The organism is Rhodococcus jostii NBRC 16295 (genome assembly GCF_001894825.1).
Classification (GTDB): Bacteria; Actinomycetota; Actinomycetes; order Mycobacteriales; family Mycobacteriaceae; genus Rhodococcus_F; species Rhodococcus_F jostii.
Genome location: NZ_BCWY01000045.1, coordinates 1 through 56,521 on the forward strand (window position 1 = coordinate 1; position 56,521 = coordinate 56,521).

Here is a 56,521-nt window from a genome sequence, read left to right on the forward strand (position 1 = left end):
GGACCGACACCCCGCCCGCGGCCGCCGCCCTCGCGAGGGGGACGCCGCGCTCGAGGTGCGGACGCAGCACCGTCATCGGATCGACCCGGCGCCGGGCCGGGGTACTCATCGAATCGGGCCGGTAACAGCACCGTCGGCGTTGCCGGCGGAGACGGTCGCACCCAGGTGCCGGTAGATGGTCGGGCGGGTCACCCCGAACTCGGCGGCGATCTGCGCCACCGTGTACTTGTGTTTGCCGTCGTCGGTCTCGTCGTACATCGCCCGGGCCAGGGCGACCTGCCGGGACCGAGCTTCGGCTTCTGCCCGCCGGTGCGCCCGCGGGCCCGGGCCGCGGCCAGTCCCTCGGCCGTGCGCTCGGAGAGCAGGGCGTGCTCGAACTCCGAGATCGCCCCCAAGACGGAGAAGAACATTCGGCCCGCCGCGGTGGAGGTGTCGACCCCTGGTCGAGCACGACCAGGTCGATGCCACGCTCCTGAAGTAGTGCGGACAGCTCGATCAGGTTCGCCAGAGACCGCCCCAGCCGGTCGAGCCGGGTGACCACCAGCTGATCGCCCCGCCGCGCGACCAGCAGCACCTGATCGAGGCCCGGGCGGTGCGCGAGCACCCCGGAGGCGGTGTCGGTGAAGACCTCCCGGACGAATGGCGGTACGCGCTGATCGAGCTGCAACGGCAGTGGATGGGGCTGGGCTGACCCACGTGCCACGGGTGGAGGAATACCGCACCTTTCGAATACCGCACACCACCAGTCTTCCGGGCCGTGAGCCTGCCCGGCCCCTCCCGTCGCGGCACCGTGCCCGCGCACCTGCGGCGCCGCAACCTCGCCGATGTTCGCGGCCCCGCCAGCCGCACCCGCGACGCCATCCGCACCGGGCTCGCTCGACGCGAGGACCACGACCGCATCGAAGTCCGAATCCGCGACGCGGAAGCCGCCGGGCTGCCGCTGACCTTGCGGTAGAGCAGTGGCAGCGGCTGTCCACGGGGCGTCGACGACCAGCGGCCGTCAGTGGGTCGGCCTGCTCAACCCTTGGCACCAAGGGTAGTGGCGACGAGTTCGGCCGTCTGGGTGAGAGCGGTGACCTCGTTGGGATCGACCATTCGCTTGTGCGCTTCGGCTCGGCAGGCGACGCCGAAGAACGAGTCGTAGATGATCTCGGCAGCGTTGTGAGCGTTCTTCGAGTCATCCTCGCCGCGGAGATCGGCGATCGCTTGAACAAGGGGTTGCAGGAGTTGCTCACGCATTGCTGCTAGTTCGTTGGGAAACATCATCTCCCACCGGTACGTGTGGAGCAGGATTGCTCGATGTCCCGGCGACGCATCTTGGGTGTAGGGGAAGATGGCGGCTCCGACCCATGCGCGGATACGTTCGAGCGGCGTGCTCGCCGTGGCCATTTGTTCTTCTATATAGCTCGTTTTCCAGGTGGTGCCGTCCTGCAGGACGGCGATGATCAGTTCTTCCTTCGAGTTGAAGAGCCGGTAGAACGCGCGGGTGCCGAGCCCTGCTCGTTCGAGGATCGCGTTGACGGGTGGGTCGACCTGTCCGGTTTCGGCGATGAGACTGCTGCACGCCTGGATGAGGCGTTGGGCTTCCGCAAAATACTCGCCGCGATGCTTGTCGAACAGCCGATCGATCGCGGCAGCAGCGATTGGATTGTTCGCACGCGACTGTTGTGCCGAAGCCACTTTGCCGACCTCCAATGGAGCGAAAGTATCATTTTCAGAATTGAGCATAGCAACTGCGGAACGGGCGTTCCGGGTCGAAGTCGAGGCGGAGAAGGTCGGGCACGGGTCCACCCCTTTGGCGGACGTAGGGCTCCCGGACTGGGAGCCTACGCCGGTCGACGACACACTCAGCGCTGTTCGGCACCCCCCGTTGCGGGATTCCGGCCATGTCGCATTCGTATCGCGACGGCGAGGCCCGCGAGGCCGACCACCGCTGCGAGAATGAAGGAATGCTGGAAGGCGGAGTCCGAGTATGTGATTCGTCCAGTGGTGGGGTCTTGGCGTGAGATGTTCTGTGCCATCACGACACTGAGGACGGTAACCGCAATCGCATTGCCGAGCTGGCCGACGACCCCGAGCATGGCCGCCCCTACCGCACTCTGCTCGGCCGGCACAGCGTCCATCACGAGGTTCGGTCCGGACGCGTAGTAGAGCCCCATTCCGATTCCGAAGACTGCGGAGATCACCATGATCTGCCAACGATGTTCGGGCAGCGCAGCCGCGGCTGCGAGGCCGGCGATCATCGCGCAGACGGCGCCGATGAGTGTCATCCGGGCGCCTCTACGGCGCGCAACGGCACCGCCGAGGGGTCCGCAGACCATGGTCAGCAAGCCGGTGGGGAAGGTCCACAACGCAAACGCGGTCGCCGTCAGTCCCACGCCGTAGGTGATGCCGGCCTGGGCTGGGGTCTGCAGCATCTGAGGTGTGAGCAGCCCGTATCCGGCGATCATGAACCCGATGAACAGGTACGCCACCAGTGTTGAGCGCAGGGAACTACTGGCCAGCAATCGGAGGTCGATGGCGGGTGAAGGGACGCGTAACTCCCACACGACGAATGCGATGAGGAGCCCGGTGCCGCCGGTCAGTGTCAGGATTGTCCCGCTGCTGACCCAGCCCCACTTGGACCCCTGGCTGATTCCGACCAGGACCAGCCCGACGCCGGAGCCGAGGAGCGCGACACCGAACAGGTCGAGGCGCTGATGCAGTCGCAGCGAAGACTCGGGCACGCATACCGCCACCACCGGTATCAGCAACACGGCGTAGCCGAGCATGAACCAGAACACCGACTGCCAACCGTGGTTGTCGATGAACCATCCGGCGACGAACGGCGACGCGAGGGCGCTGACGCCGATTCCAGCAGCCACGGTTCCGAGTGCGACTGGGACCCAGCGACGCGGGAAGGTGTCGCGGACCAGCGCATAGGACACCGCGATCATCCCGCCCGCGGTGCCCTGGAGAGCCCGGCCGGTCAGCAGTACCGGGAAAGAGCTTGCTGTCGCGCAGATCAGGGAGCCGGCGGCAAACAGCACGGCAAGGATCAGCATCACCCGTTTCTTGCCGAAGGTGTCGGCAAGTTTGCCGACCAGCGGCAAGCTGACCACGGCAACCAAACTCACCATCGTCAGCACCCATCCCAGGTGCAGTGTGCGGAAATCCCCCGTCATGTGTGGAATTGCCGGGTATACCAGGGTGATTTCCATCGGCGCTAGCTCGGATATCAGCACGATGAGCGCGAGCGCCGCACCGTATCGCCAGCGTTGTCGCCGTCCCAGCGGCGGATCGTCGCTGTGCCGCGGGTGCGGTCTGTTGGTCGTGGTCTCAGTCATGTTGATCTCGATCCGTTGAGGCGGGCCAGATCGCCCGATATGTCAGGTGCGTATGGGTCCGAGCTGTTGTTGTTCGGGTCGGGGGATGCCGTGGACGGCAGCCGCTACTCAGTGCCGCGTGGGTAGGTAGTTTGACGGTCTCGCTTGCGGAGCCACTGGAAGAACCGGTCACGCCCGATGACGCGCTCTTGCGGAATCTCGAGCAAGGGCTATGGCTGCGAAGAGCTCAAAGATGACCTCGGGAGTGGTGGTGCCGGGCTGCAGTCGGGCCAATTGGCGCCTCGCAGCTATCTTTTACAGGTCTTGAGATCTGTTGAATAATCAGTACCTGCCGGAGTACTCGGCCGCCGGTCGGGTGAGGATTCGCTCGTTTTCCATTGTTTCGGATAGACGCATGCTAAGCGGAGTATCTCGTCTTCGGTGCATTTCGATTCAGCGATGGCCTGCCACAAACGATCGATGAACCGGTGCGTTGTCAGTCCGAAGTGCACCAGGATGTCCTCTGCGGAAGCGCCTCCGAATGGTGCCCACATGCGAGCGAACCCGATGAGGTGCTCGGCCTCGGTGTCACGCCGCCGGTTGCGTTTGCGGTTCGCTTCGATCCGGGCGGCGCGTCGTCTCTGACGTAATAGGCGATACTCACGAGAGTTCATAGGAATTCACGCTTCTCATAGGGAATGAGCATCCTCGAGTTGCGGTCCGCGACGGCAAGGGGTTTGCGGGGGCTGGCAGATTCCCGTCCTGCTCGTCGAGTTACTTGTCCCCGCCGCACTAGTGGCTGTTGCGCAAATGTGCAGATCGGCGGCGGAGCCGAATCTGCTCGCTGCGATCGGCGGAGGTCACGGTCGGCGTTTCCGAGGGAAGGAACGTGCGCACGTCCTCGAGGGGCACGAGCCGCATGGTCGGATTCGGAACGTCGCGGGTCAGCAGCAGGCGGCCGTTGATGGTGCCGTGGGTGTGCCCGCCGGTGTCCAGCCAGTTCGGGACGCCCGGGTCTCGATGGGAAATGACCGCGCGGAAGACGCCGTCGTCATCGAGTCGGGCTTGGGAATGATTGAGAGAGGATTGGCGAGAAAACCAGTTGACGGTCTCCCAATACCAGTTCCCCAAACCGAAACTCCAGTAGTGGCATTGCGGCGGCGTGAACTCCAGAATCACTGCTTCGTCAGGGGCGCACCGGAAACTGCCCATGCCGTATGCCTGATTCTGGAAACCACCCCACGCACTCTCGCTGAGCGGAGTAAAGGCCAGGGAATTGGCGGGAGCATTCAGGGACAGTTTGCACATGTGGTCCCAATAGGACCCGGCCTTGTCCAGCCAGCGCACAAGCCGCTCGGCACGTGCGGCGACATCGGCTTCCGACAGTGCGGCGGGCGGCGGATACACGGCGTCCACGCACTCGATCACGAGGTTGGCCGGGCGCTCGGTCACCCAGTCGCTGAAGACCTGGCGTACGCACAGCGAGCCCGCCTCGGCGTCGATCGTCAACCAGTTTCCGGTGTACCCGACCGGTCGCTCGGATCCGAGGAGCAACTCGAACGCCCCGTCGGTTCCGACCGCGAGGGAGCGACTGTCGATGTTGGAGTTGATGCGGTAGTCGGGCGCTTCACAGAAGTGCGGAGAGTGGACCTGAATATCGAGGTAGTGGGCAGTTCCGCGGTCGCCGTGAATCCGATACATGCGGTCACCGCTGACCGCGGCGAGTGTGTAGATCACGTCGGGGTTGTCGATGCCCCAGCTGCAGGTGGTGTCGGCCCATCTGCCGAACTCCGGGTAGCTCGGATCGGCCAATTCCATGCTCAACAGGGCTCCCGCCGCCAGGTATCGGGTGGCGAAACGCAGCCCCTCCGCCCGCAGGAGTGGGGTATCGGTGTCCGGGTCGTCGAAGACCACAGTGCGGCCGAACTGCCGCCATGCCTGGCCCAGCTGGTCGAACAAGGCGCCTGAGCGCACCGACTCCACGCGTCCGGTCATGTTTTCTCCTCTGTGTCGCTGCACTGTCTGCCTGTGAGGTCGGTAGCAAAGACCGCAATGCCGACCGCTCAGGACTGCTCGGAGCATCCGAGCGCAAATGCTATAGTCGACAGTGAAAATGGCATTGTCAATACCTGGTGTTCACTCCACAGACAGGCGAGGAGAGACCCCAGGATGTGGTGAAGGCCCTTGGTGGAGGCCACGCCGGGGTCGGAGAGGAAGGAAGCTGTGGTGTCGCTCAACAAAACAGTTACCGAGGAACGCGAACCCGACTACCGATTCACGCTCGCGAATGAACGGACGTTTCTGGCGTGGATTCGCACCTCCCTTGGGCTCCTCGCCGGCGGCGTGGCCGTCGATCAGCTCGCCGACGGGTTCCACAACGAGGGCGCGCGTATCGCTGTCTCCCTGAGCTGCATCGGCTTGTCGATAACTCTTGCAGGCGGCGCGTTTTCGCATTGGCGGGCGGTTCAATCGGCGATGCGTCGCGAGGCGCCGCTCCCGACTTTCCTGCTTGTCCGAATCCTGGCCGCCGGAGCAGTCGCCGTCGCGTTGTCGGCCGGGGCCGCGGTGGTGCTCTCCTGAGTAAGCAAGCATCGGGAGACAAGGGTCTGCAAGCGGAACGAACATCGCTCGCCTGGCGACGCACTGCGTTATCCGCGACTGCCGTTACAGCAGTCGTCGCGCATGAAGCTGCTGCGCGTGATTGAGGTCTCGCGGTTCTACCTATCGCGTTCGCCGCCTGCGCGACCGTGGTCGTCGGAGGCGTCAGCCTGGCGCAAGCACGCCGGATCCATAAAGGCCGAGTCGGCGCGAGTCCGCTCGGCCTCGCAGTGGTTTCCGCGGCGGTTTCGTGTTGCGCCCTGTGGGTCGGAGCTGTTTTCGCCTACTAGTGAGCGCGAAATCGTTGCATAACTGCTCGGAACATTCGGCGCCAAGTGGGGTGTGACACCAGAACCAGTGTGGAAGAGCCCTTTACGGCGACGTCCCCGCCGCTGGTGTGCTCAAACGGAGGGACGGACATGGTTTCAACTCCCCGACGAAGCCGACGACCGAGCCAGCCAGCCAGCCATCACTGCAACCGCGAATTTTCCGTGCGATCGGCCCGTAGTAGCCCGCCGGTAGGCAAAGTTCCCGGCCCGACCATGAGTGCAGCCCAGGTCCGATGCCGCTGCTCGGTGTTGCGTTCCGGCCCGCTCGGCACGACACCTTCGACGTTGCCTATGCGCGGGGCGCGGCGCTGCCCGGACCCGGGATCACGTCGACATTGTCGGCGTGCATCGGCTCACCACAACGGGCGCAGCATAATTCGACTCCACCGACCTCCCCGCAGGCGTGATGACGGTAGAGCACCGGCGGACCCGCCTCGCCGGCAAGCCACCGGTCGCCCCAGCCGGCCATGACCATGAGCACGTCGACGAGCTCGGCGCCCTTCGCGGTCAGGTGGTACTCGTACCGTGGGCGCCGGTCGTAGGGACGGCGCTCGAGCACGCCGTGTTCGATGAGGTGCGTCAGCCGCTCGGTCAGAACCTTCCGCGAGATGCCCAGATCGGCCTGGATCTCGTCGAACCGCTTCATCCCGACCCACACGTCACGCAGGATCAGTGGTGACCACGGTTCTCCGACCACGTCGAGTGTGCGCGCGATCGAGCAGGCCATATCGCCGAAGCTTGTGCGTTGCATGACGAAAGTCTAGCAATCGGGGTTCCCTTACGGAACTCCAAGCGGTACGGTCATGGAGTCCCCTGAAGGAACCCCGAAGGAGTCCGGTGATGAGTAAGGTGTTCAGCGCTCTGTCCGTCTCGGTCGATGGCTACATCACCGGTCGCGATCCCGGCCCGGGCCGTGGACTCGGCGATGGCGCAACACTTTTCGACTGGTACTTCGACGGCGACGTCCCCAGTCGGGTGTTCGACAGCTTCCGGCTCAGCGAGCCCAGCGCCCGGTTTTTCGACGCCGCGGCCGAGCGGGTCGGCGCAAGCGTCGCGGGCCGCAACACCTACGAGGACTCCGGCCGGTTCGGCGACGACGGGACCCCACACCCGACGGCGCCTTTGTTCGTCGTGAGCCACCGGCCTGCCCCGCAGATGTCCGGCCGCCAACAGCTGATCACGACCGGGCTGCCGGACGCCGTTGCGGCCGCCCGTGACGCCGCCGACGGCAAGGACGTCGCTCTCATGGGTGGAGTCCTGGTGACCGAAGCCCTCGCGGCCGGGCTCGTCGACGAACTGATCCTCCACCAAGTACCTATCCTGCTCGGTGCCGGCCGGCCCTACTTCCACAACCTGCCCGAGCACATCCAGCTCCGCCTGCTCGGCGCCGTCCCCGCACCCGGAGTCACTCACCTCCATTACGAAGTGATTCGATGAGCGACGACAGCTGGGCCGGCCTGGCCGACCTGTTCGCCGATGAGGCGTACGGCTCGGTGAAGGGCCGCGTACGCACCTACGTGTTGCACCAGCAGCTGCTCGAGCACCTACCGGGACCACCGGCCGCGGTGCTGGATATCGGTGGCGGTGCCGGTCATCAATCGTTTCCGCTGGCCCACGCCGGCTACGAGGTGACCCTGCTCGATCCGTCGGCGGCGATGCTGGACAAGGCGCGACAGCGACTCCGGCGACTGCCCGGCGAGACCCAGCGACGGGTGACGCTCGTACAGGCCGACGGTGAGAACGCCGACGCGGCAGTGAACGGTCAACGCTTCGCCGCCGTGTTGTGCCACGGGGTGCTCGGGTACCTCGAGCACCCCGAGCCGTTGGTCGACCAGCTGTGCCGGTGCACCGCTGCCGGTGGCGTCGTCTCGATCATGACGGGCAACGCCAAGACGCTGGCGGTGCGCCCAGCCCTGGAACGGCGATGGGACGACGCCCTTGCCGCATTCGACGCCACCGGCGAGATCGGGGTGCTGGGCGTACCGACCCGAGCCGACACGGTCGAGCATCTCGGCGCCCTCATGCAGAGCCGGGGCGTGAAACCACTGCAGTGGTACGGGGTATGGCTGTTCACCGACTGGCTCGACTTCAGTGGAGCCGAACTGGACCCCGAAGATGCACAGCAGCTGGCGGCAATAGCCGCAGTCGAACTCGAAGCCAGTAGACGAGACCCCTACCGGCAACTCAGTCGCCCCTTCCACCTGGTTGGGCGCAAGGCGCGGTGTGAGCTCTCGGTTCGATGTCACTCACAGGACGTGAGCGCAGACCGACCCCAACCAACCGCCTATCGGCGCCACGCGCGACGCGTCAGCAAGGCCGTTGCCAACGCTGTGCACGTTTCGTAGGCTTTAACCCTACGAAATGCGCATCTTAATGCGGAGGGGGATAGGGCACCGGAACACAGCACTGCGGTCCCCGCGCCACTGGCACGCCGTCCGCTACGGACCTTCCGCCCCCAGGACGCCGTCGACGTCTACGCCCACCCGCGTCCCGCGCTCGCCCGCTTGGTCAGACGCGGTGTCCTGCACCGCGCCGCGCCGGGCTACTACATCGTGGTCCCCCCGGAACAGGCCGGGGGCCCTTGGACACCGAACCTCGAAGCCACCGCCGCCGGAATCGCCGCCACGATCTACGGGGCCGATAATGTCGTCGTGATGGGAATCAGCGCCGCACGCATACACAACGTGATCCCGCGAGCGTTGGCCACCGCGGTCGTCGCCGTGCCCCGCCGTCACCGGCCGATCACCCTCACCGACCGCACCGCCACCATCCGATTCCTCCGCCGCGACACCACCGGACTCGACGCCGAACGCATCGACACCCCGCTCGGGCCTGCACTGGTAACTACACCGGAACAGACCATCCTCGACTTGGCTCGGTGGCCGCTGCTCGGCGACGCCGAGAACGAGATCCCCGCAGCGATTGCAGGGCTCTTCCGGCGCAGCGACCGCGAGCGTCTCGCTGCGCTCGCTTCCGAGCAGGGACTGACTGCAGCCCTTGCCCGCGCCGGGACCTGGGCGGGGGCGCAGACGTGAACCTCGAGGAACGCGACAGTGTCGCCGACCAGTTCGGCGTCACCCCCGAGCAGGCCGAACGAGACCACCTCATCTCACTGCTCCTCGCCTACCTCAGCGAAAATTTCGCCGAAAGGCTCCATTTCATCGGCGGCACCGCACTCGCCCGAACACATCTCCCCGACGGGCGGCTCAGCGAGGATATCGATCTGATCTCACTCGACGAACGGCGCAGCGTCCAAAACAGCCACCTGGTACGACCGAGCCGCCGCTCGCGACCTGTGGGATCTCTGGGCACTGACCAACATCGGTGCGATCAACCCCGACGCCGCCGCGCTGTTCCGCAAATACGGGCCGACCGGGAAGAACCCCGGCGACTACGCCTTTATCCGGCCACCCACCGATGGCGAATGGCAATCACAACTCGCCGGCCAAACCCGACTCACCGTTACCGCAACCGAGGCCCTCCACACGGTCCGCACCGCATGGTCCCAACTCACGCTCTAGTCCTGACAAGGGCCGAACTCGATTCCCTCGACAGTGTTTTCGCACTCGAATGCCCACGGCCCGTCGTGCCGTGGCCGGCATTCTAGTCGCGGTGAGCCGACAGTAACCACGCCGGCAGCATGGTCCTCCCCTTGTCGTCACGCTGCCAGTTCGCCGCCTGCTCCGGGCCGAGCAGTGCATGGATGAAGGCAGGGCGAAGGTCGTCGATGACCCAGTACTCGGCGACGGCGTCGCGGAGTTCGTCGTCGGTGACCGGGTTCGGTCCTTGTCCCTCGGGGAAGGCGCCCTTCGCGAACACCAGGATGAAATAGGACGCACCGGGCGCGGCCGCCCGCGCGACGGCCTGCAGGTAGTCGCGCCGCCGGTCCACCGGTAGTGAATGGAACAGGGTGCTGTCGACGATCGTGGCGAACCGGCCGTCGAAACCGGTGAACGAACTGATGTCCGCCACCTGATACGTGGCCGTCGTCAGTCCACGATCGGCCGCGGCGGACTGAGCCACCGCGATGGCCGTCGGCGACAGGTCCAGGCCGACCACCGTGTACCCCTGCGCCGCCAGGTGAAGCGAAGTCTCGGCATGTCCGCATCCCGCGTCCAACACGTCGCTGCGAAACTTGCCCTCCGCTATCAGCGCGGCGATCTCGGGTTGCGGTTCACCGATGTTCCACGGCACCTGTCCCGAAAAATCCTCCACCTTGCCGCGGTAGATGTCATCCCACGGCGCAACCTGATTGTCTTCGGTCATGATCTCGACCGTACGCCTGCACCACCGCCCGCCACCGCGCAAGCGGTGCCCCGTCGCCGGGGCACCGCTTCGTCAAGGGGTGGTCAGTAACTGAGAGCCGAGGTGCCGATGGACTCGGCCGCCGCCGCGACGGAATCGCGCTGCGAACCCGCGACCATGAGTGAGACGAGGTCGAACACGACGGTGGCCGCGGCGACACAGGTGATTTCGGCGTGGTCGTAGGCCGGCGCGACTTCGACGACGTCGGCGCCCACCACGTTGAGTCCGGTGAGTTGACGCAGCATCCGCAGCAGTTCCCGCGACGTCAGGCCACCCGCCTCCGGGGTGCCGGTTCCGGGGGCGAACGCCGGGTCGAGGACGTCGATGTCGATCGACACGTATACCGGGACGTCGCCGACGCGCCGACGGACCACGTCGACGGCCGCCTCGATGCCCATCACGTCCAGGTCGCCCGCGCGGATGATCCGGAACCCCATCCGAGCATCGTCGTTCAAGTCGGCCTGGTCGTAGATCGGACCGCGGATTCCGACGTGAATGGAATGGTCCTCCACCAACAGGCCCTCTTCGAACGCGCGGCGGAAGATCGTCCCGTGGGTGACCGGTTGGTTGAAGTATGTGTCCCACGTGTCGAGGTGGGCGTCGAAGTGGACCAGGGCGATCGGGCCGTGCTTCGCGTGCAGAGCACGCAGATTCGGCAGCGCGATCGTGTGGTCGCCGCCGATCGAGACGATCTTGCGGTCGCCGCCGCCGAGGATCTCCGATGCGTGCGCCTCGATCTGCCGGCAGGCCTCCCCGAGATCGTACGGCGTCACGGTCACGTCTCCGGCGTCGACCACCTGCACCTCTTCGAGCGGTGCGACGCCGAGTTCGACGTGGTAGCCGGGTCGGAGCGCACGCGCGGCCTGCCGGACCGCCATCGGGCCGAAGCGGGCGCCGGGGCGGTACGAGGTTCCGCCGTCGAACGGGACGCCGAGGATCGCGATGTCGTAGTCGTCGACCTCGTGGATGTCGGCGATGCGGGCGAACGTCCCCTTACCCGCGTAGCGGGGAACCTGGGTTGCCGGCAGCGCGCCGACGAGTGATTCTCTGGGTTGTGGCATGTCGTGTACTCCTGTACTCGGGGTGGGCTGACTTCGCGTCAGAGCTGTGTGACGGTTTCCGGGTTCGGGTCGGCGGACTTCTCTTCTCCTGATTCGCTTTTCGACGCCGTGTCGGCGAGCGACACGCCGCGCGTCTCCGGCGCGAGGAAGATGGAGGCGACGAGTCCGACCAGGGTGACCACCGCGCCGATCATCAGGGCACCGCTGGCGCCGAACGACACGAGCGCCATCGGCATCAGGTACGTGCCTGCAGCAGAACCGATCCGGCTGATCGCGGTGCCCATGCCGACCGCGGTGGCACGCACCTCGGTGGGGAACAGTTCGTTCGGGTAGACGACTTCGAGGAAACTCGACGCACCGGAGGCGATGGCGAAGACCGCGAGTGCGAGGAAGAAGATCTTCGCCGAGACGTCGGGAATCAGCGCGGGCACGGCGAGGGCGACGACGATGATCGCGAACGACCAGATCAGCAGCTTCCGTCGGCCGATCTTCTCGACCAGCCACAGCCCGGGTATGCCGCCGACCACGAACAGGATCGCGATGAGCAGCGAACCGCCGTAGAGGTTGGCGTCGCCGTACAGGCCGAAGGATTCGAGGAGGTCGGGGGCGAAGGTGTACACCGCGAACAGCGGGATCACCTGGGCCGTCCAGAAGATCGCCACGAAGATGGTGCGCCGCAGGTAGGGCTTCCGGAATACCCGGAAGAAGGAGGTGGTGACGACGGGTTCCTCCGGAAGGTCCGCGACACCGTATTGCTCGCCGTACACGAGTTTGATGGAGGCGTCGGCCTCTTCCATGCGCCCCTTGCTCATCAGCCAGCGCGGCGATTCCGGGGTGCCCATCCGGGCCAGCAACGTGATGACCGCGAAGATCGCCGGGCTCGCCAGCAGGAAACGCCACGCGTCGGGACCGAGGCCCCGCGCCAGGAAGCCGACCACGTACGCCGCGGCGGCGCCGACGGCCCACACCACGAACATGGCTCCGAGCAGTCGTCCGCGCTGCCGTTTCGGCAGGAACTCGGCGAGCAGTGACGTCGCGATCGGATAGTCGGCGCCGATGGCCACGCCGAGCAGGAAGCGCAGCAGGATCACCTGCCAGGCCTCCCCGCAGAACGCGGAGAGGACCGAGAACACCGCGAGCGCGACCAGGTCGGCGATGTACATGAAGTGCCGGCCGATCTTGTCGGTCACATATCCGAACACACCGCCACCGACGAAGATGCCGATCAGGCTGGCCGCACCGATGAGACCGATCTCGGTGGCGCTGAGATCCATGGCCGGTTCGAGAGTGATCAGAGCGACGCCGATGATCGACAACGCGAAGCCGTCGATGAACGGGCCGCCGGAGGAGAACGCTGTCAGTTTCTTGTGGAAGGAGGTCAGCGGCGCATCGTCTATGAGATGACCGGTTCTAGTCATTGGGGCTCCTGGACTGGATCAAGTGCGTGTGTTGCCGGTTGTGACGACCAACACAGACTGCCTGCAAGCTCGGCCCGAATACGAGTAGCCAATGCCTAAAACCGGTGGTTACGCTTTATTCGATCGCACAAAGCGGATGTGGCTTTGGTGCAGAGGGAGGACCCGTGGCAATCACCGTCGGTGAGCTCGTCGAGATTCCGCATCTGCGTCTCGACGTGTATTCCGGGGCGTCCGGTCTCGGCCGTGAGGTCACGTGGACCCACACCTCCGACCTTCCCGAACCGTGGCGATGGGTCACCGGCGGCGAGTTCCTGATGACCAACGGCATGTCGTTCCCGAAGTCGGCGAAGGACCAGGCCGACCTGGTTCGGCATCTCGCGGACGCCGGGGTGGCGGGGCTGGGCATCGGCGAGAACATGTACTGCCCGCGGCTGACTGCGGCGTTCACCCGAACCAGCGACGAGCTGGGGTTTCCGGTCCTGTGGATCCGGTATCCACTCCCCTTCGTCGCCATCTCCCGGTCGGTGGCCGAGGCCACGCTCGTCGATCAGTCGCAGCGCCTCGGCCGCACCGTCCGGATCTACGACCTGATCCGCCGGCACACCGCCCGCGGCGCCGCGCCTGCCGATCTGCTGTCGGCGTTGGCCCGCGAACTGGGCTGCGAGATCCAGGTGTGCGACCGCGCCACCGGCGAGCCCTGGTTTCCCGACACCCCGCCCCTGGATCCGACGATCAGCGAGGCGGTGGTCGCATTGTCGGAGGTGTCGAAGAACGTGGCCGGCGGCGCGTACGGACTTCCGTCCGTCGGCGACCGGGCCGCGATGCTCACCGACATCCCCCGCCACTCCGGCGCCGCACTCGTCACGCTCAGCGACCCGAAAGTCGGAGTCGACCCGATCCAGCTCCAGCACGCCGCCACCGTCGTCGCGATCGAACTGTCCCAGACGCAGCTCATGCTCGAGCACGAACGGCGTTACGGTTCAGGGCTTCTCACCCAGATGCTCGAGGGCCGGATGGACGTCGCCGGCGTCACCGCCCAGCTGTCCGAGCTCGGCCTGAAACCCGAGACCGCCGTGCTGGTCGCCGCACGCAGCGAAGAGCCGGAACGGATGCTCGAACTTCACAATTCACTGTGGCGGCACGCCTTGCCCTACCTGTGCCTGCTGCGCATGGGCACGGCGCACGTCATGGTTCCGGACGGCCCGGCCACCGACTCCGTGCTGTCCCGCGCGCTGGGCCCGACCGCACGCATCGGCATCAGCAGGCACATCGATTCCCTGGCACGGTTTCAGGACGCCGCCCGGGAAGCGGCCTGGGCCCTGTCGATCGCCGAACGACGCGGGTCGGTCGTCTCGCGCTACGGCAGCGCCGTCCCGTGGGTCGGACTGTCGAGCGTGGCCGACGCACAGACCCTGGTCGACCGGATCCTGCGGCCGGTTCTCGACTACGACGAGCAGCACGGTTCGACGCTCGTCGACACCCTCGACTGCTTCCTCCAGAACCAGCGGTCGTGGCAGCAGACCGCGCAGGCGATGCACATTCACCGGCAGACGGTCATGTACCGCATCCGGAAGGTGGAGGCGCTCACGTCGCGCGATCTGGCGGACACGAATTCACTGTCCGAACTCTGGCTCGCCGTGCGGGCCGCGGAGTTGCTCTTCACCCGCGACAGCGACTGGTCGGAGTCGAAGCCGGCACCGTGACTATCCGCCTCCCCGCGCGTTGGATCGTCCGAACGAGAAGGCCCACCACCGCCGCCAAGCTCAGGCTGAAACCGAGAAGACGTCGGCCAGGTGGGTGATTCGCAGGGCACGGGCGAGCTTGGGGCGATCGCTGCCATCGGCGATGTTCTCGCCCTGCGCGCCGAGGTGTGCGATGACCTCGGCAGCCCATGCCACGTCGCTCTGTAGCGGGGACAGTTCGCGATTGACGATCGCTGTGTCACCGACATGCATGCAGAGCTTGCCGGTCATGCCCATCGACCTGGTGACGGCCAAGGCCTCGGAGAGATCGGGTTCGCCGGTCAAACATGGGCCGTCGATGGGACCGGGGAGGCCGGCCGCTCGACTGGCGACGACGAGTCGTCCCCGCGCGTAGGCCAGCGCGTCGGGTTCGGCGCCCGCATCGGTGTCCCGACGGAAGTCGCCGGTGCCGAATGCAATTCGGGTCGTGGCGTCGGCCGAGGCGATGCCGAAAGCGAATTCGACGCCACGCGCCGATTCGACCAAAGCGAGGATCGGGGTGTGGGGCACCTCGGCAGCCGTGCGATCGACCTGGTCCGCGGATTCGGTCTTGGCGAGCATCACGCCCCTCAGTCCCGGGAGCCCCCGAATCGCGTCCAGATCAGCGTTCCAGTCCGTGGTGGTGGCGTTGTTGATGCGCACCCACCCGGTGCCCCCACCGGCGAGGAAACGCATAACAGATTCGCGGGCTTTCGTTTTCGAGGACGGAACAACACCATCCTCGAGATCGAAGATCACCGCGTCCGCCGCCGAGTTCGTGGCTGCGGCGAACTCGTCCGGACGTGAGCCTGCGACCAGAAGCCAGGAGCGCGCATGCGTCGCAGGGACTGCAACGGCTGGTGCCGACGATGTGAGGGTCATCCGATTCTCGTTTCCTCTCGATGTGTACTTCTCCTCGAGCGAGGACTGCGGCGTCCTGTACCCGAAGTGCGGGGTGTGATGCGGCGATCAGTGCGCGGCGACACCGGCGAGATGGTCGAGTGCAGAGAATTCGCGGTCCACCGTGGGTGCGGTGAGCAGGCCGGCGAGTCGCCGGGGCGACAGGATGTCATCGACCTGCGCGCGAGTGAGCAGACCGTCGTCGACGGCGAGGTCGCCGACGTAGGCGCCGGTCGCCAGTGCCCTCTTGGCGATATCCGCGCTGGCGGCATATCCGATGAACGGCGAGAGCGCGGTGACGATGCCGATCGAGCGCCGAACACCCTGCTCGAGGTGGTCGCGGTTGGCGGTGATCCCGTCGACGCACTTCACAGCCAAGGTGTCCGATGCGGCGGCCAGGTGCGTCGTCGAGCGCAGCAAACTGTAGACGATGACGGGTTCGAAGGCGTTGAGCTGGAGTTGCCCGCCCTCGGCGGCCATCGTGACCGTCAGATCGTTGCCGATCACCTCGAACGCGACCTGGTTCACCATTTCGGGGATGACCGGGTTGACCTTGCCGGGCATGATCGACGAACCCGCTTGGGCCGGAGGCAGATTGATCTCACCGAGCCCGGCGGTCGGCCCGGAGGAGGTGAGCCGCAGATCGTTGCACGTCTTGGACAACTTCACGGCGACACGTTTGAGGATGCCGGAGACCTGCACGAATGCTCCGCAGTCCTGGGTTGCCTCGATCAGATTGCCGGCCGGGACGACTGGTTCACCGGTCAGCTCGCGCAGGTAGTTGCAGGCGAGCGCGGAGTACTCGGGATGGCCATTGATCCCCGTGCCGATGGCGGTGCCACCGAGGTTCGATTCCAGCAGCAGAAGCGCTCCCTCGGAGAGCCGATCGCAGTCCTCGTTCAGCATGATCGAGTAGGCGGCGAACTCCTGCCCCAGGGTCATCGGTACCGCGTCCTGCAGCTGGGTGCGACCCATTTTGACGATGTCGTCGAATTCGATCGACTTGCGCTCGAATGACTCCGCGAGCCGACCGAGCGAGGCGATCAACAGTCGGAGATGCTCGACCAGCGCGAGTTTGATCGCGGTCGGATACACATCGTTGGTGGACTGCCCCAGGTTCACGTGAGTGAGGGGGTCGAGTTCGGTGTAGGCACCGCGCCCGAACCCCAGGATCTCGAGTGCGCGGTTCGCGATGACTTCGTTGACGTTCATGTTCGACGAGGTGCCCGCCCCGCCCTGGATCGGATCGATCGGAAACTGGTCGAGCAGTGCCCCGGCGCGGATCTCCGTGCACGCGGCCACAATGGCATCGGCCCGCCGGTCATCGAGGAGGCCCAGGTCCCGGTTGGCAAGGCAGGCAGCTTGTTTCACCGTCGCCAACGCCGCGACCAGTGCCGGATACTGACCGATGGCGGACCCGGTGATGGCGAAATTCTCCATCGCCCGGGCGGTGTGGACGCCGTAGTACGCCCCCGCCGGTACCGCCAGATCTCCGATCGAGTCGTGCTCAATCCGCACATCGCTGTCGCTCAACTTTTCCACCAACACCTATTTCGCCGTTCTACTTGACAGGGCCTATGACGTCGATCACTGTTGTCGAACAGTACACCACATCCAATATATTGGAGCTGTTGAATGACGACACCCCCCGCCATCCCTGCTGACTCAGCGACAGCATCCGAAGACGCCGATACGTCTCGCGCACCACGCAGGTGGTGGAAATTCTGGAAGTTGCCGATCGGTGTTCAGTCGCTGATCGCCGTCGGCGTCGGCGCACTCATCGGCACGTTCGCTCCCGTGGTCGGCGAGCAACTCAAACTGGCCGGCGACGTGTTCCTCAACCTGGTGCAGATGATCGTCGTCCCATTGGTCTTCCCGCTGATCGTGCTCGGGATCGCACGCATGGATTCGGCGAAGAAGGTCGGACGCATGGCCGCCAAGGCGATCCTGTACTTCGAGATCGTCACCACGATCATTCTGCTGATGGCCGTCGCGCTGGCGAAGCTGCTCGATATCGGTTCCGGTACCCCCGTTGCCGGCGCCGACGGCGCCTCCGTCGAGACCCTCGAGCAGGGCATCGACTTCCACGAACTGCTGCTCCACGCTGTCCCGAAGAACGTCTTCGCCGCCTTCGCGGAGGGGAATCTGCTGGCAGTGATTGTGTTCGCCGGATTCGTCGGCGTCGCACTCGCCGCGATCGGTGAGCAGGCCAAGCCGATGACGTCCGTGCTCGACTCGCTCGCCAACGCGATGTTCAAGGTGGTCGGATACGTCATTCGCCTCGCACCGCTGGGGGTTCTGGGCTTCATCAGCTACGACGTCGCGCACTACGGGTTCGGGAACTTGTCGAGCCTGCTCGGCTTCCTTGCCGTTGTCTATGTCGGTATGGCGATCATCCTCGGCATCATCTTTCCGATCATCGCCGCAATTTTCCGCGTCGAGTACGTCACCATGCTCAAGGCCATCGGAAACCTGGTCGGACTGGCCTTCGTCACCCGCAGCTCCGAAGCGGTGCTCGCGCCGCTGCTGCTCAAGCTCGAGGGGCTCGGCGTCAGCCGCTCGACGACCTCGTTCGTCGTGCCGCTCGGCTACTCGTTCAACACCGACGGCTCCGTCCTCTACCAGGCAGTCGCCCTGGTCTTCCTCGCCAACGCCTACGGCGTCGACACCTCGATCCCCACCCTGCTGCTGATGGTCGGTGTGCTTGTCATCCTGTCCAAGGGCATGGCCGGGGTCGCATCCGCCTCGATCGTGGTGCTCATCGCCGCAGGTAACACCATCGGCCTTCCGGCCGAAGCCGTCGCACTCCTGCTGGGGGTGGACTTCATCGCCGACATGGCCCGCACCGCGGTCAACGTCGTCGGAAACTCCCTCGCCGCGTCGGTGATCGACAAGTCCGAGGAGAAGGCCGAGGCGAAGGCCGGACGGTCCGCAACACCCCGCTCGGTACCAGCCGCAGCCGGGAGCGAACCTGGCGATGAACTCGGCGACAAAGTACTCGCCGGGCGACACAGCACGGATGGGTAGTCGGGGCCCGGACAATGGACAGTCAACGAAAACATTCTCGGTATCCTCGCGACGAGACACCCGGCAATCCGCCACGCGGACCCCAGGAGCGTGCGGCGTGCAGAGTACAGTATCCAGTATGTTGCGTGATAATCCGGTGGAGCGCCCCCGCATGAGCGATGTCGCGTTCGAGCGGATCTGCGACGCGATCGTCACTGGTGAGCTCGCGCCCGGATCCAAGGTCAAGGACAGCGAGCTGGCCGAGCATCTGGGCCTGAGCCGCACCCCGGTGCGCGAGGCTCTGACCCGGCTGATCGACACCGGACTCGTCGAGGCCAAACCCGCCGCCTTCACCCGGATCACCCCACTGAATCGGGCCGATGTCGAGGCAACGCTGGCCGTGATGGAGGTCTTGGATCAACTGGCCGTGAAGACGGGGGTGCCCAACCTCACCGACGGCATGATCGACGTGATGCGCACCGCCAACGACGACCTCGCGCAGGCGATCAAGACCGACAACATCGGTGCCGCCCTCGCTGCGGACGACACCTTCCACGGCGTCATCGTCGACGCCGCCGGCAACCCACTGCTCAAGCGGCTCATGCACCAGGTGCACCCGCAGATCCACCGGATCTACTACCGCAAGTTCTCCAGCCTCCGCGGCTGGCAGGACGCCATCGAACACCACGACAACCTGATCACACTGTGTGCGGCCCGGGACGAAGCAGCGGCCGCCGAAATTTCGTCACAACACCGACGTTTCCTCGGCGGCCTGATCGGCGAACTCTTCGACATCGACGAGTCCGCCTCCGCCACCTCGTAACCGGCTGCTACGAACCGCCGCCGCGGGCTTGCTCGGTGATCACCCGCGGCGGCCGGGCGGCCTGCCGGACGTAACTGTCCAGCTGCTCGGTGCTGATCGGGCTGCCGGGGAACGCGGCGACGCGGTTCAACGGCATCGACGCGGCCATGCGGAGCAGCGCCGGGTCGTGCAGCATTCCGGCGCCGGCCGTGCGTGCGAGTGCCGCGCCGAGGATCTCGCCGCCCACCGGGTGCGCCAGCCATTCCCCGATGGTCGATTCCGCGGTGAGTTCCGGGAGGGGCGCGTCCCCGTCGACCGTCACCACCGCGTCGCCGCGCAGATCCCGCGACGAGGCACCGACCCACACCCGGTAGTCGCCGCCCTCGACCACCCACTTCGACAGCACCGCATCGAAATACGCCAGGTCCTCGAACGGGATCGGGATCCGGACGGTCCGGCTCGCACCGGCCGGGATCTCGACGTTCGCGAAACCCTTCAGCTCGCGAACGGGCCGGACCGCCGCGGAACCGGGGACCCCGACGTACACCTGCACCACCTCGCGGCCGTCCCGGTGACCGGTGTTCGCGACGGTCACCTCGACGTCCAGGCCGGCGTCGGTGAGTGTTACCGTCGGCGCCGAGTAGCCGAACGTCGTGTATGAGAGACCATGCCCGAAAGGGAAACTCACCTCCGTCTCGCGGCGGTCGTAGTAGCGGTAGCCGACGAACAGGCCTTCGCCGTATCGCACGTGGCCGGCCTCGCCCGGGAAGTCGAGGAACGCGGGGGTGTCCGCCAGCCGGACGGGAATCGTCTCGGCCAGCCGGGCGGACGGGTTGACCGCGCCGAAGAGCACGTCGGCGACGGCGCCGCCGCCGGCCTGTCCGAGGAGCCAGCCCTCCACGATCGCAGGAGCCCGGTCGGCCCACCCCGACAGCCGAACCACACCGCCGTTGGACAGCACGACGACGACCCGGGGGTTGACCGCGAGCACCGCCTCCAGCAACTCGGTGTGCGCCGACGGCAGTTCGAGGTGTTCCCGGTCGAACCCTTCCGACTCGTCCTCCGCGGGTAGTCCGGCGAACACGACGGCGACGTCTGCGGAGGCGGCGATCGACACCGCATCGACGATCAGCGGCTCTGCCGCGCTGTCGGATTCGCCGATCGAGTATCCGGGCGCGAACGTGACCTGGGCGGGGGCGGCGAGCGACCGGATCTCGTCGAGCGCGTTGTCGAGGCGGGTCGGGACGATCTGTGAGCTGCCCGCTCCCTGGTAGCGCGGCGTTCGGGCGAATTCGCCGATCACGGCGATCGACGCGTTCGCCGCGGGATCGAGGGGAAGCACTCCGTCGTTCTTCAGCAGCACGATGCTGCGCCCTGCGACCTTGCGTGCGAGTGCGTGGTGGGCGTCGCGGTCGTAGTAGGCCGCAGGGTCCAGGTTCGACCGCACCTTCTCGACGAGTGCCAGCACCCGGTCGGCAGCGGTGTCGAGTACGGACTGCTCGAGTTTCCCGGACTCCACCGCCGCCACGATCCGGGCGTCGGTGACCCCGTCGGTCGACGGCATCTCGAGATCGAGACCGGCCGTGAGCGCGGCGACCCGATTCGACACCGCGCCCCAGTCGGAGACGACGAGCCCGTCGAAGCCCCATTCGCCGCGGAGGACGTCGGTGAGCAGCCACCGGTTCTCCGACGTGTAGACGCCGTTGATGCGGTTGTAGGAGCACATCACCGTCCACGGGTGCGCGTGCCGCACGACGTGCCGGAAGCCGCGCAGATAGATCTCGTGCAGGGGCCGGGCGTCGATGTCGGCGCTGACCCGGAGCCGGTCGGTCTCCTGGTTGTTGGCGGCGAAATGCTTCAGCGACGCCCCGATCCCCCGCGCCTGCAATCCGGCGACGAGTGCGGCGCCGAGCCGGCCGCTCAGGATCGGGTCTTCGGAGAGGTACTCGAAGTTGCGGCCGCAGAGCGGCGACCGCTTGATGTTGATACCCGGCCCCAGCAGGACCCCGACGCCCTCGGCCTTGGCTTCGTCGCCGAGGGCTCGGCCGACCGTGTCGAGCAGGTCCGGGTCCCAGGTGGATCCCAACGCGACCGCCGGCGGGAAGCAGGTGGCGGGCACGCTGTCGCCGATGCCGAGGTGATCACCGCCGTCCCTCTGCTTCCGCACCCCGTGCGGACCGTCGGTGAGATAGATGGAGGGTACCCCGACCCGATCGAGCGCCTGTGTCTCCCAGAAGTTCTCACCGCTGGTGAGCGAGGCCTTCTCTTCGGTGGTGAGCGCTGTCGATAGGGGCGAACGGGTGTCCATGGTTCCTCTCTCCGTTGCGGACGGGTCGGGAGGATCGTATCGGTGGGACCGTCGAATTCGTGCGATATTCGTCGCGCCAATACATACGTACGTATGGTTTGCTCCGCCTACGACAGCCGGACCCGCACCGGCACGGATTCCCACGATCGCAGCGTGTTGTTCAGGTGACGGCGCACCGGCCCGGCGATCTCCCACGATTCGATCCTCGACGCCAGCGCCGTCAGCAATGCCTCCGATTCGAGGCGCGCGACGTGCTGGCCGACACACTGGTGGATACCCATCCCGTACCCCACGTGCCCGGACGGGTTGCGGCCGAGATCGAAGGCGTCCGGGTTCTCCCATCGGCGGGGGTCCCGGTTCGCGGCGCCGAGGAACATCAGGATCTTCTTGCCGTCCGGGATCACCGTCCCGCCGATCTCGGTGTCTCGCGTCGCGGTGCGGAAGAACGTCTGGACCGGCGACTCCCACCGGACCGCCTCGTCGAACGCCGTCCGGGCCAGCGTGCGATTCTCGCGCAGCCGCGCCCACTGTTCGGGGTGCCGTGCGAACGCGTAGAGCACGGCCGCGAGCCCATTGACGGTGGTGTCCACACCGGCCGTCAGCAGCGAGCGCACCACCAGCGGGGCCTGCTCGTACGTGATGTCGCCGCGGTCCGCGGCCGCCCAGATCTGCGCGCCGAAACCGTCACCGGTGAGCACCTCGCGGGCACACTGGTCGTTGACCCAGCCGGACAGCTCCGCCACCCGCGGCGCCCCCTTCTCCACCAGACTGTTGGCCGGACCGAACGCGTTGAACGCGTGATCGCCGTACGGCAGCAGGTTCTCGCGTCCGGCATCGGGGATGCCGACGGCATCGGGAAAGACGCGCAGCGGGAAGGCGGCGGCGAGATCGGTGACCGCGTCGAATTCGGTTGTGTTCGCAAGCAACTGGTCGACGAGAACCTCCGCGTCCCGCACCCACGACGCTCGGAGTTTCTGCAGGGCGCGCGGGCCCAGAATCTTGCCGAGCACCGCCCGCGGGGCATCGTGGTGCGGCGGGTCCGCCTCGAGCAGGATGCTCGGCGGACGCCACGGAGTCTCGTACCGGAAGTTGCTCAGACCGACTCCGGCGGCCGATTGGAACGCCTGCCAATCGGTCAGCGCGGTGTGGACCTGCTCGTAGCGACCCAATGCGAACACGTCGTACCGCTGCAGGTACACGACAGGACCGGCGTCCCGCAGGTCGGCCTGGAACGGCAACGGGTCTTCGAGGACGTCGAGGGCGAACGGGTCGGCGTCGCTGACGGGCAGGGTGGGGGCGGGGGCGAACATCGTCACGGTGAGTCCCTTCGGGGGTGAGTGTCAGAGGTCGAGCAAGAGACGGTCGGAGCACGACCGCGAGACGCAGATGAGCATGCAGTCGCCGGCGGACCGTTCGTCGTCGTCGAGGACGGAATCGCGGTGGTCGGGGTCGCCGGCGAGGACGGTGGTCTCGCAGGTCCCGCACGTGCCCTCCCGGCATGAGGACAGGACGTTCACCCCCGCCGCCTGCACTGCATCGAGGACGGTGGCGCCGGGACGCACGGTCACCGCAAGACCGGAGCGCGCGAGTTCCACCTCGAACGGTTCGTCGCGCAACGGCGCCCCGCGATCCTTCGGCACGAAACGTTCGGTCCTCAGTGTGCCGACGGGCCAATCCGCGCAATACTTTTCGACTGCGGCAAGCAGCGGGCCAGGACCGCACACGTACACCTTGGTGCCGGTGCCGGCGGCCGCGCCGAGGTACGCGGGCAGGTCGGGAAGGCCGTGCTCGTCCCGGGGTACGACGACGACGCGGTCGCCGTACGCCGCGAGTTCGTCCCGGAACGCCATCGACGTGCGGGTGCGGCCGCCGTACAGGAGCTGCCAGTCGGCTCCCGTCAGTTCCGCCTGCCGGATCATCGGCAGCAGCGGCGTGATCCCGATACCACCCGCAATGAACAGATACTTCCGCGACGGGACGAGCGGAAAGTTGTTGCGCGGACCGCCGACCCCGACCAGATCACCTTCGGCGAGTTCGCCGTGGACGTATGCCGACCCTCCACGGCCGGCGGGTTCGCGCAGCACCCCGACCCGGTAGGTGTGGGCGTCCCACCGGTCACCGCACAGCGAGTACTGGCGCGTCAGCCCGGTCGGGAGCACCAGGTCGATGTGCGCTCCCGGCGCCCAGTCCGGCAGGCGCCGCCCCGTCGGATGACGCAGCGTCAGCGCGACGACACCGTCCGCGACAACGTCTTTGACGACAACCCGCAATGCAGCGTCTGCCGGCGTACCGGAAGAAACCGGGTTCTGTGACATCTCGACTCCTCGATCTCGCGTTTGTTCGAGGATCATCCGAGCGAGGGATACGTCACCAGACTATTTTCAATAGTTGAAAGTAAAGATGTAATCGGGGTCACTCACCTGGGCGAACGCCAGCGCCGTCACATCGGTCATCGACGGACGTACCCGCTGGGCGGCGGAGATTACGGGGTGTGCGCCCGTCGGCTGATGTCCTTGTCGACCGCGGTGGCGAGGTCGTGGACGAGTCGGGAGTGCCAGTGCTTGTGGGCCTCGAGGTCCGCGGTGAGGGCGTGGCAGTCCGGGCATTCCAGGGGGCTGGGTTGTGAAGTGCTTTCCATGGCGCTGCGCTTTCCGGGAGAAGTGGTTCCGATTCCACCGTGGCACGGGCGGGGCGGATAGTCCACCGCCCACACAGCGTCACAGACATTGGTCAGCCGCCCGCGCAATTGCGCCGGATTCCGGCAAACCCGTGAGCGTCTGTACCTGGGACTGGCTCATTTCGCCGCCGCGGCCATCACCCGGGTGATGCCCTTCGCCGCCGCCTGCAGCGCGGGGATCTGCGCGTACGCCTTCTCGTCGTTCGGCACGATCACCGACAGCGCGGCGACGACCCGGCCGGTGCCGTCCCGCACCGGAACCGCGACACCCGTGGTGTCCGCGTACAGGTGGCCCGCGCAGAGGATGTAGCCGTGCCGGCGCACGTCGGCCAGGACCCCTCGCAACTGTCGTGAGGTGCGAATCGTGTTGTCGGTGTATACCTTCAACGGCTCGTTCAGGATTCGTTCCTGAAGGTCCGGCGAGGCGTGGGCAAGAAGGACCAGTCCGGAGGAAGACACGTGCAGCGGCATCCGGCCGGCGATGCGCGTGTAGTTGACCACCGCGCCCGGCGCCGTGAGCCGCTCGACGAACAACACCTCGTCACCCTCGAGCACACCCAGTTGGGTGTGCTGCCCGACGACGGCGTGGAGGTCTTCCATGAACGGCATCGCCGCTTCCCGGAGTCCGAGGGTCGGGGACGCGCGCGACGCGACCTCCCACAGGCGCACCCCGATCCGCACCTTCCGGTTCTCCCGCTCGAGCCAGCCGCACCCCACCAGTTCGTCGATCAACCGCGATGTCGTGGAGATGTGGAGACCGGACCGTCGCGCGATCTCGGACACGGTCAGCAGCGAATCGTCCGAACGGAACGATTCGACGATCCGCACCGTCCGGGCCAGGACGGACTCGCCGGTGTGCACACGCGCCATTCCTTCAGTGTGCACACCGGCCGACGCTCAGCGCAGGTCGCGCCGCCGGAACGCCGTCACACCCACCACAATCAAGGCGGCGGTGATCAGCAACAACCAGACGATCGGTGTGGCCGCGAACTGCCCGCCCGGCAGTTTCGGAGCGTGGCTGAACGGCTCGAGATCGAGCACCGCCTGCGGGAACTGCGCGATCGACCCGATCATGAAGATCAGGAGGAACGCGACGAGCACGCCCCACGCCACGGGCGTGAACCGCGGGATCACCCCGAACAGGAGGACCGTCACCCCGGCGAGCATCCAGATCGCCGGAAGCTGCACGAGCGCCGCCCCGACCACGTCGGTCAGCGCTCCCCCCACGTCGCCGATGGACGCGCCGTAGGTGAGTCCGGCGGCCACACCGGCCACGATCATCGCGACCGCCGGTCCCAGCAACGCGAACAGGATGTGGCTCGACGCCCAGCGGACGCGACCGACCGAGCCGGCGGTCACGGGTTCGAGGCGCTGGGCGTTCTCCTCGGAATAGAGACGCAGCGACGCGGAGATCGCGTAGGCCGCGGCGGCGATCGCGAGCATGGTGAACGCGTAGCCGATGAACGATTCCTCCAGCGACTGCGAACCACCCATCCGCATGATGATGTCCCGGATCGTCTGACTGTCGCCGACCTGCCCGCCGACCCCCTTGGCGGCGCTGCCGATGAGCAGGCCGTACAGACCGAGCCCGGCCGTCCATGCCGCGAGCGTGCCGCGGTGCATCCGCCATGCCAGCCCGAAGGTTCCGCCGAGTGTCGGTGGTGCAGCGACGGGGCCGGGCCGTTCGGCGATCAGACCGGCGCCGACATCCCGCCGGCGCAGCAGCGCGTAGGCCACCCAGGTGAGGACGCCTGCCGCGACCAGGCTGGGGACGACGACCCACCACCGTTCGTCGGCGTACGGACGGATCTGCAAGGCCCAGCCGAGCGGCGAGAACCACGACAGCGTGCCGGAGCCGGCGTCACCGACCGCGCGCAAGGCGAAGGCGACACCGAGCACCGTCAGCGCGATGCCGCGCGCGACGCGGGCGCCGGTACTCACCTGCGCCGCGACGGCGGCCACCGCCGTGAACACCAGGCCCGAGCAGGCCAGGGACGTGCCGAAGGCCACCGAACCACCCACCGGAAGGTCACGGGCGAGCAACGCTGCCGCACAGATCATTCCGGTGACGACGGAGGCGCCGCCCGCGAGTGTCAGTGCCGCCGTCAGCCCCGCGTACCGTCCGACGGACGTGGAGTCGAGCAGCTCGGCCCGGCCGGTCTCCTCCTCGGCGCGGGTGTGTCGGATGACCGTCAGGATCACCACCAGACCGATCAGCGTGTAGTAGATGCCGGCCTTCCAGACACCCACCGATCCCAGGGTGGAGTTGAAGATCGGCCCGTACATGGCGATCTGTGCGGGGCTGGCCGCCGTGGTGGCGGCGAACTCCGCCAGCTGGGCGTCGGAGGTGTAGATGTCGGCGATGCTCGCGACGTACAGCGCCGGCGCGAACCCGAAGATCAGAATCCACAGCGGCAGCGCGATCCGATCCCGGCGCAGGAACAGCCGCAGAAAATGCAGTGTCCCCTTGAAATCCGAGGAAGATACCGGCGCCGGCTCGACCGGCCGATACCGGGAGATCGTCGCGGTACTCATGCCCGCACCTTCTCCACCGTGTCGGACGACGCCGTCGTGCCGTCGTCGATCTCGTAGTGCCGCAGGAAGAGTTCCTCGAGCGTCGGCGGCTGACTGACGAGGCTACGCACCCCCGTGTCGCCGAGCACCCGGATGAGCTCGCCGAGATGTTCGCTGTCGACCTGGCAATGCAGCGTGGACCCGTCGAGGTGGATATCCGCGACGCCCGCGATGCGGCTCAGATCGCCGGGGTCGCCGAGAAGTTCGGCGGTGATCGACGTGCGACTGAGGTGCCGCATCGACGCCAGCGTGCCCGATTCGACCGTGCGTCCGGACCTGATGATGGTGACCCGCTCACACAGCGCCTCCACCTCGGACAGGATGTGACTGGACAGCAGCACCGTCACCCCGCGGTCGCGGGCCTCGGCGACGCATTCCCGGAATACCTGTTCCATCAACGGGTCCAGGCCCGACGTGGGTTCGTCGAGCAGCAGCAGTCGGGCATTCGAGGAGAACGCCGACACCAACGCCACCTTCTGACGATTGCCCTTCGAGTACGCACGCCCCTTCTTCCGCGGGTCGAGGTCGAAACGCTCGATCAACTCCTGCTTGCGAGCCGCGTCCAGGCCGCCGCGCATCCGGGCGAGGAGGTCGATGGTCTCGCCGCCGGACAGCGACGGCCACAGCGTCACGTCGCCGGGGACGTACGCCATCTCGAGGTGCAGGGCGACGGCGTCGCGCCAGGGATCGCGTCCGAAGACGGTGGCCTCACCGCTGTCGGAGTGGAGGCTGCCGAGGAGGACGCGGATGGTGGTGGATTTTCCGGCGCCGTTCGGCCCGAGGAACCCGTGCACCTCACCTTCGCCGACCTCGAGGTCGAGTCCGTCCAACGCCCGGGTTCGTCCGAACGTCTTCACCAGGTTGCGCACTTCGATGATCGCGCTCATAGCTGCTCCTAGTTCGGGGAGTCGGTAGATTCTGCGGGTGCCGCCGCCTGGGCGGCACCGTCTTCGGTGGCCAGGTACGCCTCGAGCGTCGACGAATCCGGCAGCAGGCCTTCGGTGTACATCTCGAGGGCGGGCAGCGTGACGTCGGTGGCGAGGTCGCGGATCGCCTTGGCGTAGTCGAGCGGAACTTCCTTGTCGGCGCGCATCTGCAGGTAGAGCAGCATGGCGCCGACGTTGTAGAGGGTGAGATAACGCGCCCGCGCCTGCGGGTTACGACTGGGCCGCACCTTCCCGGTCGCCACTCCCATGTCGAGGTACTCCGCGGTGTCGTCCACCATGTGCTCGAACAGCGATTCGCCGAGACCTCCGCCCGCCTGGAAACTGCGGACTATGTACGCGACGAGCGGGGCGTACTGCTCGATGTCGGCGAGGGCCTGCATGGTGCCCGCCGGCCCCGGCGTCGAGATCGCCTGCGCCTTCTGCTCCCGGATGATCCGCAGAACATGCTCGTCGCATTCGGCGCGCAGGCCGTCCTTCGATCCGAAATGGTGGATCACCAGCCCGGGCGACACCCCGGCGGCAGTGGCGATCGCCCGCACTCCGGTGGTGAAACCGTGATTGCCGAACACCGTGATCGCCGCGTCGCGCACGCGGGCGCGGGTGGTCAGATCGGGTTGCGGGACCTCGGAACCGGCATTTGTTGAACGCATGTTTAATATGCTAAACACGCGTTCAATCGGTGCGCAAGGGGTCGCGGTGTCAAGATTTCGTCAAGGCCGGGACACCGGCGTGCGGGCCCGCGAACACGACCGTCGGGCGGGGGTACCGGTTGCGGGCGCAGGCCTCGTCCAACCCGTCATCGACGGCATCACGCACCTCGCTCCGATCCGCGTCCAGCAGGACCAGTTCGGTCAGGATCACGCCGTAGTCGCGCCGGACCTGCTCCATCAGGCCGATCACCTCGTCGATTGCCCCGGAACCGGCAGTGCAGCGGAATCCCACCAGCCGCAGCTGCGGCTGTTCCATCACCGCACGCACCGCGTCCTCGATGCCCGGGCCCGCCTCGGTCACGTCGAGCACCGTGTTCTCGCGCGACTGCTCGTGAACAAATAGATGAGGCAGATGCAGCGTCATCGGAGCCTCCTCGATCCGGTGGGATCCCCGGGTCGAACAACTCGGGGGATCAGTTCCAGATCTACCCCCGCGCGGCCGGGTTGCAGCCGATCTTGACGCCGAAATGACTCCCCCGCCCGCAATCCTGACGCGGTGTTGGCGCGCCCGTCAGTCGGGGCCGCCGAGTGTGTCGGCGAAGAAGGCCAGTACCCGGTCGACTCCCTCCTGCCGCCGGTGCGCGGTCAGTGTCGAGTGCTCTGCACCCGGAAACTCCACCGCGATGAAGTTGTCACCGAACTCGCGGCGCAGTGTCTCGAAGCGATTGCCCACCAACCCGTCCTCCCGGAACCGCAGGCCGAGGACCTGGCAGCCGGCGTTCACCTTCGCCCGCACCGCGTCCAGGTCGGCGGGGCTGAGCCCGAGGTCGCGTTTACGCGTCTCGCCGACCGGAAACGGGACGGACGGCTGCGCCAGCACGGGCGCCACCACCGGGGCGTCGACCATCATCGCCAACGCATAGCCACCGGTGAAGCACATCCCGACCGCACCGACTCCGACGCCACCGAGTTCCTCGTGCAGATCGCGCGCCACCGACCGCAGCCACACCGCCACCGGTGCCGTCGTGCCGAGCGCCAGTTTCGTGAACTCCCGGCTCACGCAGACCTGTACCAGCGAACTGACGGTGCTGAGCGTGCCGTACCCCCGCTCCGGCTTCCCGAACAGGGACGGCATCACCACGGTGTACCCGTGCGCGACGACCTCCTCCGCGAATCCGATCACCTCCGGCGTCACACCCGGTACCTCGTGGATCACGATGACGCCCGGCCCACGACCCTTGCGGAAGGTCGGGTGGGTGACCCCGCCGACCGTGTGACTGCCCGGTGTCCACCCGTCCACAAGCCCCATGACACAAGAACGTACTCGACCGATCGCGGACCTCCCGCTCTGCCGACGACACGACCGTGCGGTTTCATTCGCCTGCGTTCCCCGCGCCGCCTGTGCACGTACGGTACGAATCGGCACAATCCGGACAACCGAGGAAAGGGCACATATGCGCAACCTTCGACGTGCGGCAGTGGCGGGGGCCATGATCGCGGGACTGATGACGGTGGGAGCCGCAACGGCGTCCGCCGCGCCGTTCGGCTCCCTCGGTGACGGACCCGATCTCGTGATCACTCAGGCGAACGCCGAGGGCGTCAGCGCCTGCGCAGTGCGGGTCACCAACGACGGCGACGGCACGGCCACGGGCGTAACGGTCCACACCCCGTTTACGTACGAGCCCCGAGACCTCGGCACCCTCGCCCCCGGCGAATCGAAACTCGCCCAATACTTCGACTGCGGCATCTATCCCAGCATCTTCTACTTCACCACGACGATCGGTGAGACCAACTGGGCGAACAACTTCCTGCGAATCGACCTCTGAGGGATCAGTGCGGCGGCGAGCTCCTTGCGCGTGTGGCGCCGGAGCCTGCAGTTGACCTCTCGGCCCGGCCTGTCGGCACCCGATCACACCGTCTCCATACCGACAGCCCCGACACGCACCTGAAACTCGAGACACGCCAGAGCCTCCCGGGCGGCATCGAGCGCCCGCTCCGGTGTCTCCCCGACCGCACGGGCGTAGGCGACCCGCGAATCCGACGATTCCAAGGGGATGACGTCGCCGCCCGGACGGACGAGCAGTTGTACATCGGTCACTCCGGCGACCTGCCGGGCTCGGTCGAGGCCGCCGATGTCGGTGACGACGCCCGCGACAGGTGCGGCGGCGAACCAGATCGCGGAATGACGCGCCGCCCGTTGCTCGGCGAGAATTGCCCGGATCTCGGGAAGGACTTTCTCCCCCACGGTCTGCCGCACGACGCACTCGCCGAGGTCCACACCGGTGGCGTCGAACGCCAGTGCCGGAATCTCGTCGCCGCCCATCCGCACATGGGTCTCGATCACCCGCGGACCTGCTGGCCCGAGCACGATCTCGGTGTGTGTTGCACCGAATTCCACGCCGAGGGCGTAGAGCAGACTCGTGACATACGTATGGATCTGCCCTTCCTGGGCCGCGGAGAGTGCGGCGGGTGTCACGTGCCCGACTTCGACGAAGTTGACCGGGTCGGAGAACTTCCGTGTGACAGCGACGATCTGGTGTTCGCCACATTCCGAGAATGCCTCCACACTGAACTGCGGCCCCTCGTGGAACTGCTCGACCAGCACTCCGCTGTTCGTCAGACCGTCGAAATCGCCCCCAGCGCGGGCGAAGGCCGCAGCCAGTGCGCTGTCGTCCCGGATCACGGCCACGCCCGCACTACCGGCACCGCAGACCGGTTTCACCACACAGGGCAGACCGTGTTCTGCTGTGAAGGCCCGCAGTGCGGCCACGTCGGCGACGATCGCAGAGGCGGTGGCGTCGATGCCCGACTCACGAAGCCGCGCCCGCATGGCGTGCTTGTCGTGGACCGACGCCACTGTGCGCCGCGAATGGGTCGCGAGACCGAGCGCCTCCCCGATCGCGGCACAGCGGTCCTGGTCGCGTTCGCCGAACGTGGCGATCCGCGTGAAGGGATGCTGCGCATGTGCCGCCCGGGCCAACGCGATCCATTCTTCGTCCGGTGCATCGTGTCGCACGGCAATGACCCTGGTGTGCGAGGTCAGTTGGCGAAGCTTGGCGACGAACTCCAACCGGCAGATTACCGAGGTCTGCGTGCCGGGTAGGGCGCCGCGGACCCTGCCTGGAAGGTCGCGGCCGCTGCCTACGACGAGGACGTGTTCGGTCATTTCTTCACCTCGAGTGTCGAGTGGGGAGCGACAACGCAGGAAGGTCGCCGGCGTTCCGCGAGACTGCGACGTGCTGCCGTCCGGGAGACCAGCGCAGCCACCCCGAAGGTTGCCCCGAGGACCGGCCAGGCGATCAGCCCGGTCGGCAGGAGAACCACGACCAGAAGGGTGGGGCCGACCACCTTCTGACCGGTCATGCCGAGGCTGAACGCACCGAGGTAGCGGGCCACGGCGGGCGGCGGGGACAGTTCGGACGACAGCTCCCACGCCGCCACGGAATGGACGTTCTCCGCGATCGACAGGGCTACGACCGCAACGAACACGGCGGCAATGGCGACGGCGGTTCCGGACAGCTGGCCCAGGGCGAACAGACCGCAACAGACCGCCATCAGGACACCGGCCAAGGCCAGTAGACGGCTCGCCGCCGCCGTGCCCTCGGCGAACCGGGCGACATAGACCTGGAGGACCACGGTGAGGACGGTGTTGACCGCCATCAACACCGGCACCCAGGCGAGCGGCACCGAGGTGTATTCGATGACCCAGATCGGCAGCAGAACGATCAGCACGGTGTCGTACAGCGACAGGACACCGTTGCCGACCGTGAAAACCATGAACCACCAGTCACGGAACGGTGAACGCACCGTGGTCGCGGGAGAAGCGGTGTCGAGGGAATCACGCTCCGCGCGTGAAGGTCGGTGCAGCATCACCGTTCCCGTCCGGCGGAGCACGTACCGCACGGCGGCGGCGACCACCAGGAAGGAAATTCCGTTACCCACGAACAGCGCCGTGAACGCGGCCGGCCGGCCGGTCGCGAAGACAACCCCCGCGAGAAGGAATCCGGCCGTGAGGCCCACATTCCGGACCGCACGGATGGTGGCCATCGTGCGTGTCCGATCCCGGCCCCCGATCACCGACGTCACGACGGCCTGCTGGATCGGGCTGCTCGCTCGATCGGCCGCGGTGAGCAGCACCGTCAGCACCAGAAAGGTGGTGAAGTCGGAGACGAGTGCAAAACAGCCGTACCCGATGCCGCGCAGCAGCAGAAGCACCACGTAGAACCGTCCCGCCCCCAGCCGGTCCGCCAGCCTGCCGAGGGGCACCGGTGCGAGCAGGGCGAGTCCGCCCGCAAGAGTGGTCGCGAGGGCGATCTGGTTCGCGGTGATGCCAACGACGCCGATGAAGTAGAGGGCGAAGGAGGCGAAGAACATTCCGGTGCCGAGAGAGTCGATGCCGGCACCGACGGCCAGCGTGCGGCCGGCCGGGGTGTCGGGCAGTAGCGCGTCACCCAGCCGCCGCAGCGCGGCGTTCACGGCACGTCTCCGGGGTTTGCGAACGCGCGCACGAGTTCGGCCGACCGCTGCACGTGTGCGGGCGTGGCCGCTTCCGGGGCGGGGCGGCGCAGGTGGTTCCACGCGTAGCGGCGGGCCGCGTTGACGAGCAGATCCGGTTGCCCCGGCGTCTCCGATTGCCCCGACGTCCCTGATTGCACCGACGTCGCGGCTCGCGCAACCAGGGCTGACGCGATGAGCAGCCGGCTCAACCGGTCGACCAGCACCCACCCGGCGGCGGCGACGATCGCGGGATCCGCCCCGACCCATTCGTGTCGGGTGGTCCGCACCCCCGCGAGTGCGTCGTCCACCATCTGCCAGGCCGCGAGCAACCGTCCCTGCGGAGCCGCGCCGAGGAGTTCCCGCGTCCGGTCGGTTACGGCGTCGAAGTGCTCGGGACGCGTGAGCAGTTCCAACGCGTGGACGGTGAGGGCCCCGCGGTCGGCTCGGGCGTCATCGCTCCCGTCGACGCGGGCGGTGTCCGCTGCAAGCGAGTAGGTGACACAGCGCGCGGCGGCCCTGCGGGCTCGACCGTGCGCCATCTGTGGAATGTCGTGCCAGGCACGGGCGGCCATCACGTCCACCACACGGTCGGCGACCTCCTCCCGCCGAGCGATGCCCCAGGGGCTGCTTTGCTCGAATACCTCTGTTGCGCCGATCAATCCGGTGACCGCCTCCTCCAGGATCCTGACACCACCGGTGGCCCACTCCGCCGCGACCCGTTCGGGTGTGTTCGACGCGAGGAAACGTGTGTTCATGTGTACTCCAGCCAGTGACGGTAGGTGGGCTCGCGCCCGCGGACGACGTCGTGGAAGACGTCCCGCAGCTGCTTGGTGATCGGACCGCAGCCGCCCGCCGCCAGCGGGCGGTCGTCGACCGACGCCACCGGGACCACCTCGGCGGCCGTGCCGGTGAGAAACGCCTCGTCGGCGACATAGAGGTCGCTGCGGGTCAGGCTCTGTTCCCGCACGGTCATCCCCAGGTCGCGAGCGAGGGTGATCACGGTATCCCGGGTCAGACCGGGCAGAATGTTGTCGCTGACCGGCGGGGTGGTCAACACATCGTCGTGTACGGCGAAGATGTTCGCGGCGGACGCCTCGGCCACGTGCCCCGTGGACGTGAGCATCAGCGCGTCGTCGTAACCGGCGCGCAGAGCGGAGACCTTGGCCAGTGCCGAATTCACGTAGGCGCCGGTTGCTTTGGCCATCGGTGGAACCGAATGAACTCCGTTCCGTTGCCAGCTGCTGACCGTCAGGCGGCAGCCCTCCTGGTCCGCGGTCTCACCGAGGTACGACCCCCACGGCCAGGCCGCGATGGCGACCCGGGCGTTGTCCAACGCAGGCGCGACACCCATCGCGCCGTAGCCGAGGTAGATGATCGGGCGCAGATAGCCGGAGTCCAAGCCGGTGCGGCGGAGCAATTCGAGGGAGATCTGGGTGAGCTCGTCCACCGACCATCCGGGGTCCAGCAGGTACACGCGGGCCGAGTCGTGCAGCCGTCGCAGATGGTCACGCAACCGGAAGACAGCCGGACCACGGTCCGTCGCGTAGGCCCGGATGCCCTCGTAGACGCCCCATCCGTAGTGCAGACTCGGTGTCAACACATGGACCTGCGCCTGGTCCCAGGCAACGAACTCGCCGTCCATCCAGACAGTACTGGTCGGGGTCAGTTCCATTGTTCTGCTTTCGATTCGGCGGCGGCGGACCGCCGGGACGGAACAGGGACTGCCGGCGCACCGACCAGCTCCAGTCGACGCTCGATGCTGCGCGATTGCAGCGACAGAGCCTCTCGATAGTTGTCGGCCCCTTCGCCGCGGAAGGAGAACCAGCCCCAGCGTGGCCGCAGTTGGCACCCACGCGCGATCTTGGCCTCGTAGGCGGCGAGGCCGTAGTGGATGCGACGGATGCCGTGCTCCACCGCCCACCGCGCCGTCTCGTGGTACGTCAAGGTCAGGTAGCAACCACGAACGCCCGGGGCGAAGCCTGCGGTCCGCGCGAACAACGTGTCGCGGGTACGTAGATAGAGCACGAATCCCACGAGGCGACCGTCCTGCTCGGCGCCGAGCACCACACAGGACTCGCCCAATTCCTCACGGATGGCGTCGAAATCGCGGCGAACCCGGTCCTCGCCGCCGGGTAGCCCGTACTTGGCCCGATGTGCGACCTGGAGGGCGACCACCTGGTCGTCGATCGCGGTGGGACCCCAGCGGACCACCGTGCGCAGACCCGTCCGGGTGTAGTCCGCGATCTCCTTGCGGAGCCGGACGCGACGGCGTTTGCTCAGGCTCGCGAGATAGTCCGCCCAGCTGTGCCCACTCAGGTCGTGGACGCCCTCGGCCCCCAGCAAGGCCGCTGTGTACCCGGCGCGCGCCGCGGAACCGTCGACGTGCTCGGCTTCCGGGTCTCCGACGTACAGCAATGCGACGCTGCGGCAACCGAGTTCGTCACCGGCTCGACCGAGCAGATCGGGCAGGGCCGCCATGACCGCGCGGCGCTCATCAGGTGAGCGGCCGGGCGCATGTGCCACGCCGTGGTGATTTCCGAAGGTGGCGAGCGCCACCGACGGGTACTGATCGTCGCGGGCGCCGGGCAGTGCTTCGGTGAGTGCCGCCCAACGCTCCTGATCGGGCTGGTCGAGCAACTCGGGTTCGGCCATCGGCCCGGCGGTTCCCGCGAGCCGGGGCGGGTCGTAGAAGAGCAGGCCACCCGGCCGCGCCGTGAACAGCAGCGGCGCGAACGCGACGGCCCGGCCGTCCTCACGCACCTCGAGGTAACGCACCTCGTGCAGGTCGGTGCGTTCGGTGAACCGCCACCACCGCGCGTCCTCCCAGATGATGTCCGGATCGGCGATGCCCGCGAAGTCCGCGACGAGCGGGCGGGCACCGCGAGGCAGGACGTGGCCGGTGAGCCCGTCGAGTGCGGTCCGGGTGGTGGTCATGCCGCGTCCTCGCTTTCGAGACGGTCCCAGACGAATCCGGCGCTCACCTGCTCTGCGGTGGAGACCAATCGGCGTCCCAGAGCCGTGAAGTCCGGGTCCGTGATCACCCAGAAGGCGAGGAAGTCCGCCGACTTGCGCTCGCTGTATCGGGCGGGGCTCCACTCGTCCCCGACGTGGGTGTTCAAGGTGAAGTCGTGCACGCCCGGCGGCGCGTCCGGCAGTCGCTGCACCCTGCCCAGCCGCGGTGGCACGCCGTAGAACGCGGCGTGCGGGGCGGTGGCCACCCGCTCCCGGACGGCGTCCAGATCGGTGGGGAGCCCGCATTCCACCCGTGCCCACAGGTGCCGGGGGTCGATGCCGAGGACATGACGCAGCATCGTCGGTATCGGGCCGCCACCGATGCGGGCGGCCACTTCGCACAGCACGATGTCGCCGTTGCCGGTGACGAAGAACTCGGCGTGCACGCAGACGGTGGGCGGGGAGACGAGTGCGTCGACGAGACGCCAGGTTTCGTGCACCAGGCGCGCACAGATCGGGTCGGCGGTGTCGACGGACCGCGAGCCGAACGGGGCGTCGGTCCAGTGTTCGAGGCATCCCTGGCCGGTGTAGCGGGACACGACCGCCGCCACCGGGCGTCCACCGACCCGGAACGCGTCCACATGATGTACCGCGCCGTCGACGAACTCCTCGACCTCGTAGGGTGTCGACGTGACGATGTCGGCGAGACCGGCCGCCTGCGCCGGCGAGTCGAGAACGTACACGCCGGTGGAGCCCGAACCGCTGCGTGGCTTGACGACGACGTGGCCCGGATGGCGGGCCATGAAGTCTGCGATGTCTGCCGGGTGCCGCACCGGCGCGAAGGCGGGAACGAGAAGTCCTGCAGCCTGCGCTAATTCCTTCATCAGGATCTTGTCGCGGTACGCGGCCGCAGTGGCGGTATCCAGTCCGGGCAGCCCGAGTTCGCCGCGCAACCTCGCTGCCCGTTCCACGTCGACCTCGGCCAGGGCGAAGACCGCGTTCGGCCGGTGCCGTCCGGCGAGGTCCCGAGCAGCGCCCAGCACCGCGTCGTCGTCGTTGTAGTCGGTGACCGTGACGATCTCGGCGAATCCCTCCCCGGGATCCGCACCGGCGGCGCAGACCGCCACCAGCTGTCCGCACATCTCGGGCAGCCACCGGGCAAACGGCAGCCCGGCGCCCCGCGCACTGATCAGTACGAGAATCATCTGACGGTTTCCTTCCTGGTCGTCACTGTGCGGTCGGTTGCCCCGACATTCGTTGCCAGCGCGGCGAAGACTTCCGCGGTCCGCATGTCCAGCGGTACGCCGTGTGCACGCCGCTCGCGCTCGCGGGTGCGTTGGGGGTCGCCCGGAGCCGCCACGGGCGCCCCCGTGGCGGGGGTGGCCCCACGCACGGCGCCCAGGAGGTCGGTCAGCCCGGCTGCAAATTGCTCGTGCCCAGTGAACGCTCCGGGGTCCAGGGCGAGGACGAAGTGGCCGACCCCGCGGCTTCGCCCGGGTGTTCCGTCACCGACCTGTTCGAGCCGCCAGTCGGGCGGCGACCCGGTCAACACGGCCCCCAGCAGGGTGACCGCCATCGCCAGGCCCTGCCCCTTGTACCCGCCGAGCGGAGACAGGGCGTACGCCTCGTCGGGTGCCGATGTCGGTCGCCCGTCGACGTCGGTCGCCCAGCCACTGTTCAGCGGCCGTCCCTCGGCCCGGCGGTGCTTCACCTCGCCGAAACACACTTGGCTGGTGGCCATGTCGAGGGCGAACTCGTCGTCCTCCGCACCCGCGGCCACACTGATCGGGTTGGTGCCGAACAGCGGTTCGACCCCGCCGTACGGGGCAACCCGGGAGGCGGCGGAGGTGACCGCGATGCCGATCAGCCCCTGCCCGGCCAGGTGCCGGGTATAGACGGACGCCGCGCCGAAGTGGTTGGAGTTGCGCACACCCACCGCCGCAACGCCGAAAGCCCTGGCCCGGTCGGCCGCCAGCCGAGCGGCGGCGAGTCCGGCGAGCACACCGAGTGCGCCGTCGGCATCCAGCAGCAGTCCGGCCCCACGGTCCCGGACCACGGCCGGGCACGCCGCCGCATTCGCGACGCCGGTCGCGAGTTCGTCCAGGTACTGCGGCAGCAACCGCAGGCCGTGAGTGTCGATTCCGCGCAACGACGTGTCGACGAGCGCGGCGGCCACCGACTCGGCGTCGTTCGCCTGCACTCCCGCCTCGACGAGCGCGAGGGAAGCGAGAGTGCGGGCCTCCTGTTCGTCGAGTAGCGAAACGCTTTCCGGCCCTGCGCTGTTGATCATGAAACACTCCAATACATGAAGACGTGCGGTCCTATATCCGGGATTTCGTACTCCGGACCGAGAATCCGGAAGCCGTGCTTGGTGTAGAACCCCGCGGCAGAAATGCGGGCGTTGCACCAGACCACCCCGGCGCCGGACAGCGCGGCGTTCGTGAGGACGGTGCGCAGGATGGCGAGCCCTGCACCGGTGCCACGGACCTCGTCGAGGGTGGCCATGCCGCGAAGGCGCCGGCCCCGGCCCGGGATCAGGCCCGGCACGGCGTGTTCGCCCGGTGGATCCTCGTCGTACAACGACGCCACCCCTACCGGCCTACCCGCGAGGAGCGCGGCGAAGTGCCGGGCGCCGGCGCGATCGTCCTCGGGATAGGCGCAACTCGAGACGGGCTGTCCGGGCCGCAGCACCGTGTGGCGGATCGGTCGCACGTCGTCGGCCGGCACCGGCCGGACCCGCCAGCCGTGGGCGGCGGGATCGGGGACGAACCCGGACCCGGGCCGATCGGGGAGGGTGACGCGGCCGGTGCCGTCGAGGGTCAGTCCGTGACCCGTGTTCACCGCCAGCAGGTCGACCGCGTCGACGTCCAGATGGTCGGCCAGCCCGCCGAGGTGGGCCGTGGCCGACACCCCCGCAACCGACTCCGGCATGCAGCCGAGCATGGTGACCAGACCGCGCTCACGAGCCCGCCGCAGCAGCGCGAGGGACGGCGTGATTCCCCCGGCCTTCATCGGCTTGACGTTGATGCCGTCGAACGCGTCGGTGCAGGCGTCCAGGTCCCGCGGCGAGGCGATGCTCTCGTCGGCTATCACCGGGATCGGACTGCGCTCCTGGAGGATCCGAGCATCTCGCCACGCCGAGCGCGGAAACGGCTGCTCGATCAGCTGCACACCGAGGTCCGTAAGCTCGGGCAGGACGGGGAGCAGACGAGACAGCTCCCAGCCGCAGTTGCCGTCGACGTAGAACGGCGCGTCCGTGTGGCAGCGGAGTTCCTCGAGCACGGTGAGGTCGGCGGGGTCGGCGAGCTTGATCTTGTAGGCCGACCATCCGGGTCGCTCGCGCAACTTCCGGACCATCACTTCGGTCTCGTCGAGCCCGATGCTGAAACTCGAGCGCAACCCCTGCGGACGGTCCAGTCCGAGGGACTTCCACAGCGGCACCCCGAGCAGCCGTGCCCGCAGGTCGTGCACCGCGGTGTCGAGCGCGGCGAGAACGAACGGCGAGTCGGGCAGTTCGGCAGACAGCCTGCGCCACACCGCGAACGGGTCTTCCGGGCACATCTCGATCAGAAGTGGAGCAATCCGGCGAAGGTCTGCGTGCAGTTGGTCCAGGCCGGAGTTGTAGTGGTCGGTCATGAACGCGGATGCCTCTCCGAATCCGCTTTCTCCGTCCTGCTCCACCTCCACCACCAGAGCCCGCTGGACGGGGATCGCTTCTCGGGCGGAGCGCCACAGATGCCGCTGGGTCAAGCTGACTTCGTGCGCGGTGACCTTCACGCGTTGCCCCCGACACCGAAGAACTCGCGGTCGCGCGGACCGTGCGGACGGAGGTCGTCCCACCACTGCGCGTGCTCGTCGTATTTCGCGAAGAACGGCTTGCCGACCATGTCCGGTCTCCGTGCCTGCAGGAAGCGCAGCGCGAACGCCGGGCCGCCGTCGAGATCGACGACTCCGTCGATCACGACCTTTCCCGGCGACGCGGACATCACCGGACCCCGCGCGGTGCGGCCGAGTCCGGAGACTCGTTGCAGCGCTTCACGGTAGATGTCGACGGCACGTGCCAGCGGAAGACCGAAATACGGTCGCGCACCGGTATCGCGCTCGACGAACATGTAGTACGGCACGACGCGGTGACGCACCTGCGCCTGCCACAGGTCGGCCCAGGCGCGCGCGTCGTCGTTGACGTGACGCACCACAGGCGCCTGTGCCCGCAGGACCGCGCCGGTCGACGCCAGCCGGGACAGCGCGGTCTGGGCCGCATCGGTTTCCAGTTCCGCGACGTGCGACAGGTGCAGCATCATCGCGACGTGCTTACCGGCGGCGGTCATCCGCTCGAGCAGGCGGAGTAGGTCGTCGGCTTCCGGTCCGGCCAGCAGCCGGTACGGCCAGAACGACACGGCCTTCGTGCCGATCCGCACTGTTTCGACGTGCTCCCGTCCGGGTCGGAGAAGCGGTTCCAGGTAGGAGGCAAGCAGTTCGGTCCGCATGACCAGCGGGTCGCCGCCTGTGAAGAGCACGTCGGTGATCCCGGGGTGCAGGTCGAGGTACCGGGTCATCGTCTCCGGCCCGGACATGGCCATCTTCAGGTCCGGGGTGTCCACGAACTGGGCCCAGCGGAAGCAGTACCCGCAGTAACTGTGGCAGGTCTGCCCCTGACGCGGGAACACCAGCAGCGTCTCGGCGTACTTGTGCTGCATTCCCGAGCCGTCGATGTCGTCGTGCTGGGGAACGTTCATGCTCAGCTGATCGCCGGGATGTGGGTTCAGGGCAGCCCTGACCTTGTCTGCCGCCTCCCGGACGGCCGCCCGATCCCCCTGCAACACGGCCTGCTCGATCGACGCGAAGTGCTCGGCCGCGAGCATGTCTCGGTGCGGAAAGGTGAGCCGGTAGATCGGGTCGTCGGGCGCCCGGTCCCAGTCGATCAGTTCGTCGACGACGTAACTGCTGACCTTGAACGGCAGCACCTGCGACACCACGTGCGCCTCGTGTCCCAGGATCGGGTCGCCGGTTCGCTCGGCGACGAGTTTGCGGAGCCGATCTCCGCTGATCGAGCGTGGCGCGAGCGCCGCACGCGTGTCGAGACCGAGCGTCGTCATGTGCCCGTCACCGCCCGGCCCCAATCGAAGTCGACCTCGCCCAGGACATTCATGTCCGACATCAGCGAATACAGACCGCTGTAGTCACGCACGAGCCGCGAACCGGATCGCTCGGCCCGGACGTCGGCGAGCATCGCCTCCCAGCCGGTGACGTTCTCGATCCGGAAGATCGCCTCCCAGGTCGAGTAGTCCGTGGAAACGAACGCCTCCAGCCCGGCGACCAGCATGTCGAGGAAGAAGCGGCGTTTGTCCGGCTCCAACTCGTCGTACACGAGCTTCGCCATCTCGTCGGAGATCGACGCGTGGCAGTATTCGTCCCGGTTGTGCAGCTTCGCCGTGGTGGAATTGACGACCTGGATGTCCCGATCGTCAGCGAGCAGATCGAGATACGCGTTGATCGAGATCTCGGACACCGTGGCGAAGGCCAGGGTCGTCAGGCTGCGCTCCCACCGTTCGGTGGCACGGTCGCGCAGCCGCCGGTGCGCCCTCGAGGTGTGCGATTCGGGCAATGCGCTGTCGGGGAACAGGTTCCCGCGTTTACGCCTCGTCAACGCGCTCGCGTTGATGTGCATCAAGGTGTGGTACTGCTCGTCGACCAGCGCCTGCGCGAGCGCGATCTCCATTTCCTGGCCGCCGAGACCGGGGAACTCGCCGTCCATCACCAGCGCGAACGCCGGGTTGGCGACGCGCTGCTCGGCGAGCACCGTGTGCCGGTTGTAGGCGATCCAGGCCCAGCTCAGCAGGCGCGAACGCAGCGCGTCCGGAAGCGCCTGCCAGGTCGGATGGTCGCGGAACGGGACGATTGCCTCGGGATAGTCCGCCCGGCCGGCGTCGAACAACTCGTCGAGATCGGGCTCCTCGCGCTTCACCGTCGACCGTCGATGCCAGTTGCCCGCCAGGCGACTGATGACGGCGTTCTCGGCTTCGTCGGCGGGGTCGAACGAGGGCAGTCCCGGAAGGTGCACCAGCCCGTCGGCATCCGAGCGCTGCAACCGGAGGTCGTCGATGATCATGCGCGAGTCCGGTCGCCGGCCCAGAAACGAGTGAGGTGACGGGCGCGGTCGGCGTACTCCGACCGCGCGTGCAGCATGCGCTGGTTGTCCCAGATGAGCAGTGCATTCTCGGGAATCAGCACGCGGGTCCGCAGCTCGTGGAACAGGTCGCTGACGCGATGCGCCAACTTCCGACCGGCCTCGCCGAGCGGCAGCCGCGAGTGGTCGACGTCGGCGTCTCGGGGCGGGTCGTAGTCGGCGGCGGTGAGCAGGTTGTAGCTGAATCGAAGAGCCGAACGGCCCGTGTCGTCCGAGCCCAGCATGGTGGTGCGGACGCCGCCGTCCGGTCCGGGGAAGTGCAGTTCGGCGTCGGTCAGCACACCGACCTCCGCGGGCGTCAGGGCGTCGACGAGTCGCCGTACGTCGAGCAGATCGGTGTGGCCGCCGCCGCAACGCGCCTGACGGTGACAGAACAGCGCCAGGTATGCCGGGCTGGGATCCCAGCCGGGTGCCTCCGTATGGGCCAGAATCGTGTTCGCGCTCTGCGAGTACGCCCGGTGATCGTTGCCCGGGCGGTACGTCACCTCGTGAGTGAGAAGTCCGTTGTATTGGGGGACCAGATCGCCCAGGGAGCCGACCACGTCCGCCGCGGCGTTCCGGTCGGCCACGTCGTGAACGACGACGTAGCCGTCCTCCTCCAGACGCCCATCGACGTAGCCGTCCTCTTCCAGGCGGCGCCCATCGACACGGCCTTGCACTGATTCCGCTGACGCAGAAGCGAAGTGACAATACGGCGACATGCATTCCCTCCATCCTGGAAACCCGACTGGGATACGTATCCCGTGACACCGATCATTCGAGATCGGGATCGTCGTGTGTGGTGTGAAAAGAATGCGGTCGCCCCGCCACGCACACCACCCACCCCAGGGGAGGCAAAACGTCACCCGGAAAGAACCGTCGGGCGCGTAACGCCCGGAGTCCCGGCCCGATGGGCCGGCCGCGTACGCGCCGTCCGCGTAGCGTGCAGCTACCGGGTGGACTGCCGGACGACGAGTCGGCCGTGCAGCGGTCCGGGCGGCACCGGCCGGCTCCGGTCGTCGAGCCGGTTGGTCAGCGACGTGACGGCCACGCGGGCAAGGATTTCGGGCTGCAGGTCGACGGAGGTGATGGGCGGTGTGGCGGATCGTGTGTGTTCCGAGTCCGATCCGCCGACGATCTGCACGTCGCCGGGGATGGCGAGTCCACGCTCCCGGACGCGCGCGAGCACACCGGCGGCGTGGCGACCCGTGAGGCAGTACACGGCATCGGGCGGGTCGGCGCGGTCGAACAGTTCGTCCGCGGCCTCCCGCCCACCGGCCTCCCCGGCGGTCTCCGGCCGGACCGCGACCAGGGGATCCTGACCGCGCTCGACCGCCCACGCCCGGTACGCCGCCTCGGCGCCGAGATTCCATGAGTTGGAATCGGTTCCGACGACGAGCGCCACCCGGGAGGCGCCACAATCCGCGAGATGCCGGAGCACGTGCCCGGTCATGACCTCGGTCTCGGTGTCGAGCCAGTCCGTGTAGTCGACGCGCGCCGGATCGCGTCCGACGGACAGGAACGGCACACCCTCGTCGAGCAGCATCTCGATGAGGGGATCGTTCACGACGGGTTCGGTGATCAGGAACCCGTCACAGGCCAGGGCGGCGGCGGGCGACTCCTCACGGGTCGGATCCGACACCAGCATGAGCCCGTAGCCGAGTTCCATGGCGGCCAGCGCCGCCGACCCGGCGAAGCGCAGGAAGTAGTCGACGCCCTCGGGAAGAAAGGAGTCGAGCGTCTCCAGCGGGCGGAGCACGAGGGCGATCACGCCGAGCCGGTTGCTCCGCAGGCCCTGCGCCACCACGTCCGGCCGGTAGCCGAGCGACTTGGCCGCCACCCGCACACGCTCGCGCGTCGCGGTCGCGACGACGCCCTTCCCGCTGAACGTATGCGAGACCGTCGTCGCCGACACGCCTGCCCGGCGTGCGACGTCGTGGATCGTGGGCCGCGGCCGCCTGTCCGTCACCCCCACAGGGTATCAAGCCGCTCACCTGCACCAAATCGATTTGAAGATTGATCACCAACACTATTGTCCAAATCGATTTGGTTCCGTACGGTGACCGGCATCACGCTGGTCGACGGCACACTGCCGTGGCCCGCTCCGTGCCCGATCATCCGGAGGATTTCATGGCATCCACCACCGAGGACTCCCGAGCGGAGACGCCCGAGGCAGGGTCGACCGAGGCAGGGTCGACCGCCGACCTGGCCGGCCGTGTGGAATCCCACGGCATCGACGTCATTCCCGACAGCGAACGGCACGGTCGTGCCCGGGAACTGTTCGCAGTGTGGGCCGCGCCCAACGTCAGCTACCTCGCCCTGGTGGTCGGCGGCGCGCTCATCCTGATGGGCCTGACACCGTGGCAGGCCCTGGCCGTGATCGTCGTCGGCAATCTGTTCTCCGTCCTCACCGGCATCGTCGCCGTGAGCGGCCCCGCGTCGGGAACTCCCAGCGAGGTGATCACGCGGGCGATCTTCGGCATCCGGGGCAACCGGGTGAACATCCTCGTGACCAGTTGGTTCATCAGCGTCTGCTATCTGGCGCTGAACTGGGCGGCGGCCTCCTACACGGCCTTCAGCCTCGTCGAACGGATGGGCATCGAGGCCACCACCCCGATCAAGGTCGGACTGATCCTGGCGGTCGCCGCGATCACCCTGGTCATCAGCGTCTACGGCCACGCCACCATCGTGCGGCTCTACCAACCGCTGGCACTGACCCTGACCCTGGTGTTCGTGGTGGTGGCCGGATACGTTCTGGCCGAGGCTGACTGGAGTTACCGGCCCGAATCGGCGTTGCACGGGATCGATCTGTGGGCGACGGTGCTCGCCGGACTCACGATCGTGGCCTCCGCCCCTCTCTCCTACACCAACAGCGCAGACTTCTCCCGCTACCTGCCGCGCACCACGTCACCCATGTCGGTCGCGGCATGGACGGCGCTCGGCGCCTTCGTTCCCAGCGTGCTGTTCACCGGACTCGGCGCACTCGCAGGAACCGCGCTCGACATGACCGATCCGCAGGCCGCGCTCGAGACGATCGTGCCGCCGTGGTTCACCCCGATCTTCCTGATCGCCGTCATCTTCGGCACCATCGCGAACAATGCCATGACCGCCTACAGTTCCGGTCTGGCCCTGCAGTCGGTCGGGCTTCGTCTGCGCCGCTCGCGCAGCGTCCTCCTGGACGGCTCGATCGGCGTCGTTCTCACGCTGTATGCGCTGCTCGTCTCCAACTTCCTCGACACCGTCAACAACATGATGCAGCTCGTCGTCACCGTGATGGGGCCCGTGATGGCCGTCTACGTCGCCGATGTCCTGTGGCGGCGCAACCGCTACGACGGACCCGGGCTCAGCGACGAGTCCGCCAACAGCCCGTACTGGTACACGCGCGGGATCAACTGGGCGGGAACGATCGCCGTGTTCGCCGGCATCGCCGCGGCCAGCCAGTGCGTTGCCGCCGAGATCTACACCGGCGTGATCGCCCGCGCCGTCGGCGTAGACCTGTCACTGCCGGTCGGCCTACTCTTCAGCGCCGGCCTCTACGTCGCCCTGATGCAGACGCGCCGCACCCGCACACCGCTCGTATCCCACTGACATACAACATAATTCGAATCATCCGTGAGGACATCATGACCGACACACACCCCGCCCGCGCGCACGTCCGCGTCGACGACACCCGCCCCCGCGAACGCGGCATCGCCCGCGGCGAGCAGTTGCGCGACGACCTGCCCGCGTCCCTCGACCTCTATCTCCGCCTGTTCGACACGGTCGGGGTGACTGAGCATCGCGTCCGGGACGGTGCGCGCCGCCTCGCGGATGTGGTGGGGGCGTGGGGTCCCCGGTACGTCGAGGAGATCGAGGGCGTCGCGGTGGGCGCGGGGCTCGAGACCTGGCAGGTGATGGCGCTGAACGGCAGGACCGAGATCCTCGCCCAGGCGAACGGTGCCCGGCCGGGCGAGTGTTCGACCCTCGTGCACGCCGGAGCCGGACACGCGGGCAGCCCGTTCGGTATCCAAACCTGGGACTGGCACGAGGAACTGGACCCGTACTGGCACACCCACGAAGTAACCGGAACGCGGCATTCGTACGTCGGGCTCACCGAGCACGGCATCCTCGGCAAGATCGGGATGAACAGCGCGGGCCTCGGGATCTTCTTCAACATCCTCGGCCACCGCGACGACGCACCGGCCGGCGTTCCCGTCCACCTCCTGTCGGCGGCAGTTCTCGGTGAAGCCGGCTCCGTCGACGAGGCACTCGACCTGCTGCACTCGGCACCCATCGCGACGTCGGGTGCGCTGACCCTGCTCGACGCGAAGTCCGTCGTGTGCGCGGAAGTGAGCCCCGTCGGGGTCGCGACGGTGCACCCGACCCAGGGATTCCTCGCCCACACCAACCACTTTCTCGACCCGGCCAACGCCGAAGGCGAGAAGCGTGGCCTGTTCGAGCCGGACTCGCAGGAGCGCTACGGGCTGATCGCCTCCCGTGTGCGCCGGTACGCCGAGCCGACCGAGGCCGATCACCTCGTCGAGTACCTGTACTCCGATCCGGGTCAGCCCCAGCTGTGCTGCGTCCCCGCCCCGGACGCGGTCTTCGGTCAGCGCTGGGCCACCCTGGCAACCGTTCTGCTGGAGCCGGGGCGCCGACGCGTCCGTGTGCTCGCCGGCACCCCCATCGACGCCCGCCGTCGACCGTGGATCACCCTCGATGCCACGGAATCCGTGGACGTCGCAGGCGGGTAGCCGAATCGGTCCGAGTCACCCCGCGAGCGGGGAACCCACCGTGAACTTCGCACCGAAGGGATCGGTGACCTCCGCGGTCCGCCCGTACGGCATGTCCGCCGGATCGTCCGCGGTTCCCCCGTTCGCGCGGGCGGCGGCAACGGCCGCGTCGGAGTCGGCGACCTGGAACAGCGTGCCCCAGGACGACCCCGGCGCGGCCAGGTCGCCGATGATGCCACCGATCTCGTGCCCGTCCGGTCTGCGGAGGAACGTGAAGTCCAGGCCGGGTAGATCGCTGTTCCCGTCCAGCGTGAAGTCGAACACCGCGGCGTAGAAATCGCGAGCCGGGCCGGGGTTCGCCGTCACCAAGTCGTTGCGCAGCAACGTGTTCGGCTCGTTCACGAGCTCGCACCCGACGTGCGCCTGGCCCTGCCACAGCCCGAACTGGGCCCCGGACGGATCGCGGACCATCGCCATCCGGCCCTGGTCGGCGATGTCCATGGGCTCCATCAGCAGCGTGCCGCCCGCGTCCGTGGAACGGGCGACGGTGGCGTCGACGTCATCGGTGGCCAGGTAGACGTTCCACCAGAAGTCGGTGGCGTTCTCGTCGGGATTCGGCATCAGCGCGGCGACCTTCTTGCCGCCGAGCAGACACATCGTGTAGCGCCCGTACTCTTCCGGGCCCACGTCGAACTCCCACCCGAACACCGACCCGTAGAAGGCCATCGCGCGGTCGAGGTCCGGGATGCCCAAGTCGATCCAGGTGGGGGTTCCGTGAGGTTGGTTCGTCGTGACGGCGCTCATCGCTACTCCTCAGCTGTCGGATATGAACCAGACGCTAGACCCCGGTACCGACACGCGAACCCGCAATTGGTCGAGACGAAGCGAGTTCCGGTGTCAGGCGCGCTTCGCGGCGCGTCGGCTGTCGGCACGGGCCTGCATTTCTGCGAGGTCGAGGCGCTTGATCGGGCCGACGACGAAGACGTAGGTGACGACCGTCAGCAGGGCGCAGGCCCCGACGTAGACGAGGGCGAGTTCGAACGAGCCGTAGCTGTCGACGATGTAGCCGATGACGATCGGGGTGGTGATGCTGGCGACCGATCCGAAGGTGTTGAAGACGCCTCCGCCGAGACCGGCGATCTCCTTCGGGGAGATGTCGGCCATGACGGCCCAGCCGAGCGCACCGAGGCCCTTGCCGAAGAAGGACACGCACATCAGGGCGACGACGACCCAGGACGCCTCGACGAAGTTGCAGCCGATGATCGCGGTGGCGAGCAGCAGACCGGTGATGATCGGGGTCTTGCGAGCCCTGGTCAGCGACCAGCCCAGGCGCAGCAGCGCATCCGAGATCAGTCCGCCACTGATGCCGCCGACGAATCCGCAGATCGCGGGAAGGACGGCGATGAAGCCCGCCTCCAGGATGCTCATCCCCCGTTCCTGGACGAGGTAGACCGGGAACCAGGTCAGGAAGAACCACGTGATGGTGGTGATGAAGAACTGTCCGACGAACACACCGAGCGTCATCCGGTTGGTGAGCAGCAACTTCATGTAGCGGAGCTGATCCGCCCCGGCTTGCTTCTTCTCGCCGGGCTCGTCCATGTCGACGAGCGCACCGCCGGCCTCGAGATAGTCGAATTCGGGCTGCTTCAGCCGGGGGTGCCGGCGGGGGCTGTAGATGACCTTCATCCAGACCAGGCCGAGCACGATGCCGACGCCGCCGATGACGGTGAACACGTGCTCCCACCCGAGAGCGGTGACGAGCCAGCCCATGATCGGCGCGAACACGACGGTCGAGAAGTACTGAGCGGAGTTGAAGATCGCGGCTGCGGTGCCGCGCTCCTTCGTCGGGAACCAGGCCGACACGATGCGCGAGTTGCCCGGGAACGCCGGGGCCTCCGACAATCCGACCAGAAAACGGAGGAGGAAGAGGAGTCCGACGGCGGTGCCCATGCTGAAGTTGCCGAGGAAACCTTGCAGAACGGTGAACGTCGACCAGAGCAGGATCGCCCCACCGTAGACCCGCTTCGAGCCGTAGCGGTCGAGGAGCCAGCCGCCGGGGATCTGTCCGATGAGATACGACCAGCCGAACGCGGAGAAGATGTATCCGAGGGCGACGGAGCTGATGCCGAACTCGTCCTGAATCGCATCACCGGCGATGGAGATCGTGGCGCGGTCGGCGTAGTTGATCACCGTGACCGCGAAGATCATCGCCAGAATCGTGTACCGGACCTTCCCGGTTTTCACTGTCGAGGCGATGGTCGATTCCTCGACCGACCGGCTGATGGCCATGACGGAGGCTCCTTCGGGGGACTGAGATTTTACGCCGGTGAACGGGCAGTGTCGCGAGTCACATTCACGAGCGCAGCCGAATCTACACACACCGATAGATGCACGTCCAAGCCGACTTTTGCATCCTGCAATACCCAACAGGTATCGGTCGGGCGCGCGGTGCGACGCGGCCCGACAGTCAGTCGAGCACCAACTCGGACAGCAACCGGTCGAGAGCCGGGTTCTCGTTGTTGATGCGCCAGACGAGGTCGAGTTCGACCTGCGCGGGTCGGACGAAGGTGATCGGGCGGTAGGCGACGCCGTCGAAATGCATCTTGCTCGCCGATTCGGGCACCAGCGCGATACCCCTGCCGAGGTTCACCAGCGCCAGCATCGTGTGGAACTGATGCACGTACTGCACGACCACCGGCGCGACCGACGCCTCGTGAAACACCGAGGACAGCAGCTCGAAGAAGTACCGGGACTCGATCGGGGTGTACATGACGAGGTCGACCCCGTGCAGATCGGTGACGTCGATCGGCCGGTCGACGTGGGCCAGTTCGTGGCTGGGCGGGATCGCGGCGACCAGCGATTCACGGATGAGGGTTCGCGACGCCAGGTGCGGCCTGGTCACCGGGGGCCGCACCAGGCCGAGGTCGAGAGAGCCCTCCGAGAGCGCTTCGAGCTGGTCCATGGTCACCAGTTCGCGCAGTTCCACCTCGACGTCCTCGATGACGGCCTGCGCCGAGGTCAACACCGTTTCGAGCCCCGAATAGACGCTGCCGCCGGTGAAGCCGACGCGGAGGATGCCCGAGCGACCTTGCGAAGTCTTGCGCACCGACAGTGCGGCGCGTTCGGACTGCTGGAGGAGCCGCCGCGCATCCGCCATGAACGCCTTGCCGGCGGGGGTCAGCTTGACCGCGCGGCTCGACCGGTCGAACAGTTGGACGTCGAGGTCCTTCTCCAGCAATTGGATCTGCCGGCTCAACGGCGGCTGGGTCATGTGCAGGCGCTCGGCGGCACGGCCGAAATGGAGCTCTTCGGCGACGGCCACGAACTGAGTGAGTTGGTTGAGGGAGAACATCGATACCTTTCCTGTATCAGATGATCCATAAGAAGTGTTGGACCTGAATGGTACCGAGTTCGTAGCGTTGTGAATCAGTGCACGCTACGGGCACGATTGTCGACAGGAGACCGCATCATCATGACCACCGCCTCGCCTCAGGAGATCGCCCACAAGCTCGGTTCCGGTCTGCTGTCGTTCCCCGTGACGCACCTGCGTGAGGACGGCTCGTTCGACGAGGCCGCCTACCGCGAGAACATCGCCTGGCTCGGCCAGTACGACGCCTCCGGGTTGTTCGCCGCGGGCGGCACCGGGGAGTTCTTCTCCCTCACGCCGGCCGAGGTCGAGCAGGTCGTGACCGCGGCGGTCCAGGAGGCGCCCGACGGTCTGCCGGTGATCGCCCCCGCCGGGTACGGCACCGCGACCGCCGTCGAGATGGCCCGGTCCGCGGAACGCGCCGGCGCCCACGGCCTCCTGCTGCTCCCGCCGTACCTGACGGAGGCCAGCCAGGACGGCCTGGTCGCGCACGTCAAGCAGGTCTGCGCCGCCACCGACCTCGGCGTCACCATCTACTCCCGCGCCAACGCCGTCTACACCGAACAGGCCGTCGCCGAACTCGTCGACAGCTGCCCGAATCTCGTCGGATTCAAGGACGGGGTCGGCAATATCGAGCAGATGACGCGGATCTACGCAGGCATCGGCGATCGCCTCACCTACATCGGCGGACTGCCGACCGCGGAGATGTTCGCCCTGCCGTACCTGGCGCTGGGTGTGACCACGTACTCGTCGGCGATCTACAACTTCGTCCCGCAGTTCGCGCTCGACTTCTACGACGCACTGCGACGCGGCGACACGGCGTTCGTCATCACTGCGCTGAACGAGTTCGTGATCCCGTACTGCAACCTGCGTAACCGCAAGGCCGGGTATGCGGTGAGCATCATCAAGGCCGGAATGAAGGTCATCGGCCGGCCCGCCGGTCCCGTCCGCAGCCCGCTCACCGACCTCGACGACGTCGAACTCGCAGAACTGGCCGACCTGATCAAGAAGGTGAACTGATCGTGACCGCCGCACACACCGTCGAACTCACCGGAGCCAATCTGATCGGCTCCGAAGACGTCACCGACGTGGGAGCCCCGTTCCAGGCGACGAACCCAGCCACGGGAACGGCACTCGAACCCGTCTACCACGAGGCCGACCGAGCCACCGTCGACCGCGCGGCCGAGCTCGCGTGGGAGGCGTTCGGAACGTATCGGCACACGACGCTGGAACAGCGGGCCGCGTTCCTCGAGACCATCGCAGCCGAGATCGAGGGCCTCGGCGCGGTGTTGATCGACCGCGTCACCGCCGAAACGGGCATCCCCGCCGCACGGGTGCAGGGCGAGCTCGCCCGCACCACCGGACAGCTGCGAATGTTCGCCGCCGTGGTGCGCGAGGGCAGCTGGACGCAGGCGCGCCTCGACAGCCCGGACCCCGACCGGGCACCGATTCCCAAGCCGGACCTGCGCCAGCGCGCGGTCCCACTCGGCCCGGTGGCCGTGTTCTCCGCCAGCAACTTCCCGCTCGCGTTCTCGGTCGCCGGCGGTGACACCGCGTCGGCCCTGGCGGCCGGTGCCCCCGTGATCGTCAAGGCGCACTCCGCTCATCCGGGCACCTCGGAATTGGTCGGCCGCGCCATCCGCTCCGCGGTGCGGGCACACGACCTTCCGGAGGGAACCTTCTCCCTGCTGTTCGGCGCCGGTCAGACCGTCGGCATCGCCCTGGTCACGGACCCGCGGATCCGCGCGGTCGGGTTCACCGGTTCCCAGCAGGGCGGGGTCGCGTTGACCGCGGCCGCGGCGGCGCGTCCCGTGCCGATTCCCGTCTACGCGGAGATGTCGAGCATCAACCCGGTGTTCGTGCTCCCCGGAGCACTCGACGACCGCGCCGGCACGCTCGGTTCCGAGTTCATCGCCTCCATGACGACGGGCGTCGGGCAGCTGTGCACCAGCCCGGGCGTCGTCTTCCTCGTCGACGCGCCGGGAGCGGACGACTTCGTCCGCTCCGCCGCCGACGCCGTCACGGCTGCGGCGCCTGCCCCGATGCTCTACTCCGGTATCGCGTCGTCGTTCGCCGACGGAGTCGCGCGCCTGGAGGCGAACGAGAACATCGCGACGGCGGCACGCGCCGACGTCGACGCGTCGATCGCGTGCGGCGCCGTGCCGCAACTGTTCGTCACCACCGCCGACCAGTTCCTCGACGATCAGCACCTGCAGGAGGAGGTCTTCGGCCCGGCCTCGGTGATCGTGCGGGTCGAGGACGTCGGCCAACTGCCGGCACTGATCGACCGGCTCGAGGGCCAGCTCACCGCCACCGTGCACGCCGCCGAGTCCGACTATCAGGACGCCGGCACCCTGGTCGACCGGCTCGAGCTGATCGCCGGCCGGGTGCTGTTCAACGGCTGGCCCACCGGTGTGGAGGTCGGGCACGCCATCGTGCACGGCGGCCCGTTCCCCGCCACCTCGGCACCGTCGACCACCTCGGTCGGCAGCCGCGCCATCGAGCGCTTCCTGCGTCCGGTCGCGTATCAGAACGCCCCCGAGGAACTGCTCGCCCCGGAACTGAGGGCCCACAATCCCCTCGGAATCTGGCGGCGCGTCGACGGCGCCCTGCAACAGAGCTGACCGGACGGCTCCCCCGTCTCAATCCCCGGCAACGACGCCACCCAGAAGGAGTATCGATGTCCACCAACACCTTTGCCACGCGGCCGACCAGCGCCCTGGCCGCCCCCGACGCCGCGATCAAGGCCCTCGCCGCCGGTGCGGCCACTGTCGACCGCATCGAGTCGATGACCCTGTCGTCGATCACCCTTCCGCTGACGACTCCGATCAGCGACGCCAAGGTGCTGACCGGCCGCCAGAAGCCGATGACCGAGGTCGCGTTCCTGTTCGCCGAGATCCGCACCGAGCAGGGGCACGAGGGCATCGGATTCAGCTACTCCAAGCGCGCCGGCGGCCCCGCGCAGTACGCGCACGCCCAGGAGATCGCACCGGTGCTGATCGGTGAGGACCCCAACGACATCGGCAAGATCTGGACCAAGCTGGTGTGGGCCGGTGCGTCCGTCGGCCGTAGCGGTGTTGCCACGCAGGCCATCGCGGCCATCGACATCGCCCTGTGGGATCTCAAGGCGAAGCGTGCCGGCCTGCCGATCGCCAAGCTCCTCGGGTCCCACCGCGATTCGGTGCAGACCTACAACACGTCCGGTGGTTTCCTGCACACCCCGATCGAGCAGGTGCTCGAGAACGCGTCGAAGTCGCTGGCCGATGGCATCGGCGGCATCAAGATCAAGGTCGGGCAGCCGGACTGGAAGAAGGACATCGCCCGCCTGGAGAAGGTGCGCGAGCACCTCGGCGACGACGTGCCCCTGATGGTCGATGCGAACCAGCAGTGGGACCGGCCCACCGCCATGCGGATGGGCAGGATCTTCGACAAGTTCAACCTCGTCTGGATCGAAGAGCCGCTCGACGCCTACGACGCCGAAGGTCACGCACACCTCGCCCGCAGCCTTGACACCTCGATCGCCACCGGGGAAATGCTGGCCAGCGTCGGTGAGCACGTCCGGTTGATCGAAGCCGGCGCCGTCGACATCATCCAGCCCGACGCCCCCCGCATCGGCGGCATCACCCAGTTCCTGAAGCTGGCCACCCTGGCCGAGCAGAAGCATCTGCAGCTCGCACCGCACTTCGCGATGGAGATCCACCTGCACCTCGCGGCCATCTACCCCACCGAGCCTTGGGTCGAACACTTCGACTGGCTCGACCCGCTGTTCGACGAGCACCTCGAGATCCGGGACGGCCGGATGCATCTGTCCAGCCGGCCAGGACTCGGTTTCACGCTCAGCGACCAGGCCCGCGCCTGGACGATCGGCACCGCCTCGTTCGGAAAGTAGGGCGCGCGAATTCGGGTTGCGGGGCGGCTCGTTCCGTCCGCGAGCGTGCGGCGCGCGTGAGACGATAGGAGTTCGACACCCCAACGCCCGATGACGCTGACGGAGGCCGAGGCGATGGACGACCGGGCCGACCGTGACCACCCGCGGGTGGTGATCGAAACCGACCACGGCCACGGGAGCTACGGCGCGGGCGAGACCATTCGCATCGGCCGCGATCCGCAGAGTGACATCACGATCGACGATCCCGTGGTGTCACGCGAGCACGCACTTCTGAACTGGGACGACGGCTGGCAGCTCGTCGATTCGGGCAGCAAGAACGGACTCTTCGTCGGCGGTGAGCGGCAGGAACGGGTCCGCGTCGACCGCCCCGTCGTCGTCCGTCTCGGCGACGGGGCCGACGGACCCGTCGTGCGGATCTCGGTCGAAGATCCCGAAGCGACGCGGCAGGCCGGGCAGGGCCGGTGGGATCAGCCGACGATCAGCGTCGGCGCCGAGCGGGTCACGGCCCGGCCCCCCGCCCAGGATCGGCCGCTCCCGGCCGGGTCCCTGACGGTGGGGCGCGCCCCCGACAACGACATCGTCGTCCGGGACGTGCTCGCCTCCCGCAAGCACGCCATCCTCCACACCGGAGAGTCCGGCCTCGAGATCGAAGACCTCGGCAGCGTCAACGGAACGTTCGTCGGCGGCGCCCGGGTGTCCCGCGCGCCGCTCGGCGACGGTGACGTCGTCACGATCGGCAACACCGACCTCACCGTGCAGGACGGTCGGCTCGGCCCGCGGCAGGCGGTGCCGGCGGCCGTCGACGGTCTGTTCGTGAACGGGGTCGGGCTCACCATCGACAGCGGCAGGCGACTGCTCGAGGACGTCACCCTCACCGTCCCGCCGGGAAGCCTTACCGCGGTGATCGGCCCGTCGGGGGCCGGGAAGACCACGCTCGCGACCATCATCTCCGGTTCGGAAAGTCCCACGGACGGCGTCGTCGAATTCGAGGGTCGCAGCGTGCACGCCGAATACCAGGTGCTGCGCTCCCGGATCGGGATGGTCCCCCAGGACGACCTCGTGCACCGGCAGTTGACCATCCGGCAGGCGCTCGGCTACGCCGCCGAACTGAGGCTGCCGCCGGACAGCACCCGCGCCGACCGCGACGAGGTGATCGCGTCGGTGCTCGACGAACTCCAGCTCACCGAACACGCCGACACCCGCGTCGATCGCCTGTCCGGCGGGCAACGCAAACGCGCGTCGGTGGCGCTGGAATTGCTCACCGGCCCTTCCCTTCTGATCCTCGACGAACCCACCTCGGGCCTCGACCCGGCGCTCGACCGGCAGATCATGGCGACGTTGCGCCGTCTCGCCGACTCGGGCCGCGTGATCGTCATCGTCACGCACTCGCTGTCGTATCTGGAGATGTGTGACCAAGTGCTGCTTCTCGCCCCGGGCGGCAAGACGGCCTATGTGGGGCCGCCGGACCAGGTCGGGTCCGTGCTCGGAAGTTCCGACTGGGCAGACATCTTCGCCCGCGTCGCATCCGAACCGGACGAGGTGTTCGCCGAATACCGCGCCCGCCGTCCCGCGGCCCCGCCGCCGCCGCCGAGCGAACCCGGACCGTTGGGCCGTCCCGCGCACACGTCGCGGTCGAAGCAGTTGAGCACCGTGGCCCGGCGCCAACTCCGGCTGATCCGCGCGGACCGCGGCTACCTGATCTTCCTGTCGCTGCTGCCCTTCGTGCTCGGCGGTCTGTCCGTGCTGGTGCCCGGCGACACGGGTTTCGGGCCGGCGGACGACGAATCCGGCGAACTCACGCAGATCCTCGTGGTGTTGATCCTCGGCGCCGCGTTCATGGGTTGCTCGCTGACAATCCGAGACCTGGTCGGCGAGCGCATGATCTACCACCGTGAACGCGCCGCCGGACTGCTGCCGTCCGCATACCTGACGGCGAAGATCGTCGTGTTCTGCGCCGCGGCGATCGTGCAGTCGGTGATCATGATGATCGTCGTCTACATCGGCAAGGGCCTCCCCGGACCGGGGACCGTGATCCCCTCCGGTGCAGTCGAACTGATCGTGGACATCGCCGTCACCACGTGCTCCTGCGTCCTGCTCGGCATGGCGCTGTCGTCGGTGGCCCGCTCCAACGAGCAGGTGATGCCGATGCTGGTGATCGTGATCATGGTTCAGCTGGTGATGTGCGGAGGATTGATCAGCATCACCGGACGCGAAGTACTCGAACAGCTGTCCTGGCTGTTCCCGTCCCGCTGGGGATTCGCGGCCGCCGCGTCGACGGTCGATCTGCGGTCGAACGTGCCCGGCACGGAAGCCGACACACTGTGGCAGCACAGCCCG

The 56,521-nt window shown here is 67.5% G+C and carries 52 protein-coding genes and 2 pseudogenes (1 of these 54 cut by a window edge); 18 read left to right on the top strand and 36 right to left on the bottom strand.

Features of this window, described 5'->3' with window-relative positions:
* Window positions 1–105: 105 nt before the first annotated feature.
* Window positions 106–258, bottom strand: coding sequence for a helix-turn-helix domain-containing protein (locus RJ1_RS47310; protein ID WP_240319887.1), 153 nt, complete (start codon window positions 256–258; stop codon window positions 106–108).
* A pseudogene (locus RJ1_RS48900) lies at window positions 189–604 on the bottom strand (recombinase family protein). Before RJ1_RS48900 ends, RJ1_RS47310 begins: the two are co-directional and overlap by 70 nt.
* A gap of 153 nt (window positions 605–757) precedes the next feature.
* On the opposite strand from RJ1_RS48900, the gene RJ1_RS25945 reads away from it, so the two are divergent.
* Window positions 758–955: a hypothetical protein gene (locus RJ1_RS25945; protein WP_073365272.1), complete on the top strand. Its 198-nt coding sequence runs from the start codon at window positions 758–760 to the stop codon at window positions 953–955.
* A gap of 62 nt (window positions 956–1,017) precedes the next feature.
* Here RJ1_RS25945 and RJ1_RS25950 read toward each other — a convergent pair whose 3' ends face one another.
* The 3 genes from RJ1_RS25950 to RJ1_RS25960 form a co-directional block, all read right to left on the bottom strand.
* The gene (locus tag RJ1_RS25950; protein ID WP_083400620.1) at window positions 1,018–1,728 is read right to left on the bottom strand and encodes a TetR/AcrR family transcriptional regulator; all 711 of its coding nucleotides are present in this window, start codon (window positions 1,726–1,728) and stop codon (window positions 1,018–1,020) included.
* A gap of 119 nt (window positions 1,729–1,847) precedes the next feature.
* Window positions 1,848–3,326: an MFS transporter gene (locus RJ1_RS25955; RefSeq protein ID WP_083400619.1), complete on the bottom strand. Its 1,479-nt coding sequence runs from the start codon at window positions 3,324–3,326 to the stop codon at window positions 1,848–1,850.
* Window positions 3,327–4,097: 771 nt separating this feature from the next.
* Complete coding sequence (locus RJ1_RS25960) at window positions 4,098–5,300, bottom strand: DUF1214 domain-containing protein (RefSeq protein WP_073365276.1); 1,203 nt, start codon at window positions 5,298–5,300, stop codon at window positions 4,098–4,100.
* Between the two features lie 231 nt (window positions 5,301–5,531).
* Here RJ1_RS25960 and RJ1_RS25965 point away from each other — a divergent pair, with 231 nt between their 5' ends.
* Window positions 5,532–5,885 (top strand): YidH family protein, encoded by a 354-nt coding sequence (locus RJ1_RS25965; RefSeq protein WP_205415377.1) that lies wholly within the window; start codon window positions 5,532–5,534, stop codon window positions 5,883–5,885.
* A gap of 26 nt (window positions 5,886–5,911) precedes the next feature.
* The gene (locus RJ1_RS48905) at window positions 5,912–6,010 is read left to right on the top strand and encodes a DUF202 domain-containing protein (RefSeq protein WP_369691061.1); all 99 of its coding nucleotides are present in this window, start codon (window positions 5,912–5,914) and stop codon (window positions 6,008–6,010) included.
* 511 nt (window positions 6,011–6,521) lie between these two features.
* Here RJ1_RS48905 and RJ1_RS25975 read toward each other — a convergent pair.
* Window positions 6,522–6,983 carry a winged helix-turn-helix transcriptional regulator gene (locus tag RJ1_RS25975; protein WP_073365282.1) on the bottom strand — a complete coding sequence of 154 codons (462 nt, stop codon included), beginning with the start codon at window positions 6,981–6,983 and terminating at the stop codon, window positions 6,522–6,524.
* Window positions 6,984–7,072: 89 nt separating this feature from the next.
* Between RJ1_RS25975 and RJ1_RS25980 the strand changes: the two genes are divergently transcribed.
* From RJ1_RS25980 to RJ1_RS48915, 5 genes and pseudogenes are all read left to right on the top strand, one after another.
* The gene (locus RJ1_RS25980; protein ID WP_073365284.1) at window positions 7,073–7,669 is read left to right on the top strand and encodes a dihydrofolate reductase family protein; all 597 of its coding nucleotides are present in this window, start codon (window positions 7,073–7,075) and stop codon (window positions 7,667–7,669) included.
* The gene (locus tag RJ1_RS25985; protein ID WP_083400618.1) at window positions 7,666–8,577 is read left to right on the top strand and encodes a methyltransferase; all 912 of its coding nucleotides are present in this window, start codon (window positions 7,666–7,668) and stop codon (window positions 8,575–8,577) included. The genes RJ1_RS25980 and RJ1_RS25985 overlap by 4 nt, the downstream gene beginning before the upstream one ends.
* 78 nt (window positions 8,578–8,655) lie before the next feature.
* Window positions 8,656–9,267 (top strand): type IV toxin-antitoxin system AbiEi family antitoxin domain-containing protein, encoded by a 612-nt coding sequence (locus RJ1_RS25990; RefSeq protein WP_073365286.1) that lies wholly within the window; start codon window positions 8,656–8,658, stop codon window positions 9,265–9,267.
* Window positions 9,264–9,422: pseudogene (locus tag RJ1_RS48910) on the top strand (nucleotidyl transferase AbiEii/AbiGii toxin family protein); the annotation flags it as partial. The gene RJ1_RS25990 and the pseudogene RJ1_RS48910, both read left to right, overlap by 4 nt.
* A gap of 103 nt (window positions 9,423–9,525) precedes the next feature.
* Entirely contained in the window at window positions 9,526–9,753 is a 228-nt protein-coding gene (locus tag RJ1_RS48915; protein ID WP_338049601.1) for a hypothetical protein, read from the top strand.
* 82 nt (window positions 9,754–9,835) lie between these two features.
* Here the strand turns inward: RJ1_RS48915 and RJ1_RS26000 are convergent, their stop codons facing one another.
* The 3 genes from RJ1_RS26000 to RJ1_RS26010 form a co-directional block, all read right to left on the bottom strand.
* Window positions 9,836–10,498, bottom strand: coding sequence for a class I SAM-dependent methyltransferase (locus RJ1_RS26000; protein ID WP_073365290.1), 663 nt, complete (start codon window positions 10,496–10,498; stop codon window positions 9,836–9,838).
* 83 nt (window positions 10,499–10,581) lie between these two features.
* Complete coding sequence (speB, locus tag RJ1_RS26005; RefSeq protein WP_073365292.1) at window positions 10,582–11,598, bottom strand: agmatinase; 1,017 nt, start codon at window positions 11,596–11,598, stop codon at window positions 10,582–10,584.
* Window positions 11,599–11,636: 38 nt separating this feature from the next.
* Complete coding sequence (locus tag RJ1_RS26010; RefSeq protein WP_073365294.1) at window positions 11,637–13,016, bottom strand: MFS transporter; 1,380 nt, start codon at window positions 13,014–13,016, stop codon at window positions 11,637–11,639.
* A gap of 164 nt (window positions 13,017–13,180) precedes the next feature.
* On the opposite strand from RJ1_RS26010, the gene RJ1_RS26015 reads away from it, so the two are divergent.
* A complete protein-coding gene (locus RJ1_RS26015) occupies window positions 13,181–14,719 on the top strand; it encodes a PucR family transcriptional regulator (protein WP_174695019.1) in 1,539 nt (512 codons plus the stop codon).
* Between the two features lie 60 nt (window positions 14,720–14,779).
* On the opposite strand, the gene RJ1_RS26020 is transcribed toward RJ1_RS26015, so the two are convergent.
* On the bottom strand, window positions 14,780–15,619 hold the full coding sequence (locus RJ1_RS26020; protein ID WP_073365296.1) for an HpcH/HpaI aldolase/citrate lyase family protein: 840 nt from the start codon (window positions 15,617–15,619) through the stop codon (window positions 14,780–14,782).
* Window positions 15,620–15,706: 87 nt separating this feature from the next.
* Window positions 15,707–17,155: an aspartate ammonia-lyase gene (locus RJ1_RS26025; protein ID WP_073365381.1), complete on the bottom strand. Its 1,449-nt coding sequence runs from the start codon at window positions 17,153–17,155 to the stop codon at window positions 15,707–15,709.
* A 117-nt stretch (window positions 17,156–17,272) separates the two neighbouring features.
* Between RJ1_RS26025 and RJ1_RS26030 the strand changes: the two genes are divergently transcribed.
* Complete coding sequence (locus tag RJ1_RS26030; protein ID WP_073365298.1) at window positions 17,273–18,664, top strand: dicarboxylate/amino acid:cation symporter; 1,392 nt, start codon at window positions 17,273–17,275, stop codon at window positions 18,662–18,664.
* Between the two features lie 151 nt (window positions 18,665–18,815).
* Entirely contained in the window at window positions 18,816–19,466 is a 651-nt protein-coding gene (locus RJ1_RS26035) for a GntR family transcriptional regulator (protein WP_083400616.1), read from the top strand.
* A 7-nt stretch (window positions 19,467–19,473) separates the two neighbouring features.
* Here RJ1_RS26035 and RJ1_RS26040 read toward each other — a convergent pair whose 3' ends face one another.
* From RJ1_RS26040 to RJ1_RS26080, 10 genes are all read right to left on the bottom strand, one after another.
* Window positions 19,474–21,753 carry a glycoside hydrolase family 3 C-terminal domain-containing protein gene (locus RJ1_RS26040; RefSeq protein ID WP_073365303.1) on the bottom strand — a complete coding sequence of 760 codons (2,280 nt, stop codon included), beginning with the start codon at window positions 21,751–21,753 and terminating at the stop codon, window positions 19,474–19,476.
* A 107-nt stretch (window positions 21,754–21,860) separates the two neighbouring features.
* Window positions 21,861–23,063: a cytochrome P450 gene (locus RJ1_RS26045; protein ID WP_073365383.1), complete on the bottom strand. Its 1,203-nt coding sequence runs from the start codon at window positions 23,061–23,063 to the stop codon at window positions 21,861–21,863.
* Between the two features lie 30 nt (window positions 23,064–23,093).
* On the bottom strand, window positions 23,094–24,068 hold the full coding sequence (locus RJ1_RS26050) for a PDR/VanB family oxidoreductase (protein WP_073365385.1): 975 nt from the start codon (window positions 24,066–24,068) through the stop codon (window positions 23,094–23,096).
* A gap of 167 nt (window positions 24,069–24,235) precedes the next feature.
* Window positions 24,236–24,391 carry a hypothetical protein gene (locus RJ1_RS46855; protein ID WP_162850357.1) on the bottom strand — a complete coding sequence of 52 codons (156 nt, stop codon included), beginning with the start codon at window positions 24,389–24,391 and terminating at the stop codon, window positions 24,236–24,238.
* Window positions 24,392–24,547: 156 nt separating this feature from the next.
* Complete coding sequence (locus RJ1_RS26055) at window positions 24,548–25,300, bottom strand: IclR family transcriptional regulator (protein ID WP_073365305.1); 753 nt, start codon at window positions 25,298–25,300, stop codon at window positions 24,548–24,550.
* Between the two features lie 27 nt (window positions 25,301–25,327).
* Window positions 25,328–26,965 carry an ABC transporter permease gene (locus tag RJ1_RS26060; RefSeq protein ID WP_073365307.1) on the bottom strand — a complete coding sequence of 546 codons (1,638 nt, stop codon included), beginning with the start codon at window positions 26,963–26,965 and terminating at the stop codon, window positions 25,328–25,330.
* On the bottom strand, window positions 26,962–27,891 hold the full coding sequence (locus tag RJ1_RS26065; protein ID WP_073365309.1) for an ABC transporter ATP-binding protein: 930 nt from the start codon (window positions 27,889–27,891) through the stop codon (window positions 26,962–26,964). The genes RJ1_RS26060 and RJ1_RS26065 overlap by 4 nt, the downstream gene beginning before the upstream one ends.
* Before the next feature lie 8 nt (window positions 27,892–27,899).
* Window positions 27,900–28,601: a TetR/AcrR family transcriptional regulator gene (locus RJ1_RS26070; RefSeq protein WP_073365310.1), complete on the bottom strand. Its 702-nt coding sequence runs from the start codon at window positions 28,599–28,601 to the stop codon at window positions 27,900–27,902.
* Between the two features lie 49 nt (window positions 28,602–28,650).
* On the bottom strand, window positions 28,651–29,025 hold the full coding sequence (locus RJ1_RS26075; protein WP_073365312.1) for a decarboxylase: 375 nt from the start codon (window positions 29,023–29,025) through the stop codon (window positions 28,651–28,653).
* 147 nt (window positions 29,026–29,172) lie between these two features.
* Window positions 29,173–29,910 (bottom strand): dienelactone hydrolase family protein, encoded by a 738-nt coding sequence (locus RJ1_RS26080; protein WP_073365314.1) that lies wholly within the window; start codon window positions 29,908–29,910, stop codon window positions 29,173–29,175.
* 145 nt (window positions 29,911–30,055) lie between these two features.
* On the opposite strand from RJ1_RS26080, the gene RJ1_RS26085 reads away from it, so the two are divergent.
* On the top strand, window positions 30,056–30,427 hold the full coding sequence (locus RJ1_RS26085; RefSeq protein WP_073365316.1) for a hypothetical protein: 372 nt from the start codon (window positions 30,056–30,058) through the stop codon (window positions 30,425–30,427).
* Window positions 30,428–30,510: 83 nt separating this feature from the next.
* Here RJ1_RS26085 and RJ1_RS26090 read toward each other — a convergent pair whose 3' ends face one another.
* The 12 genes from RJ1_RS26090 to RJ1_RS26145 form a co-directional block, all read right to left on the bottom strand.
* On the bottom strand, window positions 30,511–31,767 hold the full coding sequence (locus RJ1_RS26090) for an ATP-grasp domain-containing protein (RefSeq protein WP_073365319.1): 1,257 nt from the start codon (window positions 31,765–31,767) through the stop codon (window positions 30,511–30,513).
* Complete coding sequence (locus RJ1_RS26095) at window positions 31,764–33,077, bottom strand: MFS transporter (protein ID WP_073365321.1); 1,314 nt, start codon at window positions 33,075–33,077, stop codon at window positions 31,764–31,766. Before RJ1_RS26095 ends, RJ1_RS26090 begins: the two co-directional genes overlap by 4 nt.
* Window positions 33,074–33,853: a hypothetical protein gene (locus RJ1_RS26100; RefSeq protein ID WP_073365323.1), complete on the bottom strand. Its 780-nt coding sequence runs from the start codon at window positions 33,851–33,853 to the stop codon at window positions 33,074–33,076. Before RJ1_RS26100 ends, RJ1_RS26095 begins: the two co-directional genes overlap by 4 nt.
* Entirely contained in the window at window positions 33,850–34,770 is a 921-nt protein-coding gene (locus RJ1_RS26105) for a branched-chain amino acid transaminase (RefSeq protein ID WP_073365325.1), read from the bottom strand. Before RJ1_RS26105 ends, RJ1_RS26100 begins: the two co-directional genes overlap by 4 nt.
* The gene (locus RJ1_RS26110) at window positions 34,761–36,032 is read right to left on the bottom strand and encodes a GNAT family N-acetyltransferase (protein ID WP_073365327.1); all 1,272 of its coding nucleotides are present in this window, start codon (window positions 36,030–36,032) and stop codon (window positions 34,761–34,763) included. Before RJ1_RS26110 ends, RJ1_RS26105 begins: the two co-directional genes overlap by 10 nt.
* Entirely contained in the window at window positions 36,029–37,255 is a 1,227-nt protein-coding gene (locus RJ1_RS26115; protein ID WP_073365329.1) for an ATP-grasp domain-containing protein, read from the bottom strand. The genes RJ1_RS26110 and RJ1_RS26115 overlap by 4 nt, the downstream gene beginning before the upstream one ends.
* Entirely contained in the window at window positions 37,252–38,340 is a 1,089-nt protein-coding gene (locus RJ1_RS26120) for an Ldh family oxidoreductase (RefSeq protein WP_073365331.1), read from the bottom strand. The genes RJ1_RS26115 and RJ1_RS26120 overlap by 4 nt, the downstream gene beginning before the upstream one ends.
* Window positions 38,337–39,800, bottom strand: a complete 1,464-nt coding sequence (locus RJ1_RS26125; RefSeq protein WP_240319884.1) for a GNAT family N-acetyltransferase — start codon at window positions 39,798–39,800, stop codon at window positions 38,337–38,339. Before RJ1_RS26125 ends, RJ1_RS26120 begins: the two co-directional genes overlap by 4 nt.
* Window positions 39,801–39,823: 23 nt before the next feature.
* Window positions 39,824–41,146 carry a KamA family radical SAM protein gene (locus RJ1_RS26130; RefSeq protein WP_073365335.1) on the bottom strand — a complete coding sequence of 441 codons (1,323 nt, stop codon included), beginning with the start codon at window positions 41,144–41,146 and terminating at the stop codon, window positions 39,824–39,826.
* The gene (locus RJ1_RS26135) at window positions 41,143–42,159 is read right to left on the bottom strand and encodes an AurF N-oxygenase family protein (protein WP_073365337.1); all 1,017 of its coding nucleotides are present in this window, start codon (window positions 42,157–42,159) and stop codon (window positions 41,143–41,145) included. Before RJ1_RS26135 ends, RJ1_RS26130 begins: the two co-directional genes overlap by 4 nt.
* Window positions 42,156–42,938: a TauD/TfdA family dioxygenase gene (locus RJ1_RS26140; RefSeq protein ID WP_162850356.1), complete on the bottom strand. Its 783-nt coding sequence runs from the start codon at window positions 42,936–42,938 to the stop codon at window positions 42,156–42,158. Before RJ1_RS26140 ends, RJ1_RS26135 begins: the two co-directional genes overlap by 4 nt.
* Window positions 42,939–43,165: 227 nt before the next feature.
* Window positions 43,166–44,185 carry a LacI family DNA-binding transcriptional regulator gene (locus RJ1_RS26145; protein WP_073365389.1) on the bottom strand — a complete coding sequence of 340 codons (1,020 nt, stop codon included), beginning with the start codon at window positions 44,183–44,185 and terminating at the stop codon, window positions 43,166–43,168.
* Between the two features lie 161 nt (window positions 44,186–44,346).
* Between RJ1_RS26145 and RJ1_RS26150 the strand changes: the two genes are divergently transcribed.
* Window positions 44,347–45,804: a purine-cytosine permease family protein gene (locus tag RJ1_RS26150; RefSeq protein ID WP_073365391.1), complete on the top strand. Its 1,458-nt coding sequence runs from the start codon at window positions 44,347–44,349 to the stop codon at window positions 45,802–45,804.
* 35 nt (window positions 45,805–45,839) lie between these two features.
* Window positions 45,840–46,949: a C45 family autoproteolytic acyltransferase/hydrolase gene (locus RJ1_RS26155; protein ID WP_073365339.1), complete on the top strand. Its 1,110-nt coding sequence runs from the start codon at window positions 45,840–45,842 to the stop codon at window positions 46,947–46,949.
* 15 nt (window positions 46,950–46,964) lie between these two features.
* Here RJ1_RS26155 and RJ1_RS26160 read toward each other — a convergent pair whose 3' ends face one another.
* The 3 genes from RJ1_RS26160 to RJ1_RS26170 all read right to left on the bottom strand — a co-directional run bounded on the left by RJ1_RS26160 (window position 46,965) and on the right by RJ1_RS26170 (window position 50,280).
* A complete protein-coding gene (locus RJ1_RS26160; RefSeq protein ID WP_073365341.1) occupies window positions 46,965–47,732 on the bottom strand; it encodes a VOC family protein in 768 nt (255 codons plus the stop codon).
* 93 nt (window positions 47,733–47,825) lie between these two features.
* Window positions 47,826–49,217: an MFS transporter gene (locus RJ1_RS26165; protein ID WP_073365343.1), complete on the bottom strand. Its 1,392-nt coding sequence runs from the start codon at window positions 49,215–49,217 to the stop codon at window positions 47,826–47,828.
* Between the two features lie 178 nt (window positions 49,218–49,395).
* A complete protein-coding gene (locus RJ1_RS26170) occupies window positions 49,396–50,280 on the bottom strand; it encodes a LysR family transcriptional regulator (protein WP_073365345.1) in 885 nt (294 codons plus the stop codon).
* Window positions 50,281–50,400: 120 nt separating this feature from the next.
* On the opposite strand from RJ1_RS26170, the gene kdgD reads away from it, so the two are divergent.
* The 4 genes from kdgD to RJ1_RS26190 all read left to right on the top strand — a co-directional run.
* Window positions 50,401–51,315, top strand: a complete 915-nt coding sequence (kdgD, locus tag RJ1_RS26175) for a 5-dehydro-4-deoxyglucarate dehydratase (RefSeq protein WP_073365347.1) — start codon at window positions 50,401–50,403, stop codon at window positions 51,313–51,315.
* Window positions 51,312–52,919 (top strand): aldehyde dehydrogenase (NADP(+)), encoded by a 1,608-nt coding sequence (locus tag RJ1_RS26180; RefSeq protein ID WP_378381975.1) that lies wholly within the window; start codon window positions 51,312–51,314, stop codon window positions 52,917–52,919. The genes kdgD and RJ1_RS26180 overlap by 4 nt, the downstream gene beginning before the upstream one ends.
* Before the next feature lie 56 nt (window positions 52,920–52,975).
* Window positions 52,976–54,184 (top strand): L-talarate/galactarate dehydratase, encoded by a 1,209-nt coding sequence (locus tag RJ1_RS26185; protein ID WP_083400614.1) that lies wholly within the window; start codon window positions 52,976–52,978, stop codon window positions 54,182–54,184.
* Between the two features lie 114 nt (window positions 54,185–54,298).
* Window positions 54,299–56,521, top strand: the 5' portion of a protein-coding gene (locus tag RJ1_RS26190) for an FHA domain-containing protein (RefSeq protein WP_073365395.1). 123 nt of this gene lie beyond the right edge of the window; 2,223 of the gene's 2,346 nt are visible here — the first part of the coding sequence; its start codon is at window positions 54,299–54,301; its stop codon lies beyond the right edge, outside the window.

Excerpts from the sequence above, each read along its gene's own strand:
- RJ1_RS47310 (WP_240319887.1), bottom strand. The coding sequence starts at position 258 with ATGTACGACGAGACCGACGACGGCAAACACAAGTACACGGTGGCGCAG.
- RJ1_RS25950 (WP_083400620.1), bottom strand. The coding sequence starts at position 1,728 with ATGCTCAATTCTGAAAATGATACTTTCGCTCCATTGGAGGTCGGCAAA.
- RJ1_RS25955 (WP_083400619.1), bottom strand. The coding sequence starts at position 3,326 with ATGACTGAGACCACGACCAACAGACCGCACCCGCGGCACAGCGACGAT.
- RJ1_RS25960 (WP_073365276.1), bottom strand. The coding sequence starts at position 5,300 with ATGACCGGACGCGTGGAGTCGGTGCGCTCAGGCGCCTTGTTCGACCAG.
- RJ1_RS25975 (WP_073365282.1), bottom strand. The coding sequence starts at position 6,983 with ATGCAACGCACAAGCTTCGGCGATATGGCCTGCTCGATCGCGCGCACA.
- RJ1_RS25980 (WP_073365284.1), top strand. The coding sequence starts at position 7,073 with ATGAGTAAGGTGTTCAGCGCTCTGTCCGTCTCGGTCGATGGCTACATC.
- RJ1_RS25985 (WP_083400618.1), top strand. The coding sequence starts at position 7,666 with ATGAGCGACGACAGCTGGGCCGGCCTGGCCGACCTGTTCGCCGATGAG.
- RJ1_RS26000 (WP_073365290.1), bottom strand. The coding sequence starts at position 10,498 with ATGACCGAAGACAATCAGGTTGCGCCGTGGGATGACATCTACCGCGGC.
- speB (WP_073365292.1), bottom strand. The coding sequence starts at position 11,598 with ATGCCACAACCCAGAGAATCACTCGTCGGCGCGCTGCCGGCAACCCAG.
- RJ1_RS26010 (WP_073365294.1), bottom strand. The coding sequence starts at position 13,016 with ATGACTAGAACCGGTCATCTCATAGACGATGCGCCGCTGACCTCCTTC.
- RJ1_RS26020 (WP_073365296.1), bottom strand. The coding sequence starts at position 15,619 with ATGACCCTCACATCGTCGGCACCAGCCGTTGCAGTCCCTGCGACGCAT.
- RJ1_RS26030 (WP_073365298.1), top strand. The coding sequence starts at position 17,273 with ATGACGACACCCCCCGCCATCCCTGCTGACTCAGCGACAGCATCCGAA.
- RJ1_RS26035 (WP_083400616.1), top strand. The coding sequence starts at position 18,816 with ATGAGCGATGTCGCGTTCGAGCGGATCTGCGACGCGATCGTCACTGGT.
- RJ1_RS26040 (WP_073365303.1), bottom strand. The coding sequence starts at position 21,753 with ATGGACACCCGTTCGCCCCTATCGACAGCGCTCACCACCGAAGAGAAG.
- RJ1_RS26045 (WP_073365383.1), bottom strand. The coding sequence starts at position 23,063 with ATGTTCGCCCCCGCCCCCACCCTGCCCGTCAGCGACGCCGACCCGTTC.
- RJ1_RS26050 (WP_073365385.1), bottom strand. The coding sequence starts at position 24,068 with ATGTCACAGAACCCGGTTTCTTCCGGTACGCCGGCAGACGCTGCATTG.
- RJ1_RS46855 (WP_162850357.1), bottom strand. The coding sequence starts at position 24,391 with ATGGAAAGCACTTCACAACCCAGCCCCCTGGAATGCCCGGACTGCCAC.
- RJ1_RS26055 (WP_073365305.1), bottom strand. The coding sequence starts at position 25,300 with ATGGCGCGTGTGCACACCGGCGAGTCCGTCCTGGCCCGGACGGTGCGG.
- RJ1_RS26060 (WP_073365307.1), bottom strand. The coding sequence starts at position 26,965 with ATGAGTACCGCGACGATCTCCCGGTATCGGCCGGTCGAGCCGGCGCCG.
- RJ1_RS26065 (WP_073365309.1), bottom strand. The coding sequence starts at position 27,891 with ATGAGCGCGATCATCGAAGTGCGCAACCTGGTGAAGACGTTCGGACGA.
- RJ1_RS26070 (WP_073365310.1), bottom strand. The coding sequence starts at position 28,601 with ATGCGTTCAACAAATGCCGGTTCCGAGGTCCCGCAACCCGATCTGACC.
- RJ1_RS26075 (WP_073365312.1), bottom strand. The coding sequence starts at position 29,025 with ATGACGCTGCATCTGCCTCATCTATTTGTTCACGAGCAGTCGCGCGAG.
- RJ1_RS26080 (WP_073365314.1), bottom strand. The coding sequence starts at position 29,910 with ATGGGGCTTGTGGACGGGTGGACACCGGGCAGTCACACGGTCGGCGGG.
- RJ1_RS26085 (WP_073365316.1), top strand. The coding sequence starts at position 30,056 with ATGCGCAACCTTCGACGTGCGGCAGTGGCGGGGGCCATGATCGCGGGA.
- RJ1_RS26090 (WP_073365319.1), bottom strand. The coding sequence starts at position 31,767 with ATGACCGAACACGTCCTCGTCGTAGGCAGCGGCCGCGACCTTCCAGGC.
- RJ1_RS26100 (WP_073365323.1), bottom strand. The coding sequence starts at position 33,853 with ATGAACACACGTTTCCTCGCGTCGAACACACCCGAACGGGTCGCGGCG.
- RJ1_RS26105 (WP_073365325.1), bottom strand. The coding sequence starts at position 34,770 with ATGGAACTGACCCCGACCAGTACTGTCTGGATGGACGGCGAGTTCGTT.
- RJ1_RS26110 (WP_073365327.1), bottom strand. The coding sequence starts at position 36,032 with ATGACCACCACCCGGACCGCACTCGACGGGCTCACCGGCCACGTCCTG.
- RJ1_RS26115 (WP_073365329.1), bottom strand. The coding sequence starts at position 37,255 with ATGATTCTCGTACTGATCAGTGCGCGGGGCGCCGGGCTGCCGTTTGCC.
- RJ1_RS26120 (WP_073365331.1), bottom strand. The coding sequence starts at position 38,340 with ATGATCAACAGCGCAGGGCCGGAAAGCGTTTCGCTACTCGACGAACAG.
- RJ1_RS26130 (WP_073365335.1), bottom strand. The coding sequence starts at position 41,146 with ATGACGACGCTCGGTCTCGACACGCGTGCGGCGCTCGCGCCACGCTCG.
- RJ1_RS26135 (WP_073365337.1), bottom strand. The coding sequence starts at position 42,159 with ATGATCATCGACGACCTCCGGTTGCAGCGCTCGGATGCCGACGGGCTG.
- RJ1_RS26140 (WP_162850356.1), bottom strand. The coding sequence starts at position 42,938 with ATGTCGCCGTATTGTCACTTCGCTTCTGCGTCAGCGGAATCAGTGCAA.
- RJ1_RS26150 (WP_073365391.1), top strand. The coding sequence starts at position 44,347 with ATGGCATCCACCACCGAGGACTCCCGAGCGGAGACGCCCGAGGCAGGG.
- RJ1_RS26155 (WP_073365339.1), top strand. The coding sequence starts at position 45,840 with ATGACCGACACACACCCCGCCCGCGCGCACGTCCGCGTCGACGACACC.
- RJ1_RS26160 (WP_073365341.1), bottom strand. The coding sequence starts at position 47,732 with ATGAGCGCCGTCACGACGAACCAACCTCACGGAACCCCCACCTGGATC.
- RJ1_RS26165 (WP_073365343.1), bottom strand. The coding sequence starts at position 49,217 with ATGGCCATCAGCCGGTCGGTCGAGGAATCGACCATCGCCTCGACAGTG.
- RJ1_RS26170 (WP_073365345.1), bottom strand. The coding sequence starts at position 50,280 with ATGTTCTCCCTCAACCAACTCACTCAGTTCGTGGCCGTCGCCGAAGAG.
- kdgD (WP_073365347.1), top strand. The coding sequence starts at position 50,401 with ATGACCACCGCCTCGCCTCAGGAGATCGCCCACAAGCTCGGTTCCGGT.
- RJ1_RS26185 (WP_083400614.1), top strand. The coding sequence starts at position 52,976 with ATGTCCACCAACACCTTTGCCACGCGGCCGACCAGCGCCCTGGCCGCC.